Origin of the sequence: Rhodohalobacter barkolensis (genome assembly GCF_002834295.1) — a bacterium.
Lineage (GTDB): Bacteria > Bacteroidota > Rhodothermia > Balneolales > Balneolaceae > Rhodohalobacter > Rhodohalobacter barkolensis.
In genome coordinates this window covers 173,015-230,685 of sequence record NZ_PISP01000002.1, presented here as the reverse complement: position 1 = coordinate 230,685, position 57,671 = coordinate 173,015, and the positions used below count along the sequence as shown (strand labels likewise).

Sequence of the window (57,671 nt, the reverse complement as noted above, 5' to 3'; positions counted from 1 at the left end):
TTTGATAAGCAGGGCCTGATAAAATCGGATGCGTACATGTGGTAACAATATTCAAAGCACCTCTCTCTTTTAGAGCAACGGCAGCATTGGTTATGGTTCCCGCAGTATCAATTAAATCATCTACGATCAAAACGTTTTTTCCTTCTACTTCACCGATAATGTTCATCACCTCTGCAACATTCTGCTTCGGCCTTCTTTTATCGATAAAAGCAAGACTCGCACCCAGCTTTTTTGAATAGGCGCGTGCCATTTTCAAACTACCCACATCCGGAGCCACAACGACGAGGTTCTCAATAGGATTTTCAGTAAAATGCTCGATAAAAATCCGGCTCGCGTATAGATGATCCAGCGGGATATCAAAAAATCCCTGTATCTGAGAAGCGTGCAAGTCCATTGTCAAAATTCGATCCGCCCCGGCCTCAACCAGTAAATTCGCCATCATTTTAGAAGCAATGGAAACCCTGGGTTGATCTTTCCTGTCCTGCCGGGCGTAACCAAAATATGGTATCACTGCTGTCACTCGCTTAACGGATGCCCTTTTTGCAGCATCCAATAAAAGTAACAGCTCAATAATGTTGTCGCCCGGTGGAGGTGTCGATTGTATAACAAAAATATCTTCTCCACGGATACTCTGCTCATACTTCACATACAGCTCGCCGTCAGAAAAAGACTTGATCGTTACTTCGCCCAAATCAGTGCCATAACTCTCGGCAATGGCACGGGCCAGTGCAAGATTACTTCGACCGGCAAATATGGCTAGTGGCGTATCCAACGGATTGACAGGTAAAGGTTGTTAAAAAAGAAAAAGGAGTACCTCTCTGGCATCCTTTTATAATGACATGTTGCCCGGGGAGGATTCGAACCCCCACTGACTGGACCAAAACCAGCTGTCCTGCCATTAGACGACCGGGCAATTCATCGAATTGACAGAATTCAAAGATAGAAACAAGATTTTTATGTGTCAAGAATTAATTGCACTTTTAAACACCTCACATCTATGACAGTTCCTCTCTTTGCAGAACCGTTTGTAGTGATGCGCCAACCCCATCTTTTGCACGGGTTGCGACAGTTCAAAACCTGATTTCTCGAAGGGCATCCGAACTTCTTTTGGCAGCTCTGATGATGATTCGCTCCATTCCTTATAAGATTGAGAGCAGAGATCCTGAGAATGGAATAGATCTCCTAATAAATAAATTGCCGGCAGAAAAACGGTTTGGCCAATGATGTTCATTCTTGATCTGCCCGGAAGATCCTGATTCTGTATAGAATTGATAATACCCGCCCAGGCATCGGTACCATCAGACAAAAAGTTACTAACACTGTAACTACTGATTTCGTAATGCAGTGTTGCAGCCTGCACTACTCTTTTCCGGGGTTGACTTCCAGGCCTCATCCCGGACTCATTCCAGTTGTATTTTTCTTTTCCAATGTTGGAAAATGCAATGCTCTGAACTTCCTGAACAAAAGAATCCCGGTCTGTTTGGCTTGAAAACTTATCGCGATTATCCAGAAACAACTTCTCCATCGAAACCCGATTGGAAGGTATACCTAAAGCGCTGTAAACTTTTTGAATAAATGAATTTAACCAGGCATCAGATGGAGTAAGGTGTGAATTATAACACTCCATCAGTTCATTTACTTTATATCTAAAGTACTCCCTGTGGGCTTTTTCAATCTGCAGCTCAAATGCTCGTTGATGAATTGTTGTGACCCGGCTTGAACAAGGAAGCCCGTTATTTTCTTTTAGAAAAAGTAGTTCGAATAGTGGCTTAGACAGGTAGCTTTTCAGGTTAAGTAGAGCCGGACGGTAACCGTCTGAAGTAACTGTCGGTTTATCTCCACTCTCGAGCACCACATGCAGAACAACACTATTGAAATTTTCATCTTTGTGATGGCAGTGCTCAAACCATTCTTTTTCGTGATTATGAACTTCAACATGCCCGTAAAACCGGATTCCTCCAATTTTTATGTTGGCATGGAGAAAGTCGGGACCGGCTCCGTGATTTTTTTTACCGGGATCAAAGATCTCGATCTCATCTCCGGTATTCGACTGAAGGTTTGCACCGTTAAATTCCAGGTTTTCCCAAATCCACTGAAGCAGCGACTCTGAATATCGATCGGGCAGCATGTTACCGGGGAAGTTTTAAATCTAAATCATCAACCGTGAGGGATTCTGTCGCTTTATACAGATCTGGAATAGGATCTTTGAAATTTAGGGATATGTCGGTTCGAATCGTTTTTACACGTTCTAAACCTTTATCGGCAATTTTACCTCCCCGGATCTTCACAGTTTGGGCAAATTCTGAAGAAAGAGATTTTGCAGATCTGTATGTTGATTGTAATTCAGACTTCTTTATTCGCAACAGGTATCCGGCAACCAAACCGCCAGCGAAACTCCCACCTGCTACAATTGATTGTTTTACTAAACTATTCATGATACTCCCTTCTAATCTTTAAATTAGTCGAAACCGCATTTGTATATAGTATACTAAATTGAATACTTTCTGTTTAGTTTATTGATAATTTATTCAAATTTATGATCCTTGCAGACAGCAACAGAATTACACGCACCATCAAGCGCATGGCCTATCAAATTATTGAAGAGGCACATGGCAAAGAAATTCGACTCATTGGATTAAACGAACGCGGATACGCCCTTTCAAAGCAATTATCAAAATTTCTAAATAAAGATTCTGACTCTTCATATCTAACCGAGCAACTCTGGGCCCATTCAGATGAATCATTCAGCTTCACTGATACGGTTAACGAAAACAGTGTGTTAGTCATTGTTGATGATGTGATCTTTAGCGGTGAAACCATCCTGAAAGGATTGGATAAAATCCCGGACAGAGAACGATTCAATAAAATTTTCGTTTCTGTACTCGTAGATCGGGGGCATCGAAAATACCCTATTCAGGCTGCTGTTATTGGGATGAATATCCCAACAAAACTCAATGAGCAGATAGAAGTAGGATTAAAAAATGGCCTTCCTGATTCTATTGTTTTAACCGAGAGTAATTCATAATTCTAAATAAAACCATGAAGAAACTATCTCTGCTACTATTACTCCTTCTCTCTACAACTTTCACAATCCAGGCTCAGGACGTTGCCATCCCCGATTCTTTAGATGGATGGGATTTAAGCTGGGTTGCAGGATTAAACGGTTCTCAGGCTGCCTACTCAAACTGGTCGCAAGGTGGTATCAATAATCTTGCATTTACAGGAAACTCTGCTTACACCGCAGCATATAAGAAAGAACGATTCGCATACATATTTGAACTGAACACTCGTTATGGCCAAACTAAAATTGAAGGAGAAGGTGTTCGCAAAACAGACGATCGGCTTTCTGTTCGCAACCGGTTTTTATATGACCTGGGAGCAGACCGACAAAGCGACTTTAAATTATTTGGTAACATTAACTTTAGAACACAGTTTGCTAAAGGATATGAATATGGTGAAGCGCCCGACGGCAGCGACATCTTCATTTCTGAGTTCATGGCTCCCGGTTACTTGAGTGAAAATGCCGGTCTGGCTTATGTCCCTTCTGATAATTTTTCTCTTGAAACGGGTTTAGGTCTCCAGCAAACCTTTGTAAGGAATGAATCCCTTTCCACTCTTTATGGCCTGGACGAAGGCGATACCTTTAGAAATGAGGCCGGTTTAACCTTTGCCGTCGCATACGACAGAAAACTTGGGACTAACCTGAGCCTCTCTTCATCACTTGAGATGTTCACCAATTTGAATACAGCAATTAGCAGTACAGATGTTTTTGTGACAAATCAGTTTACCGGAAAAATCAATGATTTCATGAATGCCTCCCTTAGGCTGGACTTCATTTATGATGATGACTACTCCAAAGAGCTGCAGGTTGCACAGGTACTTTCCGTAGGAGTTTCATTTATTCTCATTTAATGTGAATTCATTAAAAGAAAACTGATAACGGATTAAACTCATTCTCCCCTAAAAAGGGGAGACTAAGAGGGGTGTCTAAATTTATTTTATTCATCATTTTTTGATGAACATTTCCACAGTCCCCCACTGTTAAGGGAGACTTAAAATTCAAAATTTTATCTTGAACCCAAGTTAATTTAAACCGGAACTTTGAACCAATTCACCCCTTATCTACCCGCTATAGAAAAAGCGCTGCGTAAATTGGATGCGTGGCGCTCCCAATTTGGAGCTCAGAACGATATTACTGAGCTAACGGAGATCGAATCGATTCTGGATAAGCTGGAAGAACGCCTTGAAGGGAACTACCCATTTCATCACCCTTCTTATGCAGGACAAATGCTTAAACCGCCACACCCAATTGCTTGGCTTGCATATATGTTAACGGCAACCATCAACCCAAACAATCACGCTTTGGATGGCGGACCTCCAACCTCCGAAATGGAGAAAGAAGCCGTCAAAGAACTCGCTAACATGGTTGGATATGGCGACACATATTTAGGCCACCTGACTTCTGGCGGCACTATTGCCAACCTGGAAGCTCTTTTTGTTTCCCGCGAAATCCACCCTGGCAAAGCTATTGCGGCCACTTCGAATGCACATTACACGCACAGACGAATGTGCAGGGTCTTAAATACCGATTTCCTGGAAATACCTGTTGATAATTTTGGCAATCCGGACTTCGAATTCATCAAAACCCATGCAGATGAGATCGGTACAATTGTGGTAACCATGGGTACAACCGGCCTGGGTACAACCGAACCGCTTTCAAAAATTCTTGAGTATTCAAAAACCCATGGAATACGGGTACACGCTGACGCCGCATATGGTGGATTTTTTACCCTGATTAAGGAGAGCCTTCCAAAAACTGAGGATTGGCCGTGTTTGTATCAGGCTGACAGTATCGTCATCGACCCTCATAAGCATGGCCTGCAACCCTATGGCTGTGGAAGTGTACTTTACAAAGATCCATCTGTGGGTAAGTTTTACAAGCACGATTCCCCCTATACCTATTTTACATCCGATGATCTGCATCTGGGCGAAATCAGTCTGGAGTGCTCGCGCGCCGGGGCCTCAGCTGCAGCCTTTTGGGCAACACTTCAGCTCTTGCCTCTCTCTTCAAGCGGTTTAGGGTCAATATTATTTAAAGCGCGATCGGCAGCCCTTATTTTTACCGATTTACTGAAAAAGAGCTCCACATTCGATCTATATCAGGAACCTGATCTTGATATTGTCGGATATTTCAAAATTCCAGAACAGAAAAGCACCTCGGAAATCAACAAATTGAGCAGAGAAGTGTTTAATCATGGAATGAATACAAATAATCCCTCCGAAGGTTTTCATCTGAGTCTCTATAAGATCCCTGTAAGTCAGTTTACAGCACGCTTCCACGACTATCAAGCCGAAACGGATCACGTAGTTCTGCTGAGAAGTGTATTTATGAAAGAGGAACATGAAGAGTTTGTAAAAACCTTGGTTGAGCGAATTGGAATTTAGAACTGCCTTGCAAGTACAGCCGTATCCCTGAAAATCTTTTTATCTCCGGTTGAACCATTGTAGGCTTCAACATAGACAATATAGATCCCGATTCGATTTCTCTTTCCATCATCCGTGCGACCGTCCCACACCAATGAACCACGATAACCGGCCGTATAACTGTTTGCAAGATTTCGAACCAATCGCCCATAGCGATCGAATATCTTCACCTTTAGAAGATAATCGGGATCCTCAAATTCATAATTAATACTGAGTTCGTGGTCATCCCCTTCACTTTCCGGGGCAAATGGATTTGGTGTCAGTTCGATTCCTTCAGAAGAAGCTTCACCCTCAAAATTATGATGAAGTGAATTTTGAGTCAGGGGAGTTCCTCCAATAATTGTTGTGTTGGAACCCCAATTTTCCGGGTCATTTGAATCACGTCCTGGATGAATTCGCTCCAGCGAAACCCCTTGTGTAGTAATCAAATTGGGATTATGCCAGTCCGGACTATAATCAACTTTATCAATAACTGTTTGTGTACTGTCTGTCAGATAAATTGCACGGCCGGACAGAGTTAGGCTTAAACCGGCACGTTCTGCCCTCAATGCAAACGGATCCAGTTCATCTGACAAATCAAACACGATCCCTGTACGGCTACCCGAAAGTGACACAGGTTCAGGTTCCGGGAACAATAGTGCATAACCGTTTGCAGGTATCCGGCGATTTCTGCTCGACACAGGCTCAATACGTGTAGTATTTCCATTTTCATCCGGTTCATCGTGCAAAAACAGTCCTTCCAGTGAAATTGAATAGGGTTGTCGGTTATAGATTTCCAAATATTCAGACTGTTCAGGTATTGCATCATCCCCTCCGGTCAATGGATGAAACATGATCTCATTGATCACCAAGTCGCCAGTATTCACAGGCTGTGTAACAGGATGATTAGCCGTTGTTCGATTTCCTTTAAAGTCCTTCAACCCCTCTGCACTAAGCGTATTTTCCTCTCCCGGACGAAATTTCTCTGTACTCAACACAATTCTGTTTGCCCGGCTTTCATAATAATCGATTACACGCGCATCCTCGCCGTTTATCTTAAAAATTGTTCCAAAACCGTCTTGAGTTGACGAAAAATCGGATTCTTGATTTTTACTGCTCACTTTGAGGTTCACAAATTCACTAAAAATAACTTCAAGCGAATCCGGATGGCTCAAATTTGCAAATAAGATCTCCGGCGGTGCTAAATCTATCTGGAATCGGCTGTTTTGTCCTGCAGGAGTTGCCCCGCGTTCATCTGAACTTTCCATCCAGTTTGCAGGATCAATGGATAGCGCCGAAGGATCTCTTCGTTCAAGCGAAATTCCCGGATTATTTCTTCCCCAATCAGGCCTATATTTGAGACTGTCGATGATTACTCCATTCTGATTTTTGAACCCAATATTACTGCCTGAATTACTCAACCCGGGAAAGCCGGGCAGATAGATGATGTCTTTTGATTCACCTGCAAAATCCTGCTGATCTGTGATTACCAGGTATTCATTCGATCTTAGAACGGTGTTCGAGGGCATGGTTGTACTGTTTGATCCTGCAAAAAATATCGCCCCGCTCAAGTCGATTGTTTTATCCGTTCTGTTATAAAGTTCGACAAACTCCGGGCTTCCCGCATTCTCTCTGCGATACAGTATTTCATTAATCACAACATCTCCCGGAGTAACCTCATCAAATTCCAAGAAATCTATAGCGTGGGTGCTTTTTAGCAGTTCATTTCCAAAAAGGTCCGTGATGCCTTCTGCCGTTACTGAATAGGTTCTGCCGTTTTGAAACTCTTGTCTAAACAGTATTAAAACTTCACTTCCTTCAACTTCGATCTTCTGGATCGTCAGCTCCGGGTTGAAGCTGTAGTGTCCCTCTTTCGTTGCGCTTTCCGGTTCTACTGTTTTGTTGAATTCCAATAGAAATCCACGATTCTCAAAAAACGTCAGGTTTGTTAAAATCGGCCTGTCACTGTCCGGTTGTGCTTCATTTTCCCTGCCGGGAGTTCCTAATAACATGGATGTTGATTCAGCCCAGTTTTCAACATATTCAGATCCGACCTCCGGGCTTTTACGCTCAAGCGCCACATCCTTTCCTCCCCACGTTGATGGTGTGTACTCCAAAGAATCCGCTATGACACCCTCTGAATCAAACAGCCTGATCTGTTCCGGTATTGTAACTGTAAAGCCGGGAAAGTTACTCATTTCAAAAAGCTTGATATCCCCAAAAATATTTACTGCAGCTTCAGAACTGTTTGTAATGACGAGATACTCATTTGGCCGAAGTGCTAAAGTACCGGTTGTAATGACCCCACCGGGTTGCGATGATATCTCCTTTCGCTGCAACCTCCAGTTTATAAGATTTAAAAATTTATCACTCCTGTTATAAAGTTCGACATAGGCCGGATAATCCACGGGCGGATCATACATAAACTCATTGATCACGACATCACCCGCACTATATTCATCATAGATTATGAAATGGAATTGTTCTCCATCACTAATAGACCACCCCGGCATACTTCTAATTTCTCCTGTACGGAGAATTTTTTCACCAGTACCCAACGGCCTGTTAAAGGTTAATCGAACCGTATGCTGATCCGTCAACTCAGCTGAGTCCGGATTGATACCATCAACTTCAAATTTATCTGCATTCACATCCATTGGGTTGATAGCAGAATTGAAGATCAAAAACAGATCGCCCGCTCCGCTAACCTGAATACTGGTGATTGTGAAGGGATAGTCTGGATCAACCAGATTTTCACTACCCGGTGTCCCAAATAGTTCTGCCGGAGATTCAGCCCAGTTCTCCCGGTATTCTGAAGGGAAGTTTGCCCGCCGTCTCTCTAAAGCCACACCGGATCCGCCCCAAAGGGAAAGATCAAACCTCAGCGAATCTATCGTTTCTCCTGAATCTGTCATCAATCGAATTTCATCCAGATTTTCAAACCCGGGAAATTGATCCATTTCAAGTTGATGGATCTCCCCGTAAATCAACTCAATGGCCGACGAATCGGGTGTAATAACCAGGTAATCATCAGGCAGCAGTTCAGTTTCCTGATCCGTAATCAACCCTCCGGTATTATCAGTACCGGATCTTCTCAACAACACCCAATCCTTTACAGTTTCAGGTTCATTGCCGGAGTTATATAGTTCTATATACGGCACAAAGTCCGGTGGAGGATCCACCATAAACTCATTGATAACAATTTTGGATGGTTGTGCTAAAACATCACTGACCGGAAGGGCTACTAAAACAACTAAAAAAACAAACCCCAATTTTTTACGTAGAATTGTCCCCATTTCAATTCAATTTTCTCTCTGCTTTATTTGTACAGTACTTTGAATTTACATTTTGAAAAGGACCACTGCAAAAGATTCTATATTTTGAATCATTCAGAAATACAATACTTTAACCAACAGAATTTTCAATCTGAGTATACTATGAGCAGGCGAATTCCTTTTCGTATTAAAAATCTAAACTACGGCCTGACAGAAGCGAAGGGCTTACTCCATATTGGCGAAGATGAATTGATACTCGAATTTGAAAGCCAGGACACGGTTGTTGGCCTAATCAAGTCCGATTTGAAAGAGCTTAAGATTTCTTTCGAGGATATTGAGGAGATAAATTATAAACCGGGATGGTTTGGAGCCAAGATTGAAATTGTAGGAAAGTCTATGAAGGTAATGAATGAACTTCCGGGGGCCGATCACGGTACTGCCACAGTTTATATTCGCCGAAAAGATAAAAAAATAGCCGAGCGCGTATTAAGCAAAGCCCGGCTTGAACTCTCAGAATTCAAATTAAAGGAACTGGAAAACTAATTTTATTTAGCAAAGATCTGGCTCTCATCCCGAAATGACTTGAATTCCAATGCGTTTCCGCTTGGATCGAGCAGAAACATGGTAGCCTGCTCTCCCGGCTTTCCTTCAAAACGAACATAGGGTTCGATCACAAAGTTGATCTCATGCTCCTTTAATCGATCTGCGAGCTCGTGAAATTCATCCCACTCAAGGATTACCCCAAAATGTTTGGCCGGCACGGCATGACCATCCACCTCGTTTGATGCAGATTTCCCTGCATCTTCCGGGCTCACATGGGCAACAACCTGATGACCCCAAAAGTCAAAATCGATCCATTTTTCGGAGCTGCGCCCGGTTTTGCAACCGAGAAGATCTCTGTAAAAGGTCATCGTTTTTTCTAACTCTTTAACGGGAAAAGCAAGATGAAATCGGGGAATTTTAGAATCTGACATAATTACTGGTTCATTTATTTGGTGGTTGAAATTTCAATAAATATACGTCCAGCAATTTTGATGAGCAAAATCCGCTTAATACGTATAGTTACACAAACCCACTGAATATTATTTGATCGTAAAACACCCGGTTGCGAAGATTCACCCAATCAAACCCTTTGTGCTTTCTGAAAAAGCTTACTCAAATCTATTCTCAAGGTCGCCCAAAAATTGTTCGATTCGTTTCGCATTCACTCCAACATCACTTCGGCCAATTCTTGATTTAGAGCGCATGTCCACACGGGTTCCCTCGCTGGTTTCAGAAAATCGCAAAACAACATCATCCTTAAATCCAAACCACGCCAGATTTTCTGTGGCCTCAATCCTGCCTTGCTGCCGGTTAATGGCAACTAATTCCCACCGGCGATTTACAACCAGCATTACCGCTTCATCCATTACATCTTGCAGATCTGCATCCAGAATCAAGGGCTGGATTTCGGGGTAGGCTTCACGCTGAGCATTTGCAGTTTCTTCACCTGCATATTCCGGAGGATTCGGGGCGTCAGCGCGTAATCTTACCATAGCGCTAAACTCAGGAGGTGAATCTAAATCTGTAGAAATATCATGTATTGCTGGCACAGACTGTGCTCTTTGCTGCCAGTAGAGTGCTGTACCCGATGCCGCACCCGACAGAATTAATATAATTACGAGATATGACGTTGCCTTAAACCCGGACTTCCGTAAAAACCAAAGAGACACCGCACTGACTACAAATATCCCGATCAATGCATAAGCCGCATATCTAAGCAGAGTGAACCCCGTTCCCAAATCCCAGATATTCCATTGATATCCATACCCGGACATAAGGAATACAAGAGCCACAAAAAAGGTGAAGTAGAGTAAGATTCGGGCAAATTTCATAATCAGTAATATTATTTAGTGGATGGCTATTTGGTCGATCATAACAACCAATCGGATTTGATTAGCCTTCGTTCATAAATCGCCGTATTTTTAGAAGCTAATTAAATTTCATCATAAAACAAGTTTCATGGAAGGATCAGTACGCGTGCGTTTTGCACCATCACCCACAGGATTTTTGCACATTGGCGGACTCCGAACCGCACTTTACAACTATCTATTTGCAAAATCCCATTCGGGTGGAAAATTTATTCTACGAATTGAAGATACCGATCAAAGCCGATATGTAGAGGGGGCAGAACAGGATATTGTAGATTCTCTGAATTGGTGCGGCATGGATATTGACGAAGGCCCAAATGAAGGCGGTGATTTTGGACCTTACCGACAAAGTGAACGCCAGGAGATCTATCATAAATATGCTAAACAGCTGATTGAGGATGACAAAGCCTACTACGCGTTCGACACTACCGATGAAATCGATCAGATGCGTGAACGCCTGAAAAAGTCAGGGAATCCATCTCCAAAATATGACGCCGTCACACGTCAGTCGATGAAAAACAGCCTGACCCTTTCGCAGGATGAGGTCGAGAAAAAGCTTGAAGCCGGTGAAGAGTATGTAATTCGCCTGAAAGTACCGCGACGTGAAACCATCCGTTTTGAAGATCTCATTCGCGGACATGTTTCATTCGAATCAAAAGGACTGGACGATCAGGTTCTGCTGAAATCTGACGGGATGCCTACCTACCATCTTGCTAACGTTGTGGACGATCATTTGATGGAGATCTCTCATGTTATTCGTGGAGAAGAGTGGCTCAGCAGTACGCCAAAGCATATTCTTCTGTATCAGGCATTTGGCTGGGAACCCCCGCAAATGGCACATCTGCCCTTGATCATGTCACCAAGCGGTGGAAAACTCTCCAAGCGAAAAGCGGAGGAAGAGGGAATTCCGGTGAACACAAAAGAGTATATCAAACAAAATTATGAGCCGGAAGCACTGGTCAATTTCCTGGCGTATCTAGGTTGGAGTCCGGGAGACGATAGTGAAATTCACTCTCTGAATGAACTCTGCCATCTCTTTTCATTAGACCGGGTAAGCAAAGGCGGTGCGGTCTTTAACCACAAAAAGTTACTGTGGTATAATGAGCACTACTTGCGAGAACAAACAGACAAAGCCATTGCCGAACGATTAAGGCCAATCGCTAAAGCCAAAGGTGTTGAATTTCCGGATGATGAATATCTGCAGAAAGCAATTTCGCTTTTGAAAGACCGCGTCAGTAAAATTGATGAACTTCTGGATATGGGAAGTTTCTTTTTCGATGATCCTGAAGAGTATGATGAAAAAGCTCTCAAAAAATGGAAATCGGACAGCTCAGACTTGGTTTCTCAATACAGAGAGAAAATTAGTGGACTTCAGGATGACGAATTTAAAGCAGCCACATTAAAGAGTCATCTCGAGGATGTGATCAATGTAAATGATGTTGGTTTTGGCAAATTAATGATGCCTCTTCGTATTGCCGTAACAGGACAGGGTTTTGGGCCCGACTTGTTTGCATCCATGGAATTACTTGGAAAGGAGATCGTGCTAAAACGCTTAAACACTGCACTGGAAAAGCTGGATTAGTTAAAAATAGAAACTTAAGAGTATCAAAGCCTGTTCTGTTCATTTGATGAGCAAAACAGGCTTTTTTTATTAAGCTTACCGTAACCGAGTATCTTTTCTTAACTCGATTATTCATCAAAACGTGTTATCTTTTTAGAAACAGTTCAATAACAATCGGAGACACATGAAAACCTTTCTCAAGATCTTCGCAGGGTTCATCATCCTGCTCACCATTATCATTGTAGCGCTGAACCTCTATTTCACTGATGACCGTCTAAAAGGAATGATTCTACCCGAAGTCCGGGCCATCACCGGCAGCGATGTTCAGGTTGAAAATATGTCGCTTACCTTTTTCCGAACCTTCCCACAGTTTGGTGTTGAGCTGGAGAATTTTCTACTTCCAACTCCGGAGGGAGATACGTTAGCAACCGTTGATGATCTTATTGTTGGTGTTGAACTCTTACCTCTTATCAGAAGTGAGCTATCCATATCAAAGCTCTCGATTAATCGACCTTCAATCTCGTATCATATTTATGAGGATTCCACATCGAACATAGATTTCTTACTCGATTTAGCTGACGAAGAGTCTGCCGAGGAAGAGGAAGGTATGGCTATTGATATTTCCCGGTTCACGATCCGTGAAGCAGAACTCACATACAGAGATGAAACCACCCGTTCTCTGTTCAACCTGTCGGAACTGGATGCCGACATTTCACTCCGTTTCGCCGACTTGATTGAAAGTACTGTGGATGCTCAACTCGGCTCCCTGAGTGCCACTATTGACGAAACCAATTACGTCAGCAATTTATCCCTCAGTCTAAACCAAACCTCCACTCTTGATCTCGAAAACGAAGTTTTAACCCTGAGCGAAGGTGTTTTTTCCATTCGTGAACTGGCCCTGAACCTTACCGGTAACATCTCGAACTGGAGTTCTGACGCACCGTCAGTCGATCTCCAATTCTCATCCAGTTCAGATAACTTTGGTGAACTTCTCCGACTGGCACCGCCGGAATATGATGAAGTACTTGCCGGACTCGAAACCCGTGGCTCAATGCGCCTGGAAGGATCGGTTTCGGGGCAAATAACAGAGGAGGATCTGCCTCAGTTCGATCTAGTTATTGATGTGGCCGACGGATACCTGCAAAATCCGGATCTTCCCGACGCTATCGAGGATATTATCATTCAGGTAGATATTAGTAACGACCTTGCTACCATCCGTGATTTTCGTGCCCGTGCCGGAGACAATACCATAACGGCAACAGGTACTCTCGAACGTCCGCTTGACGATGATGGGGTTTTCTCTGTTGAACTGGACGGCGATGTGGATCTCGGGACACTGAGCCGATTTTACCCTATCGAAGAGTTTGGAGTTGATGAACTTGCCGGACTCCTGGAAGCAAATGCCAACGCAAACGGTCGGATGGATCAACCCGAAGAGGCAACCTTTTCTGGAATTTTCAAGCTTACTGATGGCAGAATTAAATATGCGGATGTTCCTCGGCCAATCGAAAATATTGAAGCCGACATTGAAGCGAATCAAGATCGAATTACGATCAATCAGTCGGGACTCAGAGCAGAGTCTAATCAGTTTACTATGACGGGATCTGTTCTCAACCCACTGAATGAAAACACCCGATCGGTTGACCTTTCAGCCAATTTGAATTTCGACCTGGCTACTGTAAAAGAGTTCTACCCAATTGATGAGGATACATTGATGATGCGAGGACAGCTGGATGCGCAAATTCAACTTCAGGGAGAACCTGACCCGGATCAAATTGAAGCCCTGCTTCAAAGCAGTACTATTGAACTTCAAAACGGCTACATTTCGCACAGCAGTGTGGCCCGTCCGCTGGAAGACATCACCTTTGTTGCCGAAGCGACGGGAACTCGCTTAACAATCAGCAATTCACGATTCCGAACCGGCGAAAATGCCCTCGTCATGACCGGCACTGTTTCCAACTATTTAAGTGAAAATCCTACATTCGATCTTACATTCGATGGAAATGCTCTTTTTGATGACATCTCCACATACTATCCGCTTGAACCCTGGATTCAGGAACTGACCGGGAATGCAGTGATGAATCTGAATGCGCGGGGCCCGGCCGGTGATCCGACTCAAATTGCCCTGAATGGATCGTTAGAGGTAAGCAACGTCAATGCCATCGGAGACTCCATCCCACTGCCGGTTACGGATCTCCAGGGAAGACTGAGTACAACCCCTGAGGTAATGACGCTGGAACAATTTTCCATGAACTATGGCTCGTCAGACTTTGAGCTGGAGGGCTCACTACGCAGATATCTCGGTTTCCTTGAAGAGAGCCATAATTCGGAAGCGACGATGCCAAATATGACCGGAAACTACCGCAGCCGATTCCTCAACATGGATGAAATGATTGACTGGGAAGAGGAAACAGATGAAGAGCCGCTGCCCATCAACCTGCCAAATCTGACCGCAGATGTAACGGCAAATATTGATAGTCTCGTAATATTTGGGTTGCCGATCACATCAATCACCGGTTCAGGACGAATGAACCCCGACGAACTGATTCTGGATGAATCTGAAGCCAGCATGTTCGAAGGCGCCGCTACAGGAACAATGATCTGGAAAGTGCCCGATCCGCTTCGCACTAATGTTCAGTTTAACGGATCTCTTACAGATTTACGGGCAAAGGCATTTTTCCGTGACACCGGTTTTATGGGGAGCGATAGTAAGTTTCATGAGTACATCAGCGGACTATTCAGTTCAGAATTTGAATATTATACCGAACTGGATGAAACGGCCGCACCGGACATCACTACAACAGATGCATCCGGAACATTCGGGCTGGCCGAGGGACGAATTGAAGGACATCCGATACAGCAGCGTCTGGCTCAGTTCCTCCGCGCGGATGAACTCAACCGAATGAATCTGGATGAGTTCACGTCAACTTTTGCCATCAAAGATACCGTGATGACGCTGGAAGATTTCAGTCTAACCAGTGACAACATCGGCATGGAATTGGAAGGAACGCAGCACTTGGTAACCGATGCAATTAATTACAAAGCCACACTTTTCCTTCCCGAACGGTTTAAACGTGGCATTGCAACAGTCATTTCAAACGAAGCGGCCGAGGCACTACAGCGGGAAGACGGTACACTTGCGGTACCGGTCCTCATTACCGGAACATCGGAAGATCCACAGGTACGTCCCGATACGTCAGTCATTCAGGATATTCTCCGCGATCGTGCGGGAGACGCCCTTCGCAGAATTTTTGGAGGAAATTGATGAGTTTGGAGCTGCCAATAATTTGAATGCAGCTTCCCTCACTCTTTTGTATTTTGGACGGCGCCACTTGAATTAAAATCATCTTATGAACAACAGTAGTTATATTACCTGGGATTTTGATCCCGTTTTAGTCAGTATTCCTGAAATCAGTTTGCCCGTTCCAATTTCTATCTGGGGAATCGTAATTGCCGCAGCTCTCATCTATTTTGGCTGGAGTAAAATCAAACCCCCCGCTCAAAATGGAAAGGATGCGCCAGAACCGGAAGGGTGGAAAGCTGCAGGATTAATCATTGGAGCATTTATTGTAGGCCAGCTTCCATTTCTGTTGATCGATTCACCGTCTATCAGCTCTATCGGCCCCATCGAGCCCCGATGGTACGGATTGATGTTCGCCATGGCGTTTATGTCGGGCTATTTCGTCGGTTTAAAGATGTACAAAGATGCCGGAAGAAGTCAGGAGGAGCTGGATCGACTATTAATCTATGTTTTGGTTGCAACGGTAATTGGTGCTCGACTGGGGCATGTATTCTTTTACGAGGCAGAGTTTTATCTCCGCAATATCCATCTGATTCCTCAAGTTTGGGTGGGAGGCTTAGCCAGCCACGGAGCGGCCATCGGCATCATCATTGCGATGTATCTTTACGCCAAGCGAACGGCTAATACATCGTTCATGTGGGTGGCCGACAGAGTTGTCCCCGGCGTAGCCATTGGTGGTATGTTTATCCGGACCGGCAACTTCTTTAACTCTGAAATTGTGGGTGTACCCACCGATTTGCCATGGGCCATTATATTTAAAGCTTCAAACCAACTGAGTGAAGCGGAAAGATTGATCCCAAGGCATCCATCTATGCTTTATGAAGCAATTTTATGTGTCATTGTTCTTGGTGTACTTTTTGTGATCTACAATAAATACAAGAAAAATCCACCGGAAGGATCGCTTTTTGGTGCTTTCTTAATCATGCTCTTTACAGGCCGGTTTTTAATCGAGTTTACAAAAGAGACTCAGGCCGATTTTCTGGTCGGTGCCGCTTTTGACATGGGGCAGCTCCTGAGTGTCCCCTTTGTACTGATTGGAATCTGGATTCTATGGAAAAAAGTGAAGTGGTAAAATTTATTTAACCGAAATAAAAAAAGGAGTGCCGGGTTTAACCTGACACTCCTTTTTTGTTTTCAAGATGTTGCTTAGAAGTGAAACTGAAGATTCCCGGAAATTCCGGCCTGATTATCAACTCCATCGTTGAATTGGAGTAAGCCGTTTAGCTGAAAACTGACCAGCTGCGTTGCCTGATAGTTCCATCCAAGCACCATACGGTTCGAGTCATTACCAAGTACATCGTAAGATAGATGATCCCACCTTGCCAGCAATTGGCTTTGTTCGGAAATATTATTCCCTACCGTTGCATAGAAACCTGTAATGGTTTCATCCAAATCTACTCCCTGTACTTCAAAATCCGTTTGAAGAAATTCAATTGTTCCAAAAAACGTGTCGCTATCGTATTTCACAAACGCTCCGTAAATCGTTCGATCACCGGCTGAAAATAAGCCTGAATTGCCAACTGATTCCCCTTCAGATGTATTGACAGCTCCATTCAAACCAAAATCGACTGTACCATTATCTTCGAGATTTACTTGATAGCCTAGTCGTGCAGTGTAGAGAAAATTATTATCATCGTTTCCAAGCTGGCGCCCATTTCCATTATATATTCCAAAACGATAGTTGAAACCCTCAGTTTCTCCTAAAGCTGTAATTCCCAATTCCCGCGAATTCAACATAGAACCCACCAATCGGGCACGGTTAATAAAATCTGTTGCGGCCGGACTCGGATCCAGATCAGCACTTAAAAAAGGTTTAAACATTCCGGTTACAATTCTGAACTGATCGGAGAACCAGTAGCCCACCTGCGCATCTATGATACTGGGTGATCTCCTGAAATCGAGCTGCATTCTGTAAATAAAATTACTGGGCAACTGGCCTTTGATGTCCAGTCGGGTTGCACCCAGTTCAAATTGTCGGCCCCCGTTAAAATTATCATCATCAAGGGAAAGCACCCCCACAGATTGAAGCAGCAGACCTACATTAAATTCTTCCGATTTGAGGCGGTTTTCCAAATCATCTACGGTATCTGTATTAGTCTGGCCATAAACCATTGAAAGAGGCAATAGTAAAAAAGCAATAAATAACGGTAATATTTTCATTGGATCGTTTCTATTTAAATTATCTGTAATAACACATCTTATCGGCTGTCTGCTCAAACCACTTAAGTCTTAGATATTTCAGCCACATTGCAGTTTTGTATATATTGAGCTGTGTTGTCTGTTCCTGTCAAAAATTATCGGAATATTCTTTAGTAGTAGAATTGGAAGTTACCCGAAACTCCTAATTGGTTATCAGAAACCTCATTTACCTGATAGAGTCCGTTTAGTTGAATACTCACCAATTCAGTAATTTGGCGAGTCCAGCCCAACAGAATCCGATCTGAATCCTCAATTCCCGAAACATCAAACGAGAGGTGATCCCACCGGATCAAAAAGTCATTTTCCTCAGTGGCATGATATCCAACCGTTCCATAAAACCCGGTGATTTTTTCTTCCAAAGCTGTATTGTTCAAGTCGAATTGGCTTTCCAGAAATTCGGTAGTTCCAAAAAAGGTCTCACCATCATATTTGATATAGGCGCCATAAATAGACCTGTCGCCAGCCGACTCTAAACCTGTGTTTCCAACAAATTCTTCCCGGGTCCTGTTCAGTGAAGCGTTCAAACCAAAATTAAAATCATCGGTTTTATAACCGATTCTACCCGTATAGAGAAATCTATTATCGTTGGCCCGGCTATAACCGGTACCGTTATAAATTCCCGCACGATAGTAAAAGCCGTCAAAATCACCAAGAAAAGTCAAGCCTGTCTCTCTTGCATTGACCATAGCCCCAACCAGCCTGGCGCGATTGATCATATCTGTTTTGGCAGGACTCGGATCCAGCTCCAAGACCATAAATGGCTTCCTTTCACCGGCAATCAACCGGAATTTTTCTGAAAATCGATAACCGACAAATGCATCTATTACAGATGGTGTCCGGGTAAGCTGTAACTGTAGCCGGTACATGAAATTATTTTGCAGAGATCCCTTAAAATCCAGCAGTGGCACCCCGATCCCAAATTCTCGACCGCCATTAAAATCATCATCCTTGAATGAGAAATCTGCAGTAGACTGCAGTAGCATAATTACGTTGAACTCTTCTGTTTTAAAACGATCTTCGTACTTGTCAGTCAGAGATGTGTTTTCATCTTGCGCCATTAATATTGAACTGGAAAAAAGAACACATAGAACGAGCGTTACTATTTTTTTCATTACCTGTTTTTATGATGAATATTTTTATTGCCCCAAGCGATTGTTAGCGACATATCAAATAAGATGAATCCTGTTATAAACCAGGAGTTGTTTGGGCTAATATTAGTTATCGTCTGTTTTTTTACTCTCCTTAAAAATAAGAAGCATTCTACTACTTATCATTTCTTAAATAGATTTTTGAAACTTACATTGCATTCACAACTACTCTGTATTTTTATCAGAAATGTAGTTTTTTATAGTTAAATCATTGCAACAGATGGCTCACTCACATTCCAATGGTTCAAGAGAAATTTGGCTTACAGTTATCTGCGCTGTCACACTCATTTTAGGCATACTTTCTGAGCATACAGCTCTGCTTCCGGGAAACATTGCTATCTATTTCTATCTTTTATCCTATGCTTCCGGGGGCTATCAGGGTTTGATAGAAACTTTTGAAAGTCTTCGAAGATTTGAGCTCAACATCGATTTTTTAATGATTGCCGCTGCGTTGGGAGCTGCAATTCTTGGTGAATGGATTGAAGGCGCTACACTTCTTTTCCTCTTCTCCCTCAGTGGCGCCCTTGAAACTTACGCTCTTGGGAAAAGCCGGAACGCCATTCACTCACTCCTTGAACTTCGTCCTTCGCAGGGCCTTCGAAGAAGTGAAGATGGATCGGAAAAACTCATTCCCATAGAGGAATTGAAAGTGGGTGACATTGTTATCGTCAAACCGGGCGAGCATATCCCGATTGATGGAAAAGTTGTTAAAGGTCAGACTACCGTCGATCAAGCTGCCATCACAGGCGAGAGTATTCCGGTTGCAAAAGAAGTTGGAGATTCCGTCTTTGCAGCTACTTTAAATGAAAATGGTGTTATTGAGCTGGAAGTCACCAAGCCGGCAAAAGATACCACCGTTTCAAAAATTATTGACCTGGTGGAGAGCGCACAGAAGAACAAGGCAAAAACGCAGCGTTTTCTGGAAAAATTTGAACCCCGCTACGCTATCACGGTGATTTCAGCCGTTATTCTGCTCATTCTCATTCCCTGGCTAATGTTTGGTCAGGATTTTGATCCCACTTTCTACCGGGCAATGACCGTTCTGGTTGTGGCCTCACCCTGTGCACTGATTATCAGTACCCCGGCTTCCATTATATCCGCAATTGCCAACGGTGCCAAGAGCGGTATTCTCTTTAAGGGTGGTGTTCACGTAGAACAAACTGTAGAAATTGATACCATCGCTTTCGACAAAACAGGAACCCTTACTCAGGGGAAACCCGCTGTGGTGGATGTGATATCCTACAATTCAGACTCCAAATCATTCGAAACTGAGGGAGAGTCTGTCAATAATCTTTTGGCACTTGCAGCCGGATCAGAAATGCACTCCGAGCACCACCTTGCTGAAGCCATTGTAAACAAAGCGAATGATCTTGATGTAAAACCCTACAGTGTGGATGATATGCAGGCTACACCCGGTCAAGGCGTTGAGGCAAAATGGGATAACAAAACCGTGTCTGTAGGTAATCTTAAAATGTTTGAGTCTCAGCTCGAACAATGGGACAAAGAGATCCGGGATAAAGCTGCAGAATTGCGAAAAGAGGGGAAAACCGTTGTTTTTGTAGCCATAGATCATCATCCTGCAGGATTAATTTCGCTCGCCGATCAGATCCGGCCTGATTCAAAAAAAACTTTGGAACAACTTAAAAAGACGGGAATTAAGAAAATAGCAATGCTTACCGGCGACAATCGCGGAGTTGCCGAAGCGATCGCTAAAGAACTTGGTATTGACGAAGTTCACGCCGATCTGCTCCCGGAACAAAAGGTGGAAGTCATTGAGCAGTTAAAAAAATCCGGGACAGTTGCCATGATTGGTGATGGAGTAAATGATGCACCTGCCCTGGCCACCAGCCATTTAGGTATTGCCATGGGTGCAGCCGGTACCGATGTTGCCCTCGAAACTGCCGATATTGTATTGATGGGTGATGATCTCAGCAAACTGCCCTATTTGCTGTTACTCTCCAGAAAAGCCAAAAAAGTAGTGTGGCAGAATATCATCTTTAGTCTTGCCGTCATCGTAATGCTATTGTTTGGTGTGTTTTTAATCGACCTGCCACTCACGCTTGGAGTCATCGGGCATGAGGGAAGTACACTGCTAGTTGTACTGAATGGACTTCGCCTGTTAAAACGGGGAGATATGTTACCGGATGAAACTTAAACCGGATTATTCATCCGGAAATTTTGCTTCGCGGAAATCATTTTTTGTCTGAGCAAAACATTTTCTTAAAGCTAATTTTGAGCTGTTTTCTGTTTTATTTAGGCATAATACTATTAAAGCTTTAATGTGATATGTTACTACTTCCAGTATATCAATCCGTTTAAAAGTTTTCCTTATCAGTAGATTATTTACTTTCTTAGTCCATAAAGATTATTTGCAAGGTACGTACGATTAAAGACGATTCGACCCCGAAATAAATTACATAGAGTAATGATGGTGTTGAGAAATTCAGGCTCTGAGATTCTGTTAATTACCTTTTTTTGGCTTTTAGTCAGCTTTCAGCAAACGAATGCCCAGGAAAAGGGTACGTACCAAAGTCTTCAGCACGCCCTTTTTTCAAGCGGTCAGCTTGCCGGGGATCAAGGGCCACAAGATGTGCAGTGGAGCCACAGTGGAGATCAATACTCTTATACAGAGAAAGATCTGCAGCATTTTTCACCAGAGATCAGAATTCACGATATCACAAATGAAGAGGATTATCTTCTTTTCCACCCGGCTCAGCACACCTTCCCCGGCACGGACGTCCCTTTTCACTTTGATGATTATCAATGGTCTAATGACGGATCGAGCATCCTCTTTCAAACCAATTTTTCTCCTGCCTATCGATACTCCGGTACGTTTGATTATTACCATTACGATATAAACTCTGAAGAGCTCACACATATCGTATATTCGGCTGTCTCGGCAAAATATTCACCTGATGGAAAGAAAGTTGGGTATCACAAAAACGGGGAGATATTTATATACGACCTCAAAACAGGATCCGAGAAACAACTTACAACCTCCGCAAAGGATCATTTCTACAACGGCCGATTAAGCTGGGTTTACGAAGAGGAATTTGGTATCACTGAGGCATGGAAATGGAGTCGCAACAGCCGATATGTCGCTTATTGGCAGACCGATGAGCGTGATGTAGAAACACTCCTATCAACCGACTACGAAGGAGTCTATCCGGAGTACCGAACAATTCCCTATCCAAAACCGGATGGTAATAATCCGAAAGTGAGAATAGGCGTCCTGGACATTGAAACCGGTGAAAATCACTGGATCGACGTGGATGGAGAAAATGGCCTTATTCCCCGAATTTACTGGACCGCTAACCCCGGGGAGTTGGCCGTGGTATGGATGAATAGAGAGCAGAATCACATGCAGCTCTATTTTTATAATGTTGACACTCAAGATGAACGACTCGTTATGGAGGAAAAATCAGATGACGGATGGATCGACATCTTTAGTTCCTTTTCAGGAGCAGATGATTACCTCTATTTCCCCACTGACCGCGAGGAATTTTTCTGGATGTCTGACAGAGATGGATTCAACCATATCTACCGGTATAATTATGATGGAAACCTGGTGAACAGAGTCACAACCGGAGACTGGGAAGTCACTCAAATAGTTGCAATAAACCCGGAAACAGAAAAAATCTATTTTGAATCGACAGAAGAGAGTCCATTAGAAAGGCATCTCTATTCCATTCGATTTAACGGAACTGCAAAAATTCAATACTCAGACAAACCCGGTCGACATGAGTTTAATATGAGCCCCAATGGAAAGTACTATTTCGATAAGTGGTCCAATACGCAAACTCCACACCTGATCGAGCTCAGAACCACTCAAAAAGGTGGGGATTTAATTGAAACTATTGCAGACAACTCATTGGTAAAGACTTACCTCAATCGATATGCGTATCAACCCAGGGAACTCTTTTCGTTTACAACAGAACAAGGCGTGGAGCTGGACGGATACCTGATTCGCCCAAACAATTTTGATCCCGACAAAACCTATCCATTGGTATTGATGATCTACGGTGGGCCTGGCTATCAGGGAGTATTCAATGAATTTGAGTCATCAACATGGGTGCAGTATCTGGCACAGCAAGGTTATGTAATTGCCAACATAAACAACCGTGGCAGCAGTGGTTACGGCCGGGATTTTAAAGAGTCTGTATATAAAAGACTGGGGATTCTGGAAGCTCAGGATTATGCTGCTACTGCCACATACCTTGCTCAACGCAGTTGGATAGATGAAAACCGAATTGCCATACGTGGGCACAGCTATGGCGGTTTTATGTCCGCCATTTCAGCTGTTCTATATCCAAATATTTTCAAATTGAGCCTGGTGGGAGCTCCGGTTACCGACTGGCGACTTTATGACTCGATCTACACCGAACGGTATATGGGTTTACCGGATGAAAATGACGAAAACTACAACAACAGTTCTATTATGTATCACGCCCATAAACTGAGAGCAAAAATGTTGGTCACCCACTCCTCCATGGATGATAATGTTCATATTCAAAATACCATGCAGATGCTTTCAGCTTTTGCCGAAGCCGGCAAAGATGTCGATTTAAGGATCTACCCAAAGGGTAAACACGGGGTACATTACAATGAGCAAAGTTACCTGCTTCTTTTCCAGGTCTACACAGATTACCTGGAAAAACACCTCAAGTAAGAAATATTTTTAACAGAAAATCATATGATCACCCCTGATACCCGAATAATGAATACGGCAATTGAAATTGCTGAAAAAAACCAAACCCCATTTGGAGCCGTATTAGCTATGGGGGATGAAATTTTTGCCACAGCTGCCAATCAAACCCGAGAACTTCACGATCCCACCGCTCATGCAGAACTGCTGGTTATCCGGAAGCTATGCAGTCAACTCAAAAAAACAGATCTTTCGGGCTTTACTCTTTACACTACTTGCGAACCCTGCCCGATGTGTATGAGCGCTGCAATATGGGCCAAAATAGATGTTATATACTATGGTTGCGACATCCCCTCAATATCAGAAAAAATGCCCCAGATTGATATACGAAGCAGGGATATCAATAAAAAAAGCTTCCACAATGTAACCATTCAAGGCGGAGTTCTGGAAAAGAGATGTATGGAGATACTGCAACTTTTCTCATAAGCTTTCAAAGACATGGATTGCAACTTTATCAACCGGTTTATTTCCAATTTAACTTATTGCACAGACTCTGCTTTTACAGAAAAAAATCATAAGTTTGGGAAGTTTGAAGTACAAATAATGAATTTATCATTTTGAAAATACTTATAGCAGGTGCCGGTGAAGTTGGCTTTGAGCTGAGCAAAGTGCTCTCCGAAGAAAGACATGATGTAACAGTCATGGACGAAAGACAACAATGCCTGCAGAGAGTCATTGATAACCTCGATGTTCTTACTGTAGAAGGCAACGCAACCTCGCCCAATGCACTCGTACAAGCCGGTGCCAAAGAAGCAGATATGATGGTGGCCTGTACCAGTGTGGATGAAGTAAATATCATTGCCTGCATGATGGCTAAGCGGCTTGGAGTAAAAACCGCCATTGCCCGTGTGCGAAATGACGAACTTTCCCAAAAAGATGCTCCGATAACTCCTTCTGAACTCGGAATTGATGTTCTCATTCACCCGGAAGAGAGTGCGGCCACTGAGATTCATCAGCTCATCAAAAGAGCTTCGGCAAGTGACATTGTGCCTTTGGCTGAAGGAAGAATGCAGCTTGTAGGTATCAGGGTTGAAAAAGGCGCGCCGGTAATTAACCGCACACTCCGCGAACTTGCACTGGAATATAGAGGTAGCGCATATCGTATCGTTGCCATCTCAAGAAGGGGAACAACGATATTACCTACCGGCAAGAATCGAATCATGGCCCTCGACCATATTTTTGTTTTAACAAAAACGGAAGGAATTGAAATTTTGGCCAAGGCTACCGGTCATACGAATGAGAAGATTCGCCGGATTATGATTGCGGGGGGGAATGAAGTGGGGCGAATTCTGGCCCGTAAGCTTAGCGCTGATGATCAAAAATGGGATATTAAACTCATAGAACCGGATAAAGAAGCTGCTACTGAAACAGCTAATGAACTTCGCAATATTTTGGTACTGCATGGAAATGCAACAGATCCTAACCTGCTTGCCGTAGAGGGAATTCAGGAGATGGACGCATTTATCTCTGTTACGGATGATGAAGAGTCCAATATCATCTCTGCATTAATGGCAAAACATTTAGAGGTTAAGAAAACTGTTGCTCTCGTTTCTAAATCTCAGTATGTACCGCTTAGCCAAACAATTGGCATCGACTCCATTGTGAATGTGAAAGCCTCTGCTACAGACGAAATACACAGGAATATTCGTCAAGGTACCATACTCATGGTAAAAGCACTTCATGGTATAGATGCTGAAATAATCGAAGTTATTGCCGGCAAAAATTGCAGTATACTCGATAAAACTATTAAATCCGTTCATTTTCCACACGGAATGATCATTGGGGCAATTATAAATGACGGAGATGTAGAAGTGGCAACCGGCGACTCCGTTATAAGGAAAGGAGACCGGGTTATTATCTTTGTTCAGCCACATGTTATTCAAAAGGTAGAAGAGTTATTCAATGATTGATCTGCTTGAGCAAGGCACAAACCGACCCCGAATTGATTTCAAAATTGTTATCGGGATTCTTGGAGGGCTGACTTTCTTTTTAGGCCTCTCACTGCTTGCTCCATTGGGAGTAGCTTTAATCTATAACGAGTCCTCCTGGCAGGCTTTTTTATTTACGGCGGTTCCCGCAATGATTTTAGGGGCTTCTCTTTTTTATATTTTCAAACCGCAGTATGAGCTTCGCATGAGGGAAGCATTTCTCATCGTTTCCCTAACCTGGCTCTTGGGCTCTTTAATCGGTGCTTTTCCTTTTACACTTTCCGGAACGCTGCATAGCTATACAGACGCCGTTTTTGAAACGATGAGTGGGCTTAGCACCACCGGAGCAACTATTTTGGGCGGAGTAACCAGCGACGGAATTCAAAATCCTGCGATTGAGGATATCGACAAAAGTCTGCTTTTCTGGCGGTCGCTCTCTCACTGGCTGGGGGGAATGGGAATTATTGTACTCACACTTGCTCTGCTGCCACTTTTGGGAATTGGCGGGATGCAGCTTTACAAAGCAGAATATTCCGGTTCCACTTCCGATAAGTTAACCCCAAGAATTCAGGAAACTGCATTTTTACTATGGTCTGTCTATGTGGGTATGACCGGTGTCCAATTTCTCCTGCTTTGGGTTCATCCGTCCATGGACTGGTTTGAGGCGATCAACCACGCCTTTTCAACTCTTGCAACCGGTGGATTCTCAACTAAAAACGGTTCGGTGGCGGGATTTGACTCCGTCTATATCGATGTAGTCATTACTGTTTTTATGTTCCTGGCCGGTATCAACTTTGCGATGCATTTCAGATTACTGAGCGGCGATACCAAAAGCTTCTTCGAAAACAGGGAAATTCGGTTTTTCTCCCTGCTTACTGTCCTTTTTACTGTATTGGTTTCCGGCGGTCTCTGGCTGATCGATAACTATGAGTTTGGAGATGCCCTACGCTACGGTTCCTTTCAGGTCGTTTCTATTATTACAACAACTGGATTTGGGACTGACGACTATGCACTCTGGATGCCTTTTGCATCTTTTCTACTGTTCCTTCTCTTTTTTAGCGGCGGTACAGCCGGTTCAACCGGTGGTGGTATCAAAATGATTCGCATTCTAATTATTTTAAAAAATGTTGTCCGCGAGTTTCGTCAGATCATCCATCCTCAAGCAGTACTTCCGGTCCGGCTGGGAAATCGAATTATAGAGTCATCTATACTCAAAAATATTCTGGGATTCTTCGTTGTCTACTTCATCATATTTGGAATTGGCGCCCTTATCATGAGTTTAATGGGCTACGACTTCATGTCTTCCATGGGAGCAAGTATTGCCAGCCTTGGGAATATAGGACCTGCCTGGGGAGAGTTTGGCCCGACGGATGAATATGCCGGAGTTCCCTACATCGGGAAATGGGTTCTGTTAATGTTGATGATGATCGGACGATTAGAACTCTTTACCGTTCTTGTCATTTTCACTCCGTGGTTCTGGAAAAATTAACCATTACTTTTAATCCAGAAAGTTATTGGTGAACCGTTTTTCACCTTCACTGGAACCAATTAGTACTATTTCATCATCCTTTTCTAATACTCTTTCAGGTGGAGGATTTACCAACATTTCCTCATTCTTGCAGTTTACCGCTATGACTGTACATCCGGTTTTTTGCCGGATGTTTGACTCAAGTAGTGATATTCCGGAGAGCTTACTATCCACTTGATAATTGAAAATATTCAACCCTTCAGCCAGCATAATCACATCCTTATCTTCGAGTATATTAAAGATTGACCCGGCTCCCATCGAGGCATACGACATCACAAAATCTGCTCCCGCACGATGCATGGTATTCACATTCCTTTCGTACGTGGCTCTACTGATGATTTCCAAGTCGGGTTTCAGCTGCCGGCAATAAATCGTCAGGTAGATATTTACATCATCATCGTGAGTCGTAATCAATACCGAGTGGGCATTTTCAAGTCCTGCTTTTTTCAACACACTCAAATCGGCGGCGTCTCCCAGAATATATTTACCGTTGTCGTGTGTTTGTATTCGATCCGGATTCTTATCAATGATTCTGTAGTCAATCTGACGGTCGTCCATACTTCTGGCTGCGGCTCGGCCAACTCTGCCCGCACCAATAATTACAACCGGAGCGTCCGAAACGTTATAAATACTCATTACTTCGTCATACTTTCTGAGGTGCTCCACAGTACCCGCCAATACCAAAACACTTTTACTTTTAATCATCGTATCCGGCTCGGGATGAATAAATTTCCCTCTTTCCCAAATCCCTACAACATTTACTCCCAGGCTTTCGCGCAACTTACTTTCTTTTAGCGTTTTGCCGATCAGCGGGGTCTCCTTTACGGTAACTTCGCCAATCACAAGGTTGTCGATATGCCCAATTACATGCACTCTTGCATTGCCTCCCAATGTTCTTCGCGCGAGAGCTCTTCCCAAAATATCGCCCATCTGAAGCACATTGTTAGCACCTGCCAGTTTAAGTACATCAACAGAGTCTTCGGAATTGGCAGTTGCCACAATATTGATGTTATCGCTGAACTCCCTCGCTGTGAAAGTGACGTTGGTATTAATGGTGTCAGAATCTGCGGCAACCAACATCGAGGCATTCTTAATAAAAAGACGGTTATAGGTATCGTAATCTGTTGGATCCAGATTCACCACTTTATAATCCAAATCTGACAAATCCAGAGCTTTTTGGAGGTCGGGTTCCAGTAGCACATAATCTATTTTATAAGATTTCAACTTCGCAATGAGTGCTTCCGTTACAGCATTTAAATTCGTAATCACAACATGGCCGAATGTCTCCTCCTCCAACCTTTTTGGTGCACGGGCCTGATTTTGAGCTTTCATCCAGGGTGCATAGAAAAACTCAATAAATGTGAAAGGGAGCATCACCAGCAAAAAAAGTACTCCGGAAAATAGCACCAACATAGAAAAGGCCCGCCCCACATCTGTGGTAAATACAATATCACCAAAGCCGAGAGTAGACATAGTCACAATCACCCAATAGAAACCGGTTAACCACGTATGATCCTGCCCCTCATACATCGCCACATAATGGAATGTTATGGAGTATGCTACATACATCAGGAATAGAACACCCACAAACTTCAGTAGTTTCTTTACGTTTGTCTTCGTACGCCTGTTGGCAAAAAAGTAAGAGAGTTGAGATCCTAAAAACTTCAAATGGAGTCTTTTTTGTTATTGATTGTTTTAATCTATTTAAAAAAAGGAAAATACAGCTAAATCTATAACCTCTTTTTGCAAATCAATTCTGAATTAATTGGAAATTCATCCCTTTAAATGATTACTTTTGAGTGCTTCAATGAAAGCCTAATATTTTAATCTAATTCTGTGTTCCGCTACTTATTTGCTGCCGTCTGCTTATTGATATTGCTCACGACTTCCCTTTCGGCTCAAAGTTCGGACCGATTGGCTCCAATCCCCAACGTCTATCTGGATTGTGGATCGTGTGATATCTCCTATATACGATCAAACATCACGTTTGTGAATTATGTTCGTGATCAGGATGACGCTTCTATTTATCTTTTGATTAACGATCTGCCTACGGGTGGAGGCGGACGGGAATATACACTTATCTTTTCAGAAATTGGTCCCGAAGAGGGACGAATGGATACACTTCGCTATGTTTCATCCAGCACCGATTCGAATGACGAACGAAGGATAGGTCTCAACCGGTATATAAAAATTGGGTTGATGCCTTATGTCACCAACACCGTTGCAGTACGCTCTATGGATATTTTCTATGAAGCTCCGGAAACGGACGTAAGTGATGATGACGAGGAGATCGAAGATCCCTGGAACAGCTGGGTTTTTGATGTGAATGTTCGCTCCAACCTGAACGGACAATCTTCTGAAACGAATTTTGGATTTTACACAGGCCTTGAAGCAGAACGAACCACGCATACCTGGAAAATTAGAGCTCGGGCTCGAGGTGAAATCCGAAGAAGAACGCTGGATGTTTCAAGCGGAACCCTGAATATTAATCGTGATTGGGGAAATTACTGGCAAATGGCTGGATACAGCCTCAGTGATCACTCAACGATTGCTCTTTTTACCAGTGCTCAATTTAACAGAACGAACAATATTGCCTTGCATGCCTATGTAGCTCCGGCTTTTGAATACAACTTTTTTCCCTATAATGAATTTCAGGAACGGCGGTTTATTGTTCAATATCAGTTAACACCCAGTTATCGTCGATACTACAACACAACCGTTTTTGGAAAAGATTCTGAGTTAATCATGTCTCATGAGCTCTCTACCAGGTTGCGCTATGACCAACGTTGGGGCCGCATTGATATCCGGGTCTCGGGCATGAACTACTTTCACGACACTGCCATCAACCGGTTTGAAGTCAATCCTTCATTCAATATCAGAATTATGCGAGGACTTTCTGTAAGCCTTTCCGGCCGATATCGTGTCATAAACGACCAGCTTTCTCTTGAAGGGGCCATAGACCCGGATGATCCGACCAACATTATCAGTGGCGGCCAGCGGCCAACTTCTTTCGATTACAGTATCTCTTTTGGACTCTCCTACACCTTTGGGTCCATCTACAATAATATTGTAAATCCACGATTCTAATCCCTCAGGGTGTCATTTCCATCACTTTGTTCGTACCTTTAAGGCTATGACAAAAGTGAAGACCGATACTCAGTTAAAGACAGATCTTAAATCTCTCACAAAAGCAGAACTCTCTACGTTTCTGGAAGAGCTTGGCCTGGCCGGATACCGATCCGATCAGGTTTTTCAGTGGCTCTACCAAAAGGGTGTTTCTTCCTTTGATGAGATGACCAATCTGTCCAAAGATCTCAGGGCAAAACTGGATGAGATCGCCGAAGTAAAAAAAATTAAAGTTCACAGTAAACAGGAATCAAGTGATGGAACCATCAAATTCCTCTTTGAGCTCGACGATCCAAATGCCTACAAAGTAGAGGCCGTGATGATCCCCGACTTTTATCCGGATGGAGCGGCCAACCGCTTAACGGTTTGTGTGTCATCTCAGGTGGGGTGTATGTTTGGGTGTTCATTTTGCGCAACAGGTAAAATGGGATACTTCCGGAGTTTAACACACGGAGAGATCGTAGATCAGGTTCAGATTATCAATGAGTTAACGGAAGAGCGCTTTGATAAAAAGATCACCAACATTGTTTACATGGGGATGGGCGAACCGCTTCATAACTACAAAGCCGTTGTTGAATCTGCACGAATCATCTCTGATCCGCTCGGAATCGATCTCTCTCCGCGTAGAATCACTATTTCTACCGTTGGGCTTACCAAGCAGATCAAACAGCTTGCCGATGAAGAAATCGGAACAAATCTAGCCATTTCTCTTCATGCCGCCGACGACAAAAAGCGGGATGAGATTATGCCGATCAATGAGTCATTAAATCTGGAAAAACTCGAAGAAGCTGTAAAATATCACTTCATGAAAACTGAACAGCCTCTTACTTACGAGTACCTATTATTTGATGAGTTTAATGATTCCCCGCAAGACGCTCACAACCTGGTGAAAATTGCACGATGGGTGCCTTCTAAGGTAAATATCATCATGTATAACAATGTGGCAGGAGTAGCTTTAAAGCGAGCCAGGGAAGAACGGCTGAATAAGTTCATGAAAACATTAACGGATCAAGGGGTAACAGCAACCGTTCGAAGAAGCCGTGGTGATGATATTGACGCCGGATGCGGTCAGCTGGCAATTCGCGAAGGACAAGAGAAAGGAAAGAGCCTTGCTAAGGCGTAGCAGGTCTCAGGTCTCAGGTCTCAGGTCTCAGGTCTCAGGTCTCAGGTCTCAGGTCTCAGGTCTCAGGTCTCAGGTCTCAGGTCTCAGGTCTCAGGTAAGTTTTTGATTTTATCCCTGAAACTCAAGTACCTACTACTCAATACCCGATACTTAATACCTAATAATTAGTGAATCAAATTGAACAGGCGGCTGAATCTTGGCAACCATCGTTCACCGTCCCACGAGAAGTAGATCATTCCGGCTTTTCCGATCACATGATCTTCCGGGACAAAACCCCAGTAACGACTATCCTCACTGTCATCCCGATTGTCGCCCATCATGAAATAGTAATCTTTTTTGATGGTATACCGATTGGTTTCCTCTCCGTTGATGACAAATTGGTCTCCGTTTTTCTGGATATCATTTCGCTCGTAACGCTCCATCACATCTTTGTAAAGATGCCAGTTTTCAGAAGTAAGCTCAATCTCCTGTCCCTCATACGGAATTGTAAACTCCTCCATATTATCATGATTGACAAACCCATCTGAAAAGCTGAAGGGACGACGACTGAATTCATCGTAATCGTCAGGTAAAATAAAGAACTCAACATTTTGAATTTCTGACCAGTTACTCATCTCATCTGCTACATCCGGCGTCATATTTATGATGGAAGTACCATTGTTGGACTGAAGTATATCACCTCCGGCTTCCCGAACTTTAGCAGGGCTCAGCCTGATCCTTTCGCGGGTTTGAACCCTGTAGTTGTACATTAATGTATCGTACGACTCTGCCGGCTCACCATTTACATAAAGAAGCTTTTCCTCAATTTTCAGCCTGTCGCCCGGAACCCCGACAGCCCGTTTGATATAATTGGTTTTCGTTGAAACCGGACCAATATCCACCGGATAGTTGAAAACGACAATATCATTACGATCAATCTCGGAATAACCCGGAATTCGAGTCCATGGCAAATTGACTCCCGGCAGATAGATATCCGTAAACGGGATCGACAGAGTCATCGGTGTACGCGGACCGTAGGCAAGTTTGGTCACGATCAAAAAATCACCGGTTAGAAGGGTTTTCTCCATACTCGGAGTAGGAATTCTGTACGCCCCAAAGAAAAACGTTCGTAAAATAATCGCTGCAATTGCCGCCCATAGGAATGCATCCAGCCACTCTCTTGCCCAATGTTTGGCTTTCGCGTCCATTGGGTTTTCTTTATCGGATTTTTTTGAACTTTCCCAAAAACGGGATTTTTTTTTAGATTCTTTTCTTCTTGCCAACGGTTTTTACTGTATTAATTGAAATTACTTGGTCTGTCTATAGCTTCGTGCGCAAATTCACCATCCTGATACTCCACCAGATACCATTGATCCCTTTCAGGAGAGTAAAAATAATCACTGAAAGATTCTAAATCGCCTGCTTCATTCATGAGCATTCGGTTTAATATTCGCTTCACCTGAGGCATCATATCGATGTAGCGACTCGCCCCTACATAAACCAACCCATTCTCAAATGGGCCATCCAGATCCAGAATCATCAACGGCATCTCTCCGTCAATAATAAACCAATACTCGAACTGTACAGCTTTTGCCGGTCTGAAGTTTCGCTCGTTTATCAAATCTCCGATCTTCTGTGTCGGGTCGCCAAATACAGCCTGCAATCTTGAGCGTAGTTCTACTGTAGGAATTCTGTCGATTGTGATAGGATTGTAAAGCCCCTGTCCGGTCCAGCTGATATCAGCAAAACGATCCTCGAACTGAGCTCTTTCGGAGTGATCTACCTTCCGGATTTCAGGATCCTCAAATTGAGCATAAACGTCAACACTAAGAAGTGCGAGGAAAAGAACTAAAATAATTTTTTTCATAGAAATCTGTGTTAATCTTCGTCGTCCATAGATAAAACGGCAAGAAAGGCTTCCTGAGGAATATCCACAGAACCAACCTGCTTCATTCGCTTTTTACCTTCCTTCTGTTTTTCAATCAATTTTCGTTTACGGGAGATGTCACCGCCATAGCATTTAGCCGTAACATCTTTACGCAGTGCACGGATTGTATCACGGGCTATAACGCGCGAACCGATGGCAGCTTGTACAGCCACTTCAAACTGTTGCCGGGGTATCAACTCCTTCAGCTTAGCGCACACTTTTCTGCCTTGATAATAGGCTTTATCTCTGTGGGTTATACTTGAGAGTGCATCCACAGGTTCCCCGTTTAATAAAATATCTAAACGCACCAAGTCACCTTTACGGTATTCAATAAATTCATAGTCTAAAGATGCATATCCGCGGGTTCCGCTCTTGAGCTTATCGTAAAAATCAAATACCACTTCGGCCATTGGAAGTTCATAGGTAATCTCAACACGGTTATTTTGCATAAAGTGTTGATTCACATACACACCGCGACGCTCCTGGCATAGCTTCATTATCGGCCCGATAAACTCAGCCGGTGTTATTATACTTGCTTTAATGTATGGCTCCCAAACTTTTTCGATATCTCCGGCGGCCGGCATATCACTTGGGTTATCCACCTCAATACGATTTCCTTCCTCGGTATCTACTTCGTACTGAACGTTGGGTACGGTGGTGATGATATCGATATTGAATTCTCTGTCGAGACGCTCCTGAACAATTTCCATATGAAGCAATCCGAGGAATCCTGCACGGAACCCAAATCCAAGCGCTTTAGATGTCTCCGGTTGATAGGTCAGCGACGCATCATTTAGTTGTAATTTCTCAAGTGCAGCTCGCAGATCTTCAAAATCTTCGGAACTGGTTGGGAAAATTCCGCTAAAAACCATTGGCTTCACTTCTTTATAACCCGGAATGGCTTTCTCGGCCCGCTTCTTCTGATGAGTAATGGTATCACCCACCTTTGCATCCTGCAGAGATTTCACACTCCCAATTACATATCCCACGTCTCCGGCCTTCAGCTCTTTCACCGGCTCTTTTTTCAATTTCAGATAGCCAATCTCTTCAGCATCATACTCTTTTCCGGTTGCCATGAAAAGAATAGGATCACCTTTTTTGAGCGTGCCTTCCATCACCCTAACGTAGGCAATGGATCCCCTGTAGGTGTTAAATATTGAGTCGAAAATAAGGGCTTTCAATGGTTTGTCTTCTTCCCGGGTAGGACCCGGAATCCGTTCAACTATGGCCTCAAGAAGTCCATCAACTCCCTCACCTGTCTTGCCGGATACTTTAATAATTTCATCCGGATCACAACCGATCAGGTCTACAATTTGCTGCCCTACTCCTTCGGGATCGGCACCGGGTAAATCAATTTTATTCAGAACGGGTACAATTTCCAGATTTTGATCAATCGCCTGATAGAGATTAGAAATTGTTTGAGCTTCAATCCCCTGGGCCGCATCTACTACAAGAAGTGCACCTTCACATGCCTTGAGCGCACGGGATACCTCATAAGCGAAATCCACGTGACCGGGAGTATCAATTAAATTGAATGTATAGACCTCATCATTCGGCCGTATATAATCCATTCGTATGGCATGACTTTTAATCGTAATGCCACGCTCACGTTCCAGATCCATATCATCCAGAACCTGCTCCTGCATCTCTCTTTCGCTGATAGTTCCTGTCCGTTCAAGCAGACGGTCGGCCAGCGTGGATTTACCGTGATCAATGTGTGCGATAATGCAAAAATTGCGAATGTTATTCATACAGATGGATAGAAAATGCTAAAAATTAATCAGCCCTAAATATACAAAGCTTAAACGGTCATTGCATTTAATTGTTATATGTCTCTCTCCGGCATTTTGAACATACAACAAATATAACCTAAGACATGAACCCTGAAACGGCTTTGGTTTGATGGCTAAAAAAACCTACTACTACCGAAAATTATCTATTCAGCCGTAGGACTTAATAGCTCAACATGAAATCTGAACTTCTGGCCTTCGAGCGTCATTGAATCGTATACTTCACGAATCACTTCAAATACAATGTCGGTATCGCCTTTTATACTTGTTGACAGATAGTTTACATCTACCTCAACATCATGCTGAGCTACAAATTCGAGTAAATCCTGAACCTGTTCTTTTGGATGTTCAGAGTAAAGAGGTATATACGTTAATTGAGCTATCGTCTTCATTTTATTGTTTTTCAAGATTAAATTTCAGTTTCAAACGATGAAACTATATCGACAAATGGAACATTTTTTATAAAGAGAACCTAAAATAGACTGAACCGACGTCAAAATACAAACAAAATTGAGAGTAAAAAGATGAGATTACTAAGTACAATATCTATGATAATTGCGGGAATATTTCTGTTCGCATCCTGCGATTTATCCAGCGATCTATCGAACGAGCCAGGCACAATGAAAGTGCTGTTAACCGATGCACCGGGTGATTATGAAGAGGTTTGGATTGATGTTCAGGAAGTGCGCGTGCACAAACAGTCCGATGCCGAAGAAGAAGATAATGGATGGAGAACCATTAATGATCAGCCTGTTCGTTTAAACCTGCTTGAACTCACAAATGGAAACTATGAAATATTGGGTGAGGCTGAACTGGAACCCGGCTCCTATAACCAAATGCGGCTCATTCTGGGCGATCAAAATGAGTTGGTTATCAATGGCGAAACTCACCACTTATCTACACCAAGTGCTCAGCAATCCGGACTAAAATTACAACTCGATGCAGAGATAGAGGGCGGCAGCTCCTACACACTTCTGCTTGATTTTGATGCTTCGCGATCGATTGTGAAAGCGGGGAACTCCGGAAGATTCAACTTAAAACCAGTGATCAAAGCCGTTAACCTTGCACAAACAGGGGCAATCGGTGGGGCCATAGAGCCTGCAGAAGCTCTTCCGTGGGTTTATGCCATATCTGATGATGACACATTAGGCGGTACCCAGGCTTCCGACGAAGGAGACTTCCTTATCATCGGTTTGCAATCCGGATCATACCAGATTTCAGTGAAACCAAGCAGTGAAGATTTCAATTCGACCGTAATCTCAAACATTGAAGTATCCGCTCCAGACACAACAGTGATTGATACTGTATCTCTGGAAGCTGCCGGCGGTGAGTAACTACAAAATCAGCTTGAAAATTCTAAAACCCGATCTCTTTATTGAGGTCGGGTTTTTTTATGCTTCCCAAGGAATGATCAGCCACATTTTTTCTGTTTTACAATATTCTTGGCATCCTAACATTGAAATGCATAATTTTGGACTGTGAAAAAACAAATTATCTATATCTCTTCCCACCACCACTTCCATACCGGAAGTCACGGGCATTCTGTGCATCACCATCACTAACCGTTTTCTTCTCACGATTTCGCACAGTTCTAACCCATTTTCACATTTTCCAATTGAATTTTAAACATTAATACTTTCACTATGAGAACCCTGGATTCATCCACCTCACTGCGCATTGCTGTTCAAAAAAGCGGACGGCTAACCGACAAAACACTTAACCTGCTGGAAGGGATCGGATTAAAGTTTGATGACTACAAACGAAGCCTATTGGTTAAATGCCGAAATTTTGACGTAGAACTTCTGTTGATCCGGGATGACGATATTCCCGAATATGTAGAAGATGGAGTTTGTGATCTTGGTTTTGTTGGAGCGAATACCGTGGCCGAAGATGAAGCGGACGTCACTATTTTGCGTGGTCTTGATTACGGGGTTTGCCGACTATCTATTGCAGCTCCAAAAGCCGGTGACATTCAGTCGGCAGCAGATCTGAATGGCAAAAGAATTGCAACTAGCTACCCGGTATTAACCCGTAAATTTCTTGAAAGCAAGGGGCTGTCGGCTGATATCGTTACACTCTCAGGTTCTGTTGAAATTGCCCCTCGTCTTGAGATAGCCGATGTCATCACTGATTTGGTTTCCACAGGCGGAACATTAAAAGCAAACGGGCTGCAGGAACTTGAAACGATATTTGATTCGGAAACGCAATTAGTTAAAACTAACAAGCCACTTTCTGAAGGGAAACAGGCGCTGATCGAGAAATTCCTGCAGAGGATTGAGGGGTATCAAAAAGCTGAGAAAAGCCGGTATATTATGATGAATGCACCGGAATCAGCCGTTGATGAGATCAAAGACATTATTCCGTCTTTAAAGAGCCCGACTGTAATGCCTCTGGCCGATAACGGAATGGTAGCCATTCACACCGTAATTACAATTACTACTTTTTGGGATCTGATGGAAAACCTCAAAGATGCAGGCGCGACCGGCATTGTTGTCTTGCCCATTGAATCGATGATTGCTTGATGAATAGATATGAGATTTGAGATATGAGTCTTGAGTCTTGAGTCTTGAGTCTTGAAAAAACTGAATGTTAAAATCATGAAAAATTACTTACTCAAAAACCTGACTGATACAGATATTGAGAAGCTCTGTAAGCGCCCTAAGATGGATTTTACTTCGGTCTTTGGTCAGGTTCAGCCGATCCTGGATGATGTAGAAAAAGGCGGTGACGAAGCCATCCGGAAATACACCAGCAAGTTTGATGGGGTTGACCTGGATGAGATCACTCTCAATCCAGATGAAGCTACCGTTGAGCTTGAGCCAAAAGTTCAGGCTGCGATCGATCAGGCACTCAATAATATTTTTCTGTTTCATAAGCATCAGAACTCAATGGACCTGGAAGTGGAAACCATGCCGGGTGTTGTTTGCAGGAGAGTTGCTAAACCGATTGAACGTGTTGGCCTTTACATACCGGGAGGAACTGCACCGCTCCCGTCAACAGCCATGATGCTCGGCGTTCCCGCCATGGTAGCCGGCTGCAAAACCATAGTTATTGCCACACCGCCGGATAAAAACGGAAATATTCCGGAGTCGATTATCTACATTGCAAAAAGAATTGGCGCCGAAAAAATTGTGAAAGCAGGTGGAGCTCAGGCTATTGCAGGTATGGCATTCGGAACTGAGTCCATTCCAAAAGTGGATAAACTTTTTGGTCCAGGAAATCAATATGTGACTGCCGCAAAAATGATTCTTCAGAATAGCGAAGCAATGGTTTCCATCGATATGCCGGCAGGACCTTCAGAAGTATTGGTCATTGCCGACAAAACCGCAGACCCCGCTTTTATTGCATCGGACCTGCTGTCTCAGGCCGAACACGGCTCCGACAGCCAGTCCGTGTTAGTCATCACAGAAGACGCCGATATCCGGGCCATTGAACAAGAAGTAGAATTGCAGTTAAATGAACTGCCCCGAAAAGAGTTCGCTGAAAAAGCACTGAGTAAAAGTTTCATAATCACGGCAGACACTACGCAAGATGCCATGCGGTTTTCGAACCTATATGCGCCGGAGCATCTTATCATAAACACTGCAGACGCTGAAAAGCTGGCAGAGAACGTCACAAATGCCGGATCTGTATTTATCGGTCCCTGGACTCCTGAAAGCATGGGTGATTACGCATCCGGAACCAACCACACACTGCCTACGTATGGCTATGCTAAAATGTATAGCGGTGTATCGCTGCATAGCTTTCAAAAGTTTATCACCATGCAGAAAATCTCTGAAGAGGGATTACGAAATTTGGGTCCAACAGTTGAAACACTTGCTGAAATTGAAGGGCTCCAGGCTCATAAAAACGCAGTAACGCTTCGTCTGAAAAAATTAAAAACTAATCACTGAGTCAGAACTTCCATGTTTGATATCGATAGCTTTGTTCGAGATAACATTCGCAAATTAACACCTTACCGCAGTGCCCGCGATGATTTTGACAGCGGCACACTATTGGATGCCAATGAAAACAGCTATGGCGCACCGTTGCGAAACTCACTGGATCTCCATCGATACCCTTCGCCCACACAGGATGCACTGCGACAGAAAATTGCCGACTATCGGGGTGTGGATCTTGAACATATCTTTTTAGGCGTGGGCAGCGATGAACCGATTGATCTGTTGATGAGGATTTTTTGTGAACCCGGCAAGGATTCAATTCTCATCACTCCACCCACTTATGGCATGTACAAAGTTGCTGCAAACATCAATAACGTAGCTGTACAGGAAGTTTTACTGACTGAAAAATTTCAGCTGCGGACGGATGAGATCATAGAAGAAGCGAATGAAAACAGTAAGCTGTTATTTCTCTGTTCTCCAAATAATCCTACAGCAAATGATCTGAAGCGAACCGACCTGCTGAAATTGGTAGCAAAATTTAAAGGAATCGTAGTAGTGGACGAAGCCTATATCGATTTCAGCCGGCAGGAATCGATGGCTCAAATGGTACGGCAGTATCCGAATCTGGTTGTACTTCAAACGTTTTCAAAGGCATTTGGCCTGGCCGGAATTCGATTGGGAGTTGCCATTTCTAACCCCGATATCATCAACTACATGCTGCGCGTGAAAGCTCCTTACAATATCAACAAATTGACAGCGGATACAGCTCTGAAAGTGTTTGATGACATGGAATTGATGAAGTTTAATATCAATGCAATCAAGGATGAACGAGACTACGTTGCTGAGCAGTTGAGCCATAGTAATGCCGTGACCAAGGTTTACCCTTCGAATGCTAATTTTATCCTATTCAAAATTAAAAATGCAAAAGAAGTCTACCGCCAACTTGCCGAGCGCGGCGTCATTGTTCGCTATCGCGGAAATGAACCGCTTTGTGAGGATTGTTTGCGTGTAACGATTGGCATGCCCGATGAGAACGTAAAATTCCTGAAGGCCCTCAGGGAAATTGTAGGCTAACACTCTAAAACTGCTCAATATTATGATCATTCAAATTGAATCATCGGCACTTAAAGGTAAAAATGAGTTCCTACTTGCGCCGGGAGTTATTTACGGGTTAGGATATTTAAAAGAGCATGGCCACCAAATGGCCTGGACTGATTCAGAGTTATCTGAACACCAAAAATCCCTGCTTGAAAATGAAGGTTTTCAGTCTACTGAAACCGGGAAAGATGCCGATGCTAAAATCACACGGTCCGAAAATTTATACCTGTTCCAGAAGGATGATGAGATTCTGAGCAAATCAGAATCATGGACTGAACTGGTGCGCCGGATACTTTTTCCATTCAGAAAAGCGGAGATTAATCGAACCACTAAAGAGACGGATATCCATATAAACATCAACCTGGATGGAAGCGGGAAAAGTGAAATTAAAACGGGCCTGAATTTCTTCGATCATATGCTGGATCAAATTGCCAAACACGGTTTGATTGATCTTGAAATTACCTGCAAAGGTGATCTGGAAGTAGATGAACACCACACGATAGAAGACACCGCTATTGCACTGGGTCAAGCCATCAGCAAAGCTGTGTCGACCAATAAAGCCGGGATTCAGCGCTACGGCTTTGTATTGCCAATGGACGAAGCTCAGGCAACGGTCGCCATCGACCTTTCCGACCGACCCTACCTGCAGTATAATGTTGATTTAAAGCGTGAATACGTAGGTGATTTTCCTACCGAAATGTTAGAACACTTTTATTATACCCTGGCCATGAACGCAAAGGCAACCCTGCATGTTACCGCTAACGGAAAAAATGATCACCACATCATTGAAGCTACTTTCAAAGGTTTTGCCAGAGCCCTGCGTTTTGCCATAACCCGGAGTGAGCGTACCAGGGGCATCCTCCCTTCAACAAAAGGCACTATTTAACCCAATTTAAACTTTTTAGAAGCACCCAGAACGTTGATAGGAATTATTAAATATCAGGCCGGAAATCTCGCTTCGGTAGCAAACGCACTTGAACGACTTAATGCAGACTATTTCATCTCAGACAATTCTGAAGAATTGGACAGTGCAGACGGTATTATTTTCCCGGGAGTTGGGCATGCCGGAGCCGCTATGGATGACCTTCGCTCACGAGATCTTGATGTATGGTTAAAAAATACACAAAAACCCGTCCTGGGTATCTGTCTTGGAATGCAGTTACTCTATGAGTCTTCAGAAGAAGGACAAAGTGACACACTTGGGTTGATACCCGGCAAATTGAAGAAATTTGACGCCTCAAAAGCAAAGGTTCCGCATATGGGATGGAATCGTTTCGAACCTCAAATAGATCATCCATTGATCAAGGGAATCGATAACAAACAATTTCTCTATTATGTGCACGGCTATTATGCTCCTGCCAACGAGTATACCCTTGCAACATGTAAATACATCAAGGATTTCTGTGCAGTAGTGGCAAAAGATAATTTCATGGGTGTGCAATTTCATCCTGAGAAATCGGGTACAGTGGGTTCACTTTTGCTTCAGAATTTTGTAGATATTGTAAAAAATTCAACGAAAAAAACGGCCTGATTTAAATAAAGGAGCGGTCGGTTTCTTGCTTCAGGCAATTGCATAATTTCTTACCTTTACCCACACTTGATCATTTAATTCAACGGTACTTTTTTTATGAACATCATCCCGGCAATTGACCTGCTTGATGGACAGGTTGTGCGACTGCAAAAAGGAGATTACAGCAAAAAAACTGTCTATAATCACAATCCTATCGAGGAAGCCGCAAAATTTAAAACGGCAGGTTTTACCCACATTCACGTTGTAGATCTGAACGGTGCGAAAAGCGGATCTTTTGTAAACCTTCCCATTATTAGAACGATTATTAACGAACTTGGGCTCACTGTTCAAACCGGTGGTGGTGTTCGATCTCAAAACGATATTCAACAACTTTTGGATGCCGGTCTAAGTGGAATCATCTGCTCGTCTATGGCAGTAAAAAAGCCGGATGAATTCTTAGGAGCCATTCAAAATAATCCCGATGAGATTATTCTCGGACTCGATCTGAAAGATGGGAAAATGGCATACGGCGGATGGCTGGAAACTTCTGATAAACCGATTGAAGAATTTTTGAATCCGATGATTGAGGCCGGTTTGAAATCTGTTTTGAGCACAGACATCTCAAGAGATGGAATGTTGAGCGGCCCTAATTTTGACATGTATAAAGATCTTCAAAACCGATTCCCGAATCTCAATTGGATCGCCTCCGGTGGAGTTTCAAGTTTACAGGATCTTATCCGGTTGAGTAATCTTGAGATTCATGGAGTTGTGGTTGGCAAAGCCTACTACGAAGGTCACATCGGCCTGGAAGATCTGGCTCACCTCCATTCTTCTAATTCATAAATAAAATGAATTGACAATCATTTTCACTATTTTTTAAAGCTGATTAACTCTTTACGCTTTATATGCTTACAAAACGAATCATTCCCTGCCTGGACATCAAAGACGGCCGTACCGTTAAAGGGGTGAACTTTGTCGGGTTGCGGGATGCCGGTGATCCTGTAGAGCTTGCTCAGCGCTACACGGAAGAAGGCGCCGATGAACTGGTTTTTCTCGATATCACTGCAACCAAAGAGAAACGACGCACATTGGTACATTTGGTAAAAGAGATTGCGGCTCACATCAACATCCCATTTACGGTTGGAGGCGGTATTAAAACCGTTGATGAAATTGAAGAGATATTAAAAGCCGGTGCGGATAAGGTATCTCTGAACAGTGCCATTGTCCGTGATCCCGATTTAATTACCCGAGCTTCCGACGCATTCGGTTCGCAAGCAATTGTGGCCGCTGTTGACGCCAAAAAAGTTGGTGATCATTGGGAAGTCTTTGTAAAGGGCGGATCAGAACCGACAGGACTGGACGCCATTGAGTGGATCAAAAAAACAGAACAACTTGGAGCCGGCGAAATACTGTTGACCAGTATGGACCGCGATGGAACAAAGTCCGGTTTTGATAACGAGTTATTGAAAATTGTAAATGAACAGGTAACAATTCCGGTAATTGCCAGTGGTGGCGCAGGAACAATTCAGCACTGTATAGAAGCTGTAACAAAGGGAAATGCAGACGCTGTACTCGCTGCCAGTATCTTCCATTTCAGAGAAATTGAGATCTCTGATTTGAAAAAGGAGATGGCAGAAAATGGAATTGAAGTTAGAATATTGAATTGACTATATAAACGTATTTAAAAGAATGGCTAAGCAAGAAATAGAATTTCTATACGACCTCGAACGTGTACTGATTGATCGAAAAAAGGATTTGCCGAAAGGATCCTATTCAACTCGACTTTTCAAAAAAGGAATTGATAAAATAGCCCAGAAGCTGGGTGAGGAAGCTATTGAAACAATCATCGCTTCAAAAAACAAGAAAGATTCCGAAGTGATTTACGAATCTGCAGACCTCATCTACCACTTGATGGTTTTACTAGTAGAGCGCAATATTCCACTAGATTCAGTATTTCAAGAACTGATTGTAAGAAGTAAAAAATAGTTTTATATGTATTAAGTATCAGGTAGTAAGTATTGAGACAGTTTTCATTTACAATTCAACTGTCTCAATACTTGATACTTTCTACCTGCTACTAATTTGCGGGATACACATAATTCGCTTCAAAACTGAGCGGAATTCCTATCCACCAGTAGATCAGCAAGAAGATGGTCCAGGTAACCAGGAAGATGATTGAATACGGGAGCATCATCGAAATAAGTGTACCAATTCCTGTTTTCTTGGCATATCGCTGACAGAAAACAACCACGAGCGGGAAGTAAGGAAGAAGCGGTGTGATAATGTTTGATACAGAATCACCTACTCGATACGCTGCCTGAGTTAAATCTGGAGAAATTCCCAATTGCATGAGCATCGGTACGAAAATTGGTGCTATCAGTGCCCACTTGGCCGAAGCTGATCCCACAAGAATGTTCACAAATGCACTTAAGAAGACAATTCCAACAATCGTAATCTGTCCCGGCAGTGCGAGTGCCTGAAGGAAATTTGCACCTTTTAAAGCAATCAAGAGACCGATGTTTGATTTGGCGAACGCATCAATAAAGAGTGCACAGAAGAACGCCATCACAACATAATAGCCCATGCTTTCCATCGACTTGGTCATGTTATCAATCATGTCCTTCGATGACTTATACTTCCCTGAAGCGTACCCGTAGACAACACCCGGGATCAGCAGCAGAATAAAAATGAGTGGTACAATCGCCTGCATCAGCGGTGCATTAAAAGAGAAGAGTGAACTCACTTCCGGATTATCCCAGCTTGGATCACGCAGTGAGGAACCTTCCGGCCACGCCCAAATAAACAGGCCTATAAAACCAAGAATCATGGCACCAAAACCAAACCAGAATGCACGGCTCTCTCTATCAGAAACCTCTTCCATTTGTGGCATGTCTTCCTCGTCGCCATCAACTTCAACGCTTTGAAGGCGCGGTTCCACAATTTTATCGGTGATATACCAACCGACAGAGACAATCAAAATACTTGAGAGAGCAGTAAAATAAATGTTATTGAGCGGATTCAGCATAATTTCGGGATCCAAAATTCTTGCTGCTTCAAGGGTAAAGCTCATCAAGAGGGGATCGATCGCCGACGGAATAAAGTTTGCCGAAAAACCACCGCTCACCCCGGCAAATGCCGCGGCAATACCGGCCAGCGGATGTCTGCCGGCAGCATAGAAAATCACACCACCCAACGGAATAACAAGTACATACCCTGCATCAGCGGCCGTGTGACTCACAATCGCGATTAGAATCAGCATTGGGGTCAGCAAAGCCTTTGGCGTAAAACCAAGCAGCTTTTTCAATCCGGCATCAATCCAGCCGGAATGCTCTGCAACACCCACACCCAACATGGCTACAAGCACTATACCAAGCGGAGCAAAGAGCACAAATGTCTCAATCATGTTCGCCAGAAAAGAGGCTAAATTTTCTCCGGTAAGCATATTTTGAACATTCAATGCTTCACCGGTCCGGGGATGAACCTCCCCAAAATCGATGGGTGAAAGAAGTGCAGAAAACACCCATACAATCACCAATAATAAAAAGAAGAGCATTGCCGGGTCAGGAAGTTTATTCCCTGCCTTTTCAATAAAATTTAGAAATTTGTCAAAAAGTGTGCCCCTGCCTTCAGGCTCGGGGACTTCATCCTCGTTTTTTTTCTTTTCGTCAGCCACGTTAACCTTTTTTCGTTAATGTTTGATGCATCAATTGCTGAAAATACGAGATTCGAATCTCTATGCAAGAAGAAAAGGATCTAATACACACATTTTATCCTCTTTCCTCCAATTTTCACCTGAACAGCCTAAATATTTGGTTCATAAGTTAAGTACTCAATTTTTTATCTGAATATTTATTGTCTTATATATGGTCTTCATTGAGAATTCACTTTATTCATTCTAACCCCTGATCAAATGATGGTTGAAGATTTTAGAAAAATATTAATCCGGGATCTGGATCGGTTAACATCTGAAATAAATACATTTGATCAGGAAGAGAATCTCTGGAGAACAGACGGAAACGTAACCAACTCCGCCGGGAATCTCTGCCTGCATCTCTGTGGAAATCTGAAATATTACATCGGCGCCAAAATTGGGAATACCGGCTACGAGCGCGATCGGCCGGCTGAATTCAGTCTGAGCAATGTTCCTCGCCTTGAGCTTATAGAGCAAGTCAAAGAGACACGTGAGGTTGTATCATCTGTGCTCAGTAAAATGGATGCAGAACAGCTAAATGAAGATTTCCCCGAGGCTCTCTTTGGATATCCAATGACCTACGGCTTCTTTCTGATTCACCTTTCCGGTCATTTGATGTATCATCTGGGACAAATCAATTACCTCAGACGTATACTCGATTAATCAGAATCTTTATAATGATGCCCCATACTTCTCCACATCTATATGATTGTGATATTTGAACTCAATCATTTTGGTAATATCCTGACGTTATAAATCGTCTGAATTCTATGAATGAACTTCCACTGAAAGTTGTCTACGATAATATCTGACAGCGTACGCTTGAATCTTTAATGAATTGTACGAATAGAACTCTTAAAACAATTGAAACTGAATACCACATGGACAAAACCTATTACAACCCCGAGGACTTAAAAAAATTTGGCAATGTATCCGACTTTCAGGAAAAGCTGGGAAAGAAATTTTTCGATTACTATGGAGCTGTTTTTGAAGAGGGAGCATTAACCGCCCGGGAGAAATCATTGATTGCCCTGGCTGTTGCTCACGCTGTTCAATGCCCATACTGTATTGACGCCTATACCGAAGACACTCTTGAAAAAGGATGTTCAGAAGAACAGATGATGGAAGCCGTTCACGTTGCGACTGCCATTCGCGGAGGAGCCTCACTGGTACACGGCGTTCAGATGATGAACAAAGTGGACAAACTGAGTATGTAGATTTCAGATATGAGACCTGAGATTTGAGATATGAGTTATACCAATTGTAGAGTCACCTAATAATTCTCCCCTAAATAGGGGAGACAAAGAGGAGTGTCAGATTTTTTAAGATCAAAAATTGAGCAACACCCCTCCCCGCCTTACAGCGGTACTCCCCTCAAGGGGAGATTTTAATTCACTTTTGCCTTTTCAATTTTTACTAAAGAATTATGAAGTCCCTTATTGCACAGAGCCATTCACTATCCGACCCGGCCGTCCAGCTGGATGTGATTAACAACCACACTGAAAAAATTAAATCATTCGACAAGTTTGAGGATAAACTGGAGAATATCGGGCTCCATCCTCTGAAACCAACCGGTATCGAGATCTTTCAGATCAACGTTGGCTATATGTGTAACATGACCTGTAAGCACTGCCACGTGGATGCCGGGCCCGACCGAAAGGAGATCATGACCAAAGAGACCCTTCAACAGTGCCTGGGTGCCCTGAAAGATTCAGATATTGATACAGTTGATCTGACAGGCGGTGCACCCGAGATGAATCCGCACTTTCGCTGGTTTGTCGATGAAGTTTCAAAACTGGGAAAGCACATCATTGTTCGGTCCAACCTCACCATTCTGGATACCCGAAAATTTGAGGATCTCCCAAAGTTCATGGCCGATCGCGGTGTGGAGATCACCTGTTCACTGCCTTTTTACAGCAAACGAAGAACCGATATCCAACGAGGCGAAGGAACCTACGACAAATCAATGAAAGTGCTGAAGCTGCTGAATGAAATCGGCTATGGGAAAGAGGATTCCGGGCTAATGCTGAACCTTGTTTACAATCCAGTCGGAGCATTTCTGCCGGGCGATCAGGAGAGTTTGAAACAGCAGTACAAAGAGCGCCTCTGGAAAGATCACGGGATTGTGTTCAACGATCTGTTTACCATCACTAACCTTCCGATCAGCCGTTATCTAAACTTTTTAGTTGAGAGTGACAATCTGGAAGAGTACATGGAAAAACTGATCACCTCGTTCAACCCTTCTGCCGCCATGGGAGTGATGTGCCGGAATACGATCTCTATTGGCTGGGACGGCTCCCTTTACGACTGCGACTTTAATCAGATGCTGAAGATGAAGACCAATCACGGAGCGCCGGATCATATCAAAGACTGGGACCTGGAAAAGCTGAATAACCGGGAGATCGTAACCGATCAACACTGTTTTGGCTGCACAGCCGGAGCGGGAAGCAGTTGTGGCGGAGCCGTAACCTAAAACCATTTTCAGAATCTTTAAGGCATTTCGCCAGATTTTGAATTTACTGTCCCGGTAACCGGTTTAAAATCTGCCCCGATATCTGAAGCAGCTCAATTTCTGAAAGTTTTGCTTCAACACGCTGAGATATCAGATCCTGACGTGCTTCAAGCAGGTTGAGCTGAGCCTCTCTGAAATCGGTATTCGAAACCTGTCCCTGCTCAAATGCCAGCTCGGTTCGTTCAAAATTCAATTCTGCTGTCTCAACATTAACCTGCTGTTTTTCCAATAAATAGAGATTTGTTGTGTACAGTTCATGCGCATTTAAGAGTGCACTTTCGATCTCTTTCTCAGTTAGACGCTGTTGCTCTTCACTGTTTTTAACCCGGATTTTATCATTTTGAACGGAAATATTTCGCCTGAAGCCATCAAAAATCGGAAGACTGAATGTAAGACCGGCACTGAATCCATCGGTTTCCTGAAAGGTGAACTGACCCGCATCGCTCTCCTGTCTGCTGTAATTGTAGCTTGCATTGGTGGATATTTGGGGGTATCGACCTGACCGGGTTTCCTGAAGCTGAAGTTGTGCCTGCTCAAATTCAATCGCGGCTGATCTCAATTGCGCATTCCGCGAAGTGGCTTCCTGCATAAGATCCTCAAGTAAAAGTTGTTCTCGAAGTTCGAAATCCTGCTGAACCGTAACATCTCCGGAAGGATTATCGCCTAACAACACCTGCAAATTCCGTTTGGCCTGATTCAGATTCACCTCAGTTTCTACCACCCGCACGCTATCCTGATTCAAATTCACTTCCGCATTCAGCACATCAACCTGGGAACCGCCGCCCGCTTCAAAATTTCTCTTTGCCCGTTGATATCGCTCGTTAGAAATCTCAACTGCTTGCTCCGTTACATCGAGCAACTGTGCCTGTGTACTCACTTCCAGATACCGTTCAATGACCTGAAGAAGTGTCGTCTCAATTTCCTGTCTGCTTTGAACTTCACCAAGGTCGCGGCTTCTTTGAAGTGACTGCAGCCTGTACCGGTTACCAAACCCATCAAACAGTACCCACTCCAGGTCGAGGCTGGCATTATACCGGGTTGATCGGCTTTCGTTTACATCCTGCCCTTCCTGATTGGTAAAATCCAGCCTGGAATCCTCAATCGATTCGCTGTATAAACTGTTCAGAGAAAGATTTGGCAGATAACCGGCATTTCCCGGCGTGGCACTGTTTTCATCAATCTCTGCGAGATTTCTGGAAATGATGATGGAGTGATTCTCCTCCAGAGCTCTGTTAATCGCATCACTCAGGGACAATTCGTCCGCGTTCTGACCTACCGCCAGAACCGGTATAAAAAATAAAATGACAAACAGGTAAATCGTTCTATTCTTCATTTTCACGCTCCCAGTTTAAATCTTTCACAACAGGCTGAACCGATTCAATGGAAATCCACTCACCTTCCCAAATCCAGTGTGCCGTGCGAATCAAGTTACTTGCGGTAATGAGCAGAATGGGTAGTAAAATCAGCAAAATAAATGTGGCTCCCAACAATCCGTAGGCAACGCTCACCGCCATGGGAATCAGGAACTGAGCCTGAAAACTTTGGTCCAGAATTAAAGGTGCCAGACCGGCTGCCGTTGTTGCAGTTGTTAGAATAATCGGACGGAAACGAGATCGCCCGGCTTCTGTAATGGCCTCGTACACGTCCATCCCTTTCCTCAGATAGTCGTTATAAGCCGTTACAAGTACGAGTCCATCGTTGACCAAAATTCCAATCAAAGCTATAATCCCAAGCAGGGAGAGTATACCCAATGGAATTCCGTGGATATAATGCCCCCAAACCGCACCAATTATTCCAAATGGAATAATGGTAATAATCACGAGCGCCTGGGAAATGGATTTAAATGTGAACACGATTACCGTAAAGATCAGAAGTAAAATCACAGGCAGTACTGTTTGTGCAGCACTGAATACTTCGCCGGTTTCCTGAGCCTCACCCTGCAGTGAGTAACTGATGGATGGATATGTAGATATTATTTCGGGAAGAACACTGTTCTCAAGGTTACTGAGTTCTTCCGGAGCCGATACGGTGGGATCCGCAACATCCGCCTCTACAAGTACCTCTCTAACTCCATCCCGGTGATAGATGGCCACCAATCCCTGCTGATAGCTCAAATTTGCCAGTTCACTCAGCGGGTGCCGGTTACCGGATGCATCCGTGATCTCCATATTCAGAATATCCGCTTCACTCCTGCGCTCATTTACATCATATCGTACCCAAACCCGGACCTCATTTTTTCCACGCTGTAATCTCTGAACTTCATTCCCGAAAAATCCGTCTCTCACCTGCCGGCTCACCTCGGCGGTTGACAGGCCAAGTGCATAGGCTTGATCTTTCAGCTCAATATGGATTTCAGGTTCTTCATCATCCCGGTTGTCAAGAACATCTGCCAAATTCGGATTACTTCTCATCTCCTCCATCAGCGTGTCGGCTGCCCGGTTCAGTTCGTCAAAGTTGGAAGAAAACAGTGAAATGGCGACCGGTTTACCGAAAGGTGAACCCCCTTCATACGAAACACGCTCTGCCCGGGGAATCTCCCCAACTTCCTCTCGTAAATCAGCTATAATTTCTGAAGTTCGAATGGGACGCTCTTCCGAAGACATGAGATAATAGGTCATGTTCAGTTCGTTGGTTTCGTAACCCACTCTCATCTCAATATTCCGAATGATATCTTCGTCGGTACCGAACTCTTCCTGATATTTTTCATTGAGTCTCTCACCGGCAGACACCATCCGTTCACCCTGCCGCTCAGTATACTCAACGTTTATCGCCCGGGTGAGTAGCACTTCTACCGAAATACTGTTGCCTTCAATCTCCGGGAAAAAAGTAGTGCGAATGATAGAACCGTTAATCGCTGCAAAGGTAAACACCAGTACAGAGAGCGTACAGAAAAAGACGAAGGTTTTATTTCGAAGAGAGAATTTATATGCAGGCACATAATAGCGGTCCCGAAATGTTTTAATCGAGTTTGCAACTTTCTCCTGAAACCGTCCGTTTGATCCGTTTTTCTTGAGCGATTTGGAGTGAGCGAGATGTGCAGGCAGAAAAATAAATACCTCAATCAGCGATACAATCAGCGTTGCGGATACCACAAACGCTACGTCAGAGAAAAACTCTCCAAGTTGTCCCGGAATAAAAAAGAAGAAAGAAAATGCCAGAACAGATGTAATAATTGCGGATGTTACAGCCGGTACAACTTCCATTGTGCCTTCCACAGCGGCTTTTATCGGCGTCAATCCTTCCTCGTACTTCTGAAAGATATTCTCTCCAACCACGATCCCGTCATCCACCAGAATACCGATCACAATGATCATCCCAAACAGTGAGATTACATTGATTGTGAGACCGTACCAGGTCGCCAGAATGAACATTCCGCAAAGCGAGATCGGTATACTTAATGCAACCCAAAAGGCAAGACGGACACGCAAAAACATTCCCAGAAGCAGTATAACCAGCGCTGCCCCAATGAGTCCATTAGACTGCAACAGGCCAATCCTTTCCCTCAGATTTTGAGTGGCATCATCCACCAAAATCAATTCAACGTCTGAACGGCCTTCGTTAAACTTCTCGATATACTCTTTGATATTCTCTGACGCCATCAGGATATCTTCATTGTTGGTGGTGTTCACCGATATATTTATGGAACGCTCTCTGTCCAGAAAAACACGCTGAGCCCCCTCTTCAACATCATCTTCAACATAAGCCACATCACTCAACCGTATAATGGTTCCATCATCACGGGTAACCACGGGAATATCTTTGAATCCTGTAGCGTAGTAGTCTCTCTGCTCAACACGAATCCGATACTCAAGCTCACTTCCGCGAAGAATACCTCCGGTTGATCGGATATTTTCTGCGGCAATGGCACTTGAAATATCATCGATCGAGAGTCCATAATTTCTGAGGGCAGATTCCCGCACGCTGATTTCCACTTCCGGGTCGTTGTATCCGAAAATACTGACGCGAGAAATATTGTCATATTTACGAAGCTCGTCCTCTACCTGATCCGCCAGTTCCTGAAGTGCTGTTACGGATACATCTCCGCGAAGTACCATCTGTCCCGCCGGATTCACCTGGTCTTCCTTTGAAACAGTCAGTTCCTCAAGGCCGGATGGAAATGTGCTGATGCGGTCCACTTCGTTTTTAATTTCCTGGAGAGCTACATTCGGGTCGATACCGGTCTCTATTTCAACCGTTACCGTAGTACGGTCCTCCTCGGTGCGGGAGGTGATCTCTTTCACTCCGTCAACGGCTTTTACATTGTCTTCAATTTTCAGAACAATACTCTCTTCCATTTCAATGGGAGAAGCTCCCGGATATACAGCCTGTACATTGATAAAACGAGTCTGCTGCTCCGGAAAGAAGGATGAAGATAGATTAAAAGCTGCGAGCGCGCCAAAAAAAAGGATTACCAAAATCAACAGGTTGACCAAAGCAACATGCTTCACAAAAAAGCGGATCATATTTCGCATTTACTGATCCTCCCGTTCCGTCACTTTCGCATCTTCAAAGGCCGCATTTCTAAACTCATCAATGATCTTTGTTCCGGGTTCGAGTCCGGTTACAATCATACTGTCGCCAGCACTTGCCAGCAACTCAACAGTCTGGAGTTTTGACCTGTCATTTTCCACAACAAAGAGTTCATTATCCCGGACAAGAATATCTTTATGCACTTTAAACGCTTCATCAAAGCTCTGCCCCATAATTTCTCCCTCGAGGTAATTCCCCGGCTCAAATTCAGATCCTGAAATTTCCATATACACTTTCAAGCTCTGAGTGCCCGGATCAATCACAGCGTTTTTTCGACTGATTACCGCACTATACTGATCCGAATTGTATCCCTCTGTTTGAACAGTCACTTCATCTCCCACAGAGATGTATCTCGCCTTAGACGCCGGGATTGAGGCCTCAATTTCAAGATTTTCCACTCCGGTAAATTGACCCAACTGTTGGCCGTTTTGTACCAATGCTCCGGGATTGATGGCATGATCTGTTACAACTCCATCATACGGAGCGCGAATGGTATATTTCTGAAGTCTGACTTCCTGTCTGCGTATAGACGAAAATCGGCTGTATACGTTCTCGCGGTTCAAAAACATCCGGAACTGACGGTCATCCACTTCCGGCAGTGGCTGCAGGGAATCTGTTGCATCCAGTTCATCCAGATAGGCCTGCCATTTATCGTAATGTGCAGAATAATCGATGCTTATATCCGGCAGGATTTGAGAGATTAGAGCCGCAAATTCATATCGGGCAGCTTCCAGGTCCTGCTGTTCTTCATCATCATTCATTCGAAGGAGCACTTCTCCCTTATTAAACGATGTACCGGTTTTAAACGGCTTGTCGCTTCCTTCATAAATACCGGTTATTTCAGCGTAAATATCATACTGATCAAAAGGTACAACACGCCCTGTAAAACGGATGGTTGATTGAATGGTTTGAGGTGCATATTCCATCATTAATACAACTGCACCATCATTTTCCTGAGAAGCCTCATCTTCCTCCTCATCGCCGGAAACGATGTACCAGGAGAGAGCCACTGTTGCAATAAAAATTAAAATTCCGGAAAGCACCGAAAGTTTTCGGTTATCCATACAGATTCTGTCAAATTACTATTCATTTACGCCTTTTAAACTTCCATAAGGAATAAATAGTTCAATCTGTTTTTTTATCGAAGTGGACTCCGTTGAGTCTGTAACCTGCATAACTCACGTATAATCTATTCTGATTCGCCTGGTAGAATCCTTTAGAAATTTTAGTCTCTCATTGATATAAAAATTCCAATATCCGGAGATGAAGCGGTTTGATTAGTCAGAATAAATGGCTGACTGATTTAGTCATTTAAGGTAAATGATACTAAAAAGGTAGTTCCTTCTCCCGGTATGGAGGAGTATGAAAAATCTGCGTCGAGCTGTTTTGCAAGCGTCTGAACAATACCCATTCCGATGGAAGAGGAGTCTATTGAAAAGTCTTTCGGTAATCCTATTCCATCATCGGATATTTCGATCAACAACTGATCTTGATTAGACCCGGCTTTTATTTGAATATGCCCTTCTTCCTTACCTTCAAAAGCGTGTTTATAGGCATTGACCAGCAATTCTGACAGAAGTAAGCCGAGGGGCACAGCCTGTAGCAGGGGAATGGTGATACTTCCACAATCAATGTCGATCGTAATATTTTTGTCCGGCAGTATGATGACCTCATCAACACTTTCTGCCATTTGGTTCAGATAAGAATCCAGGGATATATTTGCATCCATTTCAGCCTTTTTATAGAGCTGTTCATGAACCTGAGCAATGGACTGAAGTCGACAGTAGGACGTTTTCAGACTTTCGACAACCTTTTCATCAACGGAGGCTTCAATCTGCATGTAGAGCAATCCGGCTATAATAGCTAAATTATTTTTTACCCTGTGATGCATCTCACCCAACAGTATGGAGCGCTCTTTCAAATTACTCTGCAGCTGCCTTTCTGTTTTTTTTTGCTCCGAAATATCCCTAATCACACTTACTACGCCCTCTTCCCAACCAAGTTCTCTATGCAGGGAGCTTATCGTATGGTAGGTATCAATGATGCCCCCGTCTCTTCTTTTCATCTGAAATTCACCTTTATAAACCTCACCCCGGTTCAGAACGGCTTCACTCTCTTTCCCAAATTGACGGTAATGTTCACGGCTTACATGCAGGATCGAGGTTTCCCGGCCAATCAATTCACTTTTCTTGTAGCCAAACAGATCTTCTGTTACAGCGTTACAATTTCTAATGATTCTCCCACCCGGCTCAATAATAATAACGGCCTCACCAATACTGTCCAGAATAACATTATTCATCTCTTCCTGAGCTTTGAAGGTGTCTTTCATCATATTATTCCATTCCCGATGTTTAAATTGGGGTGTGCAGTACGTGTGCCATCACAGAAAATATATAATTTTTTTTTAAACGCTCTCCAATTTCATCTTTAATTTTTTTCTTTACGCAAACTAGCTTAAAAAGAGAAATCGAAATGATTTCCCTCAACATCTTTACACTCTATCGCTTAATACAATTGAACAGACTTGAATTTAACTGCGCACGTAAAATGGAATATTTGCAGTAGCCACACGATTAATTTCTTCGTCTTTCAAATAAACAAAGATGCGGTATGGGCTCTCTTTTTCCGGAGCAATGAGCCGAACTGTAGTCCCTTCTCCTTGACTCAATCGACCATGGACCTTCGGAGGCTTCTCTTCCCGGTCACCGCCATCCTTCAAGTCGGTGCTTTCATGAAAAACTTCCCACTCAATCCTTACATTTTCTGAAAATCGAATTAATGGAAGCACCTCTGCTTCAACCTGTTGACCCGGCTTCAGGTAGATGCTATCGAGAGCTGTTTTTCCGTCAAGCCGATAGTCATCAATACCGGGAGCTCGTTTTTCCGGCCACGTTCCGGTCCAATTATACTGCATAGAATCAACCACCTCTATCGGGTCGCCATTTTCCATAAACATTCCGTACCAGGTATGCGTCCTCTCCTGTTTTTGTCCCCACAAAAAGACATACGATCCCAGGCACTTTTCACTGTCAGATCCCATTGAAGCTTGGTATCGATCCTTATAAAGTTCTGCTTTCACCGTAGATGTTTCTTCAATAGCAACGTCCCATTCGGTGCGGGGAGATTCCCAATGGCCTGTTGGCCCCCATTCAGTAACTATATAAGCTTCATCCCAGCCATACTTTCTTACATTTTCGGGAAGTGCTGTCAGGCCTCCGTACGTGTTGACGGACAGCAAGTCCAGATCGCTGCATTTCTCTTTAATATGATCTACTTTCTCCTGATTTATACCGGCTATCATGGTTGTGGTTAAATGGTGCGGATCTTCATTATGTATCATTTTTGAAACGTCATTTACCGCATGCCACACACTAGGATTTGTGTAGTTGAGATCCAGCTCATTGCCAATTCCCCACATCAGAACAGCAGGATGGTCTTTATACTTCAAAACCTCATCGCGCATTCTTGTCAATTGGGATGATACAGCCTTCTTATCGTCGTAATTAAAACCGTGCCGCTCTTTGCCCATATTCAGTCCCAGGCAAACGGATATTCCAAGACTGTGAGCTTTGTCCAACAGATTCATAGTATCCGGTCCTGTACTCCATCTTCGAATTGAATTTCCGCCGATAGATGCCAGGAGTTCGAGATGCCCGCCCCCTCCGGCCCCGTTGATGTAGTACGGTTCACCGCCTCTGTATATTTGAAATGAACCATTTTCTTCTTTAATCTCTACAGGTATGGGGCCGTTTGCTCGCTTTGCCCATCCCACAAAAGGCGATAATGGATTACTCACCATTACTAAACTTCCTGTTGTAAACAGTGAGGTTTTGAGTAACCACTCTTTTCTATCCATGATGAAGTAGTTGATTGTCTTTGATGGATTGTTTTTTAAATCTCCGTAATCCCATTCAAAATTTAGGGAAGTCCATTCTCCAATGCTACTGTAGCTTAAAGATTATCTCCCATTTCACCTCAGAATTTCTTCGAAACTCCGCGGATTCATCTGCGTAGCTCTGCAAGACAATCAGGTGTACAAAAAGCGTTTGATATTTTTCTTTGGCGTTTTTTCGAACTCTTGGTCCACAAGTTCAATTGCCGACAGCTGCTCGTATGAGGCTACAGCTTCATTATAGGAGCGACGCGTTTTCTCCAGGATATCCTCAAGATCTTCCTCTTTAGTGCGGGTCGACGCCATCATTTCGGCATCTGGGTACACCTTAGCCACCAACCGGTTATTGCGCTGAATAATCACACACTCCTGAATAAACGGAAAATTCATAAGCCGCGACTCCAGCTCCTCAGGATATACATTCTGGCCGCTCGGTCCCAACAGCATATTTTTTTTGCGTCCTTTGATGAAGATAAAATTCTCTTCATCCGTGATCCCCAGGTCTCCGGTCTTAAACCAGCCGTCTTTTGTAAACGCCTGCTCATTGGCTTTTTTATTGTTGTAGTAACCCAGCATTAAATTCCGGCCCTTTACCTGAATTTCACCGGGATCCTTATATGGAGCTTCGCTGTCTATTCTTACTTCCATCCGGTCGACCAACCTGCCTGATGATCCTTTCTTTGTCTCATCGTGTGGTGCATAACTGATCAGCGGCCCGCATTCGGTCATCCCGTAGCCAATCGTAAAAGGGAATTCGATTTTTCTGAAAAAGGCTTCCACTTCAGGGCTTAACGCTGCTCCGCCAACTACCGCTTCATGAAAATTTCCTCCAAAGCTTTCGATCAGGCTTTTCCGCGTTTTTTTATAGATCAGGTTTCTGATTCCCGGTATGGCTAACAGTACTTTGACCGCCGGTTTTTCAAGTGACGGCACAATTCGCTTTTTATAGATCTTCTCTATGATCAGCGGAACCAGCAAAATGAGATGAGGTTTTACTTCTCCAAGTGCTTTCAGCAGTATCTGTGGAGTGGGTACTTTGGTCAGAAACATAATGTGGCACCCCAGCGAAACCGGAAACAGATTCTCAAAAGCCAGCCCAAATATATGTGCCATGGGTAAGATGGAGACAATCCGGTCGCCGGCTTTAAGCGGCATATTCTCCCGCGCATAGATAATATTTGATTCAATGCTTCGCACCGGAAGCATCACGCCCTTGGAAAACCCCATCGATCCCGATGTATAGGAAAGAATCAACAGATCTTCGTCACCCCGTTCGGGAAATGAAAAATTCTCTTTTTCTACCTTCAGTGATGGATCTATAGCCGATTTGTCCGAGGATTTCGATTTGCCATTCAGAATTCTGAAATCATCCGTGGAAATCGTGAGTTTTAATCCTTTCAGTTCTGATTTGTTCAGGTTTGCATAGAGAGAGTCTGCCACGAACAGTGCTTTAGCGCCGGAATGCTCTAATATGTGGTGAGCATTTTCGGGCGTGAAATCAGGAAGAATCGGAACCACCACACCTTCAAATGCCATAATAGAGAAAAATACTGTGGCCCAGTTTGATGAGTTCCGAGCATAGATCGCAATCTTA

46 protein-coding genes and 1 tRNA gene (2 of these 47 running past the window's edge) are annotated in these 57,671 nt (G+C 43.5%); 26 read left to right on the top strand and 21 right to left on the bottom strand.

What is annotated here, in order from left to right:
- The 4 genes from CWD77_RS08635 to CWD77_RS08620 all read right to left on the bottom strand — a co-directional run.
- Positions 1–772, bottom strand: the 5' portion of a protein-coding gene (locus CWD77_RS08635) for a ribose-phosphate diphosphokinase (protein WP_101073166.1). It extends 161 nt beyond the left edge of the window; only the first 772 of its 933 coding nucleotides appear in the window; the start codon lies at positions 770–772; its stop codon lies beyond the left edge, outside the window.
- A 70-nt stretch (positions 773–842) separates the two neighbouring features.
- Positions 843–913: transfer RNA gene (locus tag CWD77_RS08630), tRNA-Gln, on the bottom strand.
- Between the two features lie 48 nt (positions 914–961).
- The gene (locus tag CWD77_RS08625) at positions 962–2,128 is read right to left on the bottom strand and encodes a DUF2851 family protein (RefSeq protein WP_101073165.1); all 1,167 of its coding nucleotides are present in this window, start codon (positions 2,126–2,128) and stop codon (positions 962–964) included.
- Between the two features lies 1 nt (position 2,129).
- Positions 2,130–2,435: a hypothetical protein gene (locus CWD77_RS08620; RefSeq protein ID WP_101073164.1), complete on the bottom strand. Its 306-nt coding sequence runs from the start codon at positions 2,433–2,435 to the stop codon at positions 2,130–2,132.
- Positions 2,436–2,536: 101 nt separating this feature from the next.
- Between CWD77_RS08620 and CWD77_RS08615 the strand changes: the two genes are divergently transcribed.
- The 3 genes from CWD77_RS08615 to CWD77_RS08605 all read left to right on the top strand — a co-directional run bounded on the left by CWD77_RS08615 (position 2,537) and on the right by CWD77_RS08605 (position 5,445).
- On the top strand, positions 2,537–3,025 hold the full coding sequence (locus tag CWD77_RS08615) for a phosphoribosyltransferase family protein (protein ID WP_101073163.1): 489 nt from the start codon (positions 2,537–2,539) through the stop codon (positions 3,023–3,025).
- A gap of 14 nt (positions 3,026–3,039) precedes the next feature.
- The gene (locus CWD77_RS08610) at positions 3,040–3,912 is read left to right on the top strand and encodes a DUF3078 domain-containing protein (protein ID WP_101073162.1); all 873 of its coding nucleotides are present in this window, start codon (positions 3,040–3,042) and stop codon (positions 3,910–3,912) included.
- A gap of 189 nt (positions 3,913–4,101) precedes the next feature.
- A complete protein-coding gene (locus CWD77_RS08605) occupies positions 4,102–5,445 on the top strand; it encodes a pyridoxal phosphate-dependent decarboxylase family protein (protein ID WP_101073161.1) in 1,344 nt (447 codons plus the stop codon).
- Here the strand turns inward: CWD77_RS08605 and CWD77_RS08600 are convergent.
- Positions 5,442–8,759, bottom strand: a complete 3,318-nt coding sequence (locus CWD77_RS08600; protein ID WP_101073160.1) for a lamin tail domain-containing protein — start codon at positions 8,757–8,759, stop codon at positions 5,442–5,444. The genes CWD77_RS08605 and CWD77_RS08600 overlap by 4 nt on opposite strands.
- Before the next feature lie 141 nt (positions 8,760–8,900).
- On the opposite strand from CWD77_RS08600, the gene CWD77_RS08595 reads away from it, so the two are divergent.
- Entirely contained in the window at positions 8,901–9,281 is a 381-nt protein-coding gene (locus tag CWD77_RS08595) for a hypothetical protein (protein WP_101073159.1), read from the top strand.
- Positions 9,282–9,283: 2 nt separating this feature from the next.
- Here CWD77_RS08595 and CWD77_RS08590 read toward each other — a convergent pair whose 3' ends face one another.
- The gene (locus CWD77_RS08590; RefSeq protein ID WP_101073158.1) at positions 9,284–9,712 is read right to left on the bottom strand and encodes a VOC family protein; all 429 of its coding nucleotides are present in this window, start codon (positions 9,710–9,712) and stop codon (positions 9,284–9,286) included.
- Between the two features lie 177 nt (positions 9,713–9,889).
- Positions 9,890–10,612 (bottom strand): DUF1499 domain-containing protein, encoded by a 723-nt coding sequence (locus CWD77_RS08585; RefSeq protein WP_101073157.1) that lies wholly within the window; start codon positions 10,610–10,612, stop codon positions 9,890–9,892.
- Positions 10,613–10,739: 127 nt separating this feature from the next.
- Between CWD77_RS08585 and gltX the strand changes: the two genes are divergently transcribed.
- From gltX to lgt, 3 genes are all read left to right on the top strand, one after another.
- The gene (gene gltX, locus CWD77_RS08580) at positions 10,740–12,230 is read left to right on the top strand and encodes a glutamate--tRNA ligase (RefSeq protein ID WP_101073156.1); all 1,491 of its coding nucleotides are present in this window, start codon (positions 10,740–10,742) and stop codon (positions 12,228–12,230) included.
- A 163-nt stretch (positions 12,231–12,393) separates the two neighbouring features.
- Positions 12,394–15,474 (top strand): AsmA family protein, encoded by a 3,081-nt coding sequence (locus tag CWD77_RS08575; RefSeq protein ID WP_101073155.1) that lies wholly within the window; start codon positions 12,394–12,396, stop codon positions 15,472–15,474.
- Positions 15,475–15,559: 85 nt separating this feature from the next.
- Positions 15,560–16,582 (top strand): prolipoprotein diacylglyceryl transferase, encoded by a 1,023-nt coding sequence (gene lgt / locus CWD77_RS08570; protein WP_101073154.1) that lies wholly within the window; start codon positions 15,560–15,562, stop codon positions 16,580–16,582.
- A gap of 74 nt (positions 16,583–16,656) precedes the next feature.
- On the opposite strand, the gene CWD77_RS08565 is transcribed toward lgt, so the two are convergent.
- Positions 16,657–17,670, bottom strand: a complete 1,014-nt coding sequence (locus CWD77_RS08565; RefSeq protein ID WP_101073153.1) for a porin — start codon at positions 17,668–17,670, stop codon at positions 16,657–16,659.
- Positions 17,671–17,819: 149 nt separating this feature from the next.
- On the bottom strand, positions 17,820–18,821 hold the full coding sequence (locus tag CWD77_RS08560; protein WP_108722892.1) for a hypothetical protein: 1,002 nt from the start codon (positions 18,819–18,821) through the stop codon (positions 17,820–17,822).
- A gap of 256 nt (positions 18,822–19,077) precedes the next feature.
- Between CWD77_RS08560 and CWD77_RS08555 the strand changes: the two genes are divergently transcribed.
- From CWD77_RS08555 to CWD77_RS08535, 5 genes are all read left to right on the top strand, one after another.
- Positions 19,078–21,012, top strand: coding sequence for a heavy metal translocating P-type ATPase (locus tag CWD77_RS08555; protein ID WP_101073151.1), 1,935 nt, complete (start codon positions 19,078–19,080; stop codon positions 21,010–21,012).
- Positions 21,013–21,282: 270 nt separating this feature from the next.
- Positions 21,283–23,526: a S9 family peptidase gene (locus CWD77_RS08550; RefSeq protein ID WP_206017985.1), complete on the top strand. Its 2,244-nt coding sequence runs from the start codon at positions 21,283–21,285 to the stop codon at positions 23,524–23,526.
- A gap of 24 nt (positions 23,527–23,550) precedes the next feature.
- Entirely contained in the window at positions 23,551–23,988 is a 438-nt protein-coding gene (locus tag CWD77_RS08545) for a nucleoside deaminase (RefSeq protein WP_101073150.1), read from the top strand.
- Between the two features lie 131 nt (positions 23,989–24,119).
- Positions 24,120–25,472 carry a Trk system potassium transporter TrkA gene (gene trkA, locus CWD77_RS08540; RefSeq protein WP_101073149.1) on the top strand — a complete coding sequence of 451 codons (1,353 nt, stop codon included), beginning with the start codon at positions 24,120–24,122 and terminating at the stop codon, positions 25,470–25,472.
- Entirely contained in the window at positions 25,465–26,979 is a 1,515-nt protein-coding gene (locus CWD77_RS08535) for a TrkH family potassium uptake protein (protein ID WP_101073148.1), read from the top strand. Before trkA ends, CWD77_RS08535 begins: the two co-directional genes overlap by 8 nt.
- Positions 26,980–26,988: 9 nt before the next feature.
- On the opposite strand, the gene CWD77_RS08530 is transcribed toward CWD77_RS08535, so the two are convergent.
- Positions 26,989–28,686: a potassium channel family protein gene (locus CWD77_RS08530; RefSeq protein WP_101073147.1), complete on the bottom strand. Its 1,698-nt coding sequence runs from the start codon at positions 28,684–28,686 to the stop codon at positions 26,989–26,991.
- Positions 28,687–28,854: 168 nt separating this feature from the next.
- On the opposite strand from CWD77_RS08530, the gene CWD77_RS08525 reads away from it, so the two are divergent.
- Together CWD77_RS08525 and rlmN are read left to right on the top strand one after the other, a co-directional pair.
- Positions 28,855–30,105: a hypothetical protein gene (locus CWD77_RS08525; RefSeq protein ID WP_133120204.1), complete on the top strand. Its 1,251-nt coding sequence runs from the start codon at positions 28,855–28,857 to the stop codon at positions 30,103–30,105.
- Between the two features lie 46 nt (positions 30,106–30,151).
- Complete coding sequence (gene rlmN / locus CWD77_RS08520) at positions 30,152–31,267, top strand: dual-specificity RNA methyltransferase RlmN (protein ID WP_101073145.1); 1,116 nt, start codon at positions 30,152–30,154, stop codon at positions 31,265–31,267.
- A 164-nt stretch (positions 31,268–31,431) separates the two neighbouring features.
- On the opposite strand, the gene lepB is transcribed toward rlmN, so the two are convergent.
- The 4 genes from lepB to CWD77_RS08500 form a co-directional block, all read right to left on the bottom strand.
- Complete coding sequence (gene lepB, locus CWD77_RS08515; protein ID WP_101073425.1) at positions 31,432–32,454, bottom strand: signal peptidase I; 1,023 nt, start codon at positions 32,452–32,454, stop codon at positions 31,432–31,434.
- Between the two features lie 89 nt (positions 32,455–32,543).
- Positions 32,544–33,113, bottom strand: a complete 570-nt coding sequence (locus tag CWD77_RS08510) for a hypothetical protein (RefSeq protein WP_101073144.1) — start codon at positions 33,111–33,113, stop codon at positions 32,544–32,546.
- A gap of 11 nt (positions 33,114–33,124) precedes the next feature.
- Positions 33,125–34,924 carry a translation elongation factor 4 gene (gene lepA, locus CWD77_RS08505; RefSeq protein WP_101073143.1) on the bottom strand — a complete coding sequence of 600 codons (1,800 nt, stop codon included), beginning with the start codon at positions 34,922–34,924 and terminating at the stop codon, positions 33,125–33,127.
- A gap of 185 nt (positions 34,925–35,109) precedes the next feature.
- Entirely contained in the window at positions 35,110–35,355 is a 246-nt protein-coding gene (locus CWD77_RS08500) for a thiamine-binding protein (protein WP_101073142.1), read from the bottom strand.
- A gap of 228 nt (positions 35,356–35,583) precedes the next feature.
- Between CWD77_RS08500 and CWD77_RS08495 the strand changes: the two genes are divergently transcribed.
- The 9 genes from CWD77_RS08495 (at position 35,584) to hisE (ending at position 43,438) form a co-directional block, all read left to right on the top strand.
- Positions 35,584–36,297: a DUF4382 domain-containing protein gene (locus tag CWD77_RS08495; protein ID WP_165779114.1), complete on the top strand. Its 714-nt coding sequence runs from the start codon at positions 35,584–35,586 to the stop codon at positions 36,295–36,297.
- Positions 36,298–36,606: 309 nt separating this feature from the next.
- The gene (gene hisG / locus CWD77_RS08490) at positions 36,607–37,485 is read left to right on the top strand and encodes an ATP phosphoribosyltransferase (RefSeq protein WP_101073140.1); all 879 of its coding nucleotides are present in this window, start codon (positions 36,607–36,609) and stop codon (positions 37,483–37,485) included.
- A gap of 75 nt (positions 37,486–37,560) precedes the next feature.
- Positions 37,561–38,856: a histidinol dehydrogenase gene (hisD, locus tag CWD77_RS08485; protein ID WP_101073139.1), complete on the top strand. Its 1,296-nt coding sequence runs from the start codon at positions 37,561–37,563 to the stop codon at positions 38,854–38,856.
- A gap of 12 nt (positions 38,857–38,868) precedes the next feature.
- Positions 38,869–39,918, top strand: a complete 1,050-nt coding sequence (gene hisC, locus CWD77_RS08480; protein WP_101073138.1) for a histidinol-phosphate transaminase — start codon at positions 38,869–38,871, stop codon at positions 39,916–39,918.
- 22 nt (positions 39,919–39,940) lie between these two features.
- Entirely contained in the window at positions 39,941–40,828 is an 888-nt protein-coding gene (gene hisB, locus CWD77_RS08475; RefSeq protein WP_101073137.1) for an imidazoleglycerol-phosphate dehydratase HisB, read from the top strand.
- 33 nt (positions 40,829–40,861) lie between these two features.
- The gene (gene hisH, locus CWD77_RS08470; protein ID WP_101073136.1) at positions 40,862–41,473 is read left to right on the top strand and encodes an imidazole glycerol phosphate synthase subunit HisH; all 612 of its coding nucleotides are present in this window, start codon (positions 40,862–40,864) and stop codon (positions 41,471–41,473) included.
- 96 nt (positions 41,474–41,569) lie between these two features.
- Entirely contained in the window at positions 41,570–42,295 is a 726-nt protein-coding gene (gene hisA / locus CWD77_RS08465; RefSeq protein ID WP_101073135.1) for a 1-(5-phosphoribosyl)-5-[(5-phosphoribosylamino)methylideneamino]imidazole-4-carboxamide isomerase, read from the top strand.
- 62 nt (positions 42,296–42,357) lie between these two features.
- Positions 42,358–43,119 carry an imidazole glycerol phosphate synthase subunit HisF gene (hisF, locus tag CWD77_RS08460; RefSeq protein ID WP_101073134.1) on the top strand — a complete coding sequence of 254 codons (762 nt, stop codon included), beginning with the start codon at positions 42,358–42,360 and terminating at the stop codon, positions 43,117–43,119.
- Between the two features lie 22 nt (positions 43,120–43,141).
- Entirely contained in the window at positions 43,142–43,438 is a 297-nt protein-coding gene (gene hisE, locus CWD77_RS08455; protein ID WP_206017984.1) for a phosphoribosyl-ATP diphosphatase, read from the top strand.
- A gap of 91 nt (positions 43,439–43,529) precedes the next feature.
- Here the strand turns inward: hisE and CWD77_RS08450 are convergent, their stop codons facing one another.
- A complete protein-coding gene (locus tag CWD77_RS08450; RefSeq protein WP_101073132.1) occupies positions 43,530–45,125 on the bottom strand; it encodes an AbgT family transporter in 1,596 nt (531 codons plus the stop codon).
- A 237-nt stretch (positions 45,126–45,362) separates the two neighbouring features.
- Here CWD77_RS08450 and CWD77_RS08445 point away from each other — a divergent pair, with 237 nt between their 5' ends.
- The 3 genes from CWD77_RS08445 to arsS all read left to right on the top strand — a co-directional run bounded on the left by CWD77_RS08445 (position 45,363) and on the right by arsS (position 47,616).
- A complete protein-coding gene (locus CWD77_RS08445; RefSeq protein ID WP_101073131.1) occupies positions 45,363–45,806 on the top strand; it encodes a DinB family protein in 444 nt (147 codons plus the stop codon).
- A gap of 218 nt (positions 45,807–46,024) precedes the next feature.
- A complete protein-coding gene (locus CWD77_RS08440) occupies positions 46,025–46,360 on the top strand; it encodes an arsenosugar biosynthesis-associated peroxidase-like protein (RefSeq protein ID WP_101073130.1) in 336 nt (111 codons plus the stop codon).
- Between the two features lie 209 nt (positions 46,361–46,569).
- Complete coding sequence (arsS, locus tag CWD77_RS08435) at positions 46,570–47,616, top strand: arsenosugar biosynthesis radical SAM (seleno)protein ArsS (RefSeq protein WP_101073129.1); 1,047 nt, start codon at positions 46,570–46,572, stop codon at positions 47,614–47,616.
- 43 nt (positions 47,617–47,659) lie between these two features.
- Here arsS and CWD77_RS08430 read toward each other — a convergent pair whose 3' ends face one another.
- The 6 genes from CWD77_RS08430 to CWD77_RS08405 form a co-directional block, all read right to left on the bottom strand.
- Positions 47,660–48,988: a TolC family protein gene (locus tag CWD77_RS08430; protein ID WP_101073128.1), complete on the bottom strand. Its 1,329-nt coding sequence runs from the start codon at positions 48,986–48,988 to the stop codon at positions 47,660–47,662.
- Positions 48,978–52,127: an efflux RND transporter permease subunit gene (locus CWD77_RS08425; RefSeq protein WP_101073127.1), complete on the bottom strand. Its 3,150-nt coding sequence runs from the start codon at positions 52,125–52,127 to the stop codon at positions 48,978–48,980. The genes CWD77_RS08430 and CWD77_RS08425 overlap by 11 nt, the downstream gene beginning before the upstream one ends.
- Positions 52,128–53,249: an efflux RND transporter periplasmic adaptor subunit gene (locus CWD77_RS08420; protein WP_101073126.1), complete on the bottom strand. Its 1,122-nt coding sequence runs from the start codon at positions 53,247–53,249 to the stop codon at positions 52,128–52,130.
- A 239-nt stretch (positions 53,250–53,488) separates the two neighbouring features.
- On the bottom strand, positions 53,489–54,517 hold the full coding sequence (locus CWD77_RS08415) for a sensor histidine kinase (protein WP_101073125.1): 1,029 nt from the start codon (positions 54,515–54,517) through the stop codon (positions 53,489–53,491).
- A gap of 198 nt (positions 54,518–54,715) precedes the next feature.
- On the bottom strand, positions 54,716–56,041 hold the full coding sequence (locus tag CWD77_RS08410; RefSeq protein WP_101073124.1) for a glycoside hydrolase family 2 TIM barrel-domain containing protein: 1,326 nt from the start codon (positions 56,039–56,041) through the stop codon (positions 54,716–54,718).
- 171 nt (positions 56,042–56,212) lie between these two features.
- Positions 56,213–57,671: the 3' portion of an AMP-binding protein gene (locus tag CWD77_RS08405; protein WP_101073123.1), read on the bottom strand. The gene runs 179 nt beyond the window's last position; the window shows 1,459 of its 1,638 coding nt (coding positions 180–1,638); the start codon falls outside the window, past its right edge; its stop codon occupies positions 56,213–56,215.

Excerpts from the sequence above, each read along its gene's own strand:
- CWD77_RS08625 (WP_101073165.1), bottom strand. The coding sequence starts at position 2,128 with ATGCTGCCCGATCGATATTCAGAGTCGCTGCTTCAGTGGATTTGGGAA.
- CWD77_RS08620 (WP_101073164.1), bottom strand. The coding sequence starts at position 2,435 with ATGAATAGTTTAGTAAAACAATCAATTGTAGCAGGTGGGAGTTTCGCT.
- CWD77_RS08615 (WP_101073163.1), top strand. The coding sequence starts at position 2,537 with ATGATCCTTGCAGACAGCAACAGAATTACACGCACCATCAAGCGCATG.
- CWD77_RS08610 (WP_101073162.1), top strand. The coding sequence starts at position 3,040 with ATGAAGAAACTATCTCTGCTACTATTACTCCTTCTCTCTACAACTTTC.
- CWD77_RS08600 (WP_101073160.1), bottom strand. The coding sequence starts at position 8,759 with ATGGGGACAATTCTACGTAAAAAATTGGGGTTTGTTTTTTTAGTTGTT.
- CWD77_RS08595 (WP_101073159.1), top strand. The coding sequence starts at position 8,901 with ATGAGCAGGCGAATTCCTTTTCGTATTAAAAATCTAAACTACGGCCTG.
- CWD77_RS08590 (WP_101073158.1), bottom strand. The coding sequence starts at position 9,712 with ATGTCAGATTCTAAAATTCCCCGATTTCATCTTGCTTTTCCCGTTAAA.
- CWD77_RS08585 (WP_101073157.1), bottom strand. The coding sequence starts at position 10,612 with ATGAAATTTGCCCGAATCTTACTCTACTTCACCTTTTTTGTGGCTCTT.
- gltX (WP_101073156.1), top strand. The coding sequence starts at position 10,740 with ATGGAAGGATCAGTACGCGTGCGTTTTGCACCATCACCCACAGGATTT.
- CWD77_RS08575 (WP_101073155.1), top strand. The coding sequence starts at position 12,394 with ATGAAAACCTTTCTCAAGATCTTCGCAGGGTTCATCATCCTGCTCACC.
- lgt (WP_101073154.1), top strand. The coding sequence starts at position 15,560 with ATGAACAACAGTAGTTATATTACCTGGGATTTTGATCCCGTTTTAGTC.
- CWD77_RS08565 (WP_101073153.1), bottom strand. The coding sequence starts at position 17,670 with ATGAAAATATTACCGTTATTTATTGCTTTTTTACTATTGCCTCTTTCA.
- CWD77_RS08560 (WP_108722892.1), bottom strand. The coding sequence starts at position 18,821 with ATGAAAAAAATAGTAACGCTCGTTCTATGTGTTCTTTTTTCCAGTTCA.
- CWD77_RS08555 (WP_101073151.1), top strand. The coding sequence starts at position 19,078 with ATGGCTCACTCACATTCCAATGGTTCAAGAGAAATTTGGCTTACAGTT.
- CWD77_RS08550 (WP_206017985.1), top strand. The coding sequence starts at position 21,283 with ATGATGGTGTTGAGAAATTCAGGCTCTGAGATTCTGTTAATTACCTTT.
- CWD77_RS08545 (WP_101073150.1), top strand. The coding sequence starts at position 23,551 with ATGATCACCCCTGATACCCGAATAATGAATACGGCAATTGAAATTGCT.
- CWD77_RS08535 (WP_101073148.1), top strand. The coding sequence starts at position 25,465 with ATGATTGATCTGCTTGAGCAAGGCACAAACCGACCCCGAATTGATTTC.
- rlmN (WP_101073145.1), top strand. The coding sequence starts at position 30,152 with ATGACAAAAGTGAAGACCGATACTCAGTTAAAGACAGATCTTAAATCT.
- lepB (WP_101073425.1), bottom strand. The coding sequence starts at position 32,454 with ATGGACGCGAAAGCCAAACATTGGGCAAGAGAGTGGCTGGATGCATTC.
- CWD77_RS08510 (WP_101073144.1), bottom strand. The coding sequence starts at position 33,113 with ATGAAAAAAATTATTTTAGTTCTTTTCCTCGCACTTCTTAGTGTTGAC.
- lepA (WP_101073143.1), bottom strand. The coding sequence starts at position 34,924 with ATGAATAACATTCGCAATTTTTGCATTATCGCACACATTGATCACGGT.
- CWD77_RS08500 (WP_101073142.1), bottom strand. The coding sequence starts at position 35,355 with ATGAAGACGATAGCTCAATTAACGTATATACCTCTTTACTCTGAACAT.
- CWD77_RS08495 (WP_165779114.1), top strand. The coding sequence starts at position 35,584 with ATGAAAGTGCTGTTAACCGATGCACCGGGTGATTATGAAGAGGTTTGG.
- hisG (WP_101073140.1), top strand. The coding sequence starts at position 36,607 with ATGAGAACCCTGGATTCATCCACCTCACTGCGCATTGCTGTTCAAAAA.
- hisD (WP_101073139.1), top strand. The coding sequence starts at position 37,561 with ATGAAAAATTACTTACTCAAAAACCTGACTGATACAGATATTGAGAAG.
- hisC (WP_101073138.1), top strand. The coding sequence starts at position 38,869 with ATGTTTGATATCGATAGCTTTGTTCGAGATAACATTCGCAAATTAACA.
- hisB (WP_101073137.1), top strand. The coding sequence starts at position 39,941 with ATGATCATTCAAATTGAATCATCGGCACTTAAAGGTAAAAATGAGTTC.
- hisA (WP_101073135.1), top strand. The coding sequence starts at position 41,570 with ATGAACATCATCCCGGCAATTGACCTGCTTGATGGACAGGTTGTGCGA.
- hisF (WP_101073134.1), top strand. The coding sequence starts at position 42,358 with ATGCTTACAAAACGAATCATTCCCTGCCTGGACATCAAAGACGGCCGT.
- hisE (WP_206017984.1), top strand. The coding sequence starts at position 43,142 with ATGGCTAAGCAAGAAATAGAATTTCTATACGACCTCGAACGTGTACTG.
- CWD77_RS08445 (WP_101073131.1), top strand. The coding sequence starts at position 45,363 with ATGATGGTTGAAGATTTTAGAAAAATATTAATCCGGGATCTGGATCGG.
- CWD77_RS08440 (WP_101073130.1), top strand. The coding sequence starts at position 46,025 with ATGGACAAAACCTATTACAACCCCGAGGACTTAAAAAAATTTGGCAAT.
- arsS (WP_101073129.1), top strand. The coding sequence starts at position 46,570 with ATGAAGTCCCTTATTGCACAGAGCCATTCACTATCCGACCCGGCCGTC.
- CWD77_RS08430 (WP_101073128.1), bottom strand. The coding sequence starts at position 48,988 with ATGAAGAATAGAACGATTTACCTGTTTGTCATTTTATTTTTTATACCG.
- CWD77_RS08425 (WP_101073127.1), bottom strand. The coding sequence starts at position 52,127 with ATGCGAAATATGATCCGCTTTTTTGTGAAGCATGTTGCTTTGGTCAAC.
- CWD77_RS08420 (WP_101073126.1), bottom strand. The coding sequence starts at position 53,249 with ATGGATAACCGAAAACTTTCGGTGCTTTCCGGAATTTTAATTTTTATT.
- CWD77_RS08415 (WP_101073125.1), bottom strand. The coding sequence starts at position 54,517 with ATGATGAAAGACACCTTCAAAGCTCAGGAAGAGATGAATAATGTTATT.
- CWD77_RS08410 (WP_101073124.1), bottom strand. The coding sequence starts at position 56,041 with ATGGATAGAAAAGAGTGGTTACTCAAAACCTCACTGTTTACAACAGGA.